The organism is Chryseobacterium sp. DZ-32 (genome assembly GCF_059587025.1).
The window spans coordinates 1-52,249 of sequence record NZ_JCAIOM010000028.1; the positions used below are offsets into that span (position 1 = coordinate 1).

General features: G+C 37.2%; 51 protein-coding genes and 1 riboswitch. Of the genes, 28 read left to right on the forward strand and 23 right to left on the reverse strand.

Going from position 1 to position 52,249, the window contains the following annotated elements:
- Positions 1–232: 232 nt before the first annotated feature.
- A riboswitch (Fluoride riboswitch) is annotated at positions 233–300 on the forward strand.
- 31 nt (positions 301–331) lie between these two features.
- The 3 genes from AC59HC_RS21745 to AC59HC_RS21755 all read left to right on the forward strand — a co-directional run bounded on the left by AC59HC_RS21745 (position 332) and on the right by AC59HC_RS21755 (position 3,873).
- Entirely contained in the window at positions 332–1,639 is a 1,308-nt protein-coding gene (locus AC59HC_RS21745; RefSeq protein ID WP_496559349.1) for a voltage-gated chloride channel family protein, read from the forward strand.
- A gap of 265 nt (positions 1,640–1,904) precedes the next feature.
- Positions 1,905–2,780 carry a LysR family transcriptional regulator gene (locus AC59HC_RS21750; protein ID WP_202844018.1) on the forward strand — a complete coding sequence of 292 codons (876 nt, stop codon included), beginning with the start codon at positions 1,905–1,907 and terminating at the stop codon, positions 2,778–2,780.
- A gap of 157 nt (positions 2,781–2,937) precedes the next feature.
- The gene (locus tag AC59HC_RS21755; protein WP_202844025.1) at positions 2,938–3,873 is read left to right on the forward strand and encodes a YeiH family protein; all 936 of its coding nucleotides are present in this window, start codon (positions 2,938–2,940) and stop codon (positions 3,871–3,873) included.
- A 78-nt stretch (positions 3,874–3,951) separates the two neighbouring features.
- Here AC59HC_RS21755 and AC59HC_RS21760 read toward each other — a convergent pair whose 3' ends face one another.
- The 8 genes from AC59HC_RS21760 to AC59HC_RS21795 form a co-directional block, all read right to left on the reverse strand.
- Positions 3,952–4,134 (reverse strand): hypothetical protein, encoded by a 183-nt coding sequence (locus AC59HC_RS21760; RefSeq protein WP_110009396.1) that lies wholly within the window; start codon positions 4,132–4,134, stop codon positions 3,952–3,954.
- A gap of 167 nt (positions 4,135–4,301) precedes the next feature.
- On the reverse strand, positions 4,302–5,543 hold the full coding sequence (locus AC59HC_RS21765) for an MFS transporter (protein ID WP_343639784.1): 1,242 nt from the start codon (positions 5,541–5,543) through the stop codon (positions 4,302–4,304).
- Between the two features lie 73 nt (positions 5,544–5,616).
- The gene (gene rny / locus AC59HC_RS21770; RefSeq protein ID WP_171006220.1) at positions 5,617–7,182 is read right to left on the reverse strand and encodes a ribonuclease Y; all 1,566 of its coding nucleotides are present in this window, start codon (positions 7,180–7,182) and stop codon (positions 5,617–5,619) included.
- A 233-nt stretch (positions 7,183–7,415) separates the two neighbouring features.
- Complete coding sequence (locus tag AC59HC_RS21775) at positions 7,416–7,703, reverse strand: cell division protein ZapA (RefSeq protein WP_110009403.1); 288 nt, start codon at positions 7,701–7,703, stop codon at positions 7,416–7,418.
- Positions 7,703–8,152: a FlxA-like family protein gene (locus AC59HC_RS21780; protein WP_227943922.1), complete on the reverse strand. Its 450-nt coding sequence runs from the start codon at positions 8,150–8,152 to the stop codon at positions 7,703–7,705. The genes AC59HC_RS21775 and AC59HC_RS21780 overlap by 1 nt, the downstream gene beginning before the upstream one ends.
- Positions 8,145–8,927 carry a type IX secretion/gliding motility protein PorT/SprT gene (gene porT, locus AC59HC_RS21785; RefSeq protein ID WP_110009404.1) on the reverse strand — a complete coding sequence of 261 codons (783 nt, stop codon included), beginning with the start codon at positions 8,925–8,927 and terminating at the stop codon, positions 8,145–8,147. The genes AC59HC_RS21780 and porT overlap by 8 nt, the downstream gene beginning before the upstream one ends.
- Positions 8,928–8,930: 3 nt before the next feature.
- Positions 8,931–9,662, reverse strand: coding sequence for a bifunctional demethylmenaquinone methyltransferase/2-methoxy-6-polyprenyl-1,4-benzoquinol methylase UbiE (gene ubiE, locus AC59HC_RS21790; protein WP_002980528.1), 732 nt, complete (start codon positions 9,660–9,662; stop codon positions 8,931–8,933).
- Positions 9,663–9,665: 3 nt separating this feature from the next.
- Positions 9,666–10,235, reverse strand: coding sequence for a hypothetical protein (locus AC59HC_RS21795; protein ID WP_062670900.1), 570 nt, complete (start codon positions 10,233–10,235; stop codon positions 9,666–9,668).
- A gap of 101 nt (positions 10,236–10,336) precedes the next feature.
- Between AC59HC_RS21795 and AC59HC_RS21800 the strand changes: the two genes are divergently transcribed.
- Both AC59HC_RS21800 and AC59HC_RS21805 read left to right on the forward strand, forming a co-directional pair.
- The gene (locus AC59HC_RS21800) at positions 10,337–11,410 is read left to right on the forward strand and encodes a 3-oxoacyl-ACP synthase III family protein (RefSeq protein WP_343640199.1); all 1,074 of its coding nucleotides are present in this window, start codon (positions 10,337–10,339) and stop codon (positions 11,408–11,410) included.
- A 67-nt stretch (positions 11,411–11,477) separates the two neighbouring features.
- Positions 11,478–12,683 carry a metallophosphoesterase gene (locus tag AC59HC_RS21805; protein WP_496559350.1) on the forward strand — a complete coding sequence of 402 codons (1,206 nt, stop codon included), beginning with the start codon at positions 11,478–11,480 and terminating at the stop codon, positions 12,681–12,683.
- 151 nt (positions 12,684–12,834) lie between these two features.
- Here the strand turns inward: AC59HC_RS21805 and AC59HC_RS21810 are convergent, their stop codons facing one another.
- The 3 genes from AC59HC_RS21810 to AC59HC_RS21820 all read right to left on the reverse strand — a co-directional run bounded on the left by AC59HC_RS21810 (position 12,835) and on the right by AC59HC_RS21820 (position 17,593).
- A complete protein-coding gene (locus AC59HC_RS21810; RefSeq protein ID WP_496559351.1) occupies positions 12,835–13,587 on the reverse strand; it encodes a polysaccharide deacetylase family protein in 753 nt (250 codons plus the stop codon).
- An 84-nt stretch (positions 13,588–13,671) separates the two neighbouring features.
- Positions 13,672–14,637 carry an NAD-dependent epimerase/dehydratase family protein gene (locus AC59HC_RS21815; RefSeq protein ID WP_110009408.1) on the reverse strand — a complete coding sequence of 322 codons (966 nt, stop codon included), beginning with the start codon at positions 14,635–14,637 and terminating at the stop codon, positions 13,672–13,674.
- Between the two features lie 103 nt (positions 14,638–14,740).
- Positions 14,741–17,593: a TonB-dependent receptor plug domain-containing protein gene (locus tag AC59HC_RS21820; RefSeq protein ID WP_411413685.1), complete on the reverse strand. Its 2,853-nt coding sequence runs from the start codon at positions 17,591–17,593 to the stop codon at positions 14,741–14,743.
- 233 nt (positions 17,594–17,826) lie between these two features.
- Here AC59HC_RS21820 and ggt point away from each other — a divergent pair, with 233 nt between their 5' ends.
- Positions 17,827–19,515 (forward strand): gamma-glutamyltransferase, encoded by a 1,689-nt coding sequence (ggt, locus tag AC59HC_RS21825; protein ID WP_202844036.1) that lies wholly within the window; start codon positions 17,827–17,829, stop codon positions 19,513–19,515.
- Positions 19,516–19,685: 170 nt separating this feature from the next.
- Positions 19,686–20,966 carry a dicarboxylate/amino acid:cation symporter gene (locus tag AC59HC_RS21830; protein ID WP_202844043.1) on the forward strand — a complete coding sequence of 427 codons (1,281 nt, stop codon included), beginning with the start codon at positions 19,686–19,688 and terminating at the stop codon, positions 20,964–20,966.
- Positions 20,967–21,131: 165 nt separating this feature from the next.
- On the opposite strand, the gene AC59HC_RS21835 is transcribed toward AC59HC_RS21830, so the two are convergent.
- From AC59HC_RS21835 to gyrB, 6 genes are all read right to left on the reverse strand, one after another.
- The gene (locus AC59HC_RS21835) at positions 21,132–21,983 is read right to left on the reverse strand and encodes a diacylglycerol/lipid kinase family protein (RefSeq protein ID WP_496559364.1); all 852 of its coding nucleotides are present in this window, start codon (positions 21,981–21,983) and stop codon (positions 21,132–21,134) included.
- 43 nt (positions 21,984–22,026) lie between these two features.
- Positions 22,027–22,851 carry an RsiV family protein gene (locus tag AC59HC_RS21840; RefSeq protein WP_202844045.1) on the reverse strand — a complete coding sequence of 275 codons (825 nt, stop codon included), beginning with the start codon at positions 22,849–22,851 and terminating at the stop codon, positions 22,027–22,029.
- Positions 22,852–22,943: 92 nt separating this feature from the next.
- Positions 22,944–24,878: a transglutaminase-like domain-containing protein gene (locus AC59HC_RS21845; protein WP_429815631.1), complete on the reverse strand. Its 1,935-nt coding sequence runs from the start codon at positions 24,876–24,878 to the stop codon at positions 22,944–22,946.
- A 2-nt stretch (positions 24,879–24,880) separates the two neighbouring features.
- A complete protein-coding gene (locus AC59HC_RS21850) occupies positions 24,881–26,773 on the reverse strand; it encodes a DUF3858 domain-containing protein (RefSeq protein WP_343640211.1) in 1,893 nt (630 codons plus the stop codon).
- 399 nt (positions 26,774–27,172) lie between these two features.
- The gene (locus tag AC59HC_RS21855) at positions 27,173–27,595 is read right to left on the reverse strand and encodes a DUF5684 domain-containing protein (protein WP_047432171.1); all 423 of its coding nucleotides are present in this window, start codon (positions 27,593–27,595) and stop codon (positions 27,173–27,175) included.
- Between the two features lie 81 nt (positions 27,596–27,676).
- Positions 27,677–29,611: a DNA topoisomerase (ATP-hydrolyzing) subunit B gene (gene gyrB, locus AC59HC_RS21860; protein WP_202844051.1), complete on the reverse strand. Its 1,935-nt coding sequence runs from the start codon at positions 29,609–29,611 to the stop codon at positions 27,677–27,679.
- 234 nt (positions 29,612–29,845) lie between these two features.
- On the opposite strand from gyrB, the gene AC59HC_RS21865 reads away from it, so the two are divergent.
- The 3 genes from AC59HC_RS21865 to AC59HC_RS21875 are packed head-to-tail and all read left to right on the forward strand — an operon-like array spanning position 29,846 to position 32,696.
- Positions 29,846–31,189 (forward strand): cytochrome ubiquinol oxidase subunit I, encoded by a 1,344-nt coding sequence (locus AC59HC_RS21865; protein WP_395973013.1) that lies wholly within the window; start codon positions 29,846–29,848, stop codon positions 31,187–31,189.
- The gene (locus AC59HC_RS21870; RefSeq protein ID WP_202844055.1) at positions 31,186–32,190 is read left to right on the forward strand and encodes a cytochrome d ubiquinol oxidase subunit II; all 1,005 of its coding nucleotides are present in this window, start codon (positions 31,186–31,188) and stop codon (positions 32,188–32,190) included. Before AC59HC_RS21865 ends, AC59HC_RS21870 begins: the two co-directional genes overlap by 4 nt.
- Before the next feature lie 5 nt (positions 32,191–32,195).
- Positions 32,196–32,696: a ClbS/DfsB family four-helix bundle protein gene (locus AC59HC_RS21875; protein WP_482399412.1), complete on the forward strand. Its 501-nt coding sequence runs from the start codon at positions 32,196–32,198 to the stop codon at positions 32,694–32,696.
- 52 nt (positions 32,697–32,748) lie between these two features.
- Here AC59HC_RS21875 and lysS read toward each other — a convergent pair whose 3' ends face one another.
- The 4 genes from lysS to AC59HC_RS21895 all read right to left on the reverse strand — a co-directional run bounded on the left by lysS (position 32,749) and on the right by AC59HC_RS21895 (position 36,134).
- Positions 32,749–34,446, reverse strand: a complete 1,698-nt coding sequence (gene lysS, locus AC59HC_RS21880) for a lysine--tRNA ligase (protein ID WP_202844068.1) — start codon at positions 34,444–34,446, stop codon at positions 32,749–32,751.
- 174 nt (positions 34,447–34,620) lie between these two features.
- The gene (rlmF, locus tag AC59HC_RS21885; RefSeq protein ID WP_496559352.1) at positions 34,621–35,550 is read right to left on the reverse strand and encodes a 23S rRNA (adenine(1618)-N(6))-methyltransferase RlmF; all 930 of its coding nucleotides are present in this window, start codon (positions 35,548–35,550) and stop codon (positions 34,621–34,623) included.
- A gap of 3 nt (positions 35,551–35,553) precedes the next feature.
- The gene (locus tag AC59HC_RS21890) at positions 35,554–35,928 is read right to left on the reverse strand and encodes a c-type cytochrome (RefSeq protein WP_202844073.1); all 375 of its coding nucleotides are present in this window, start codon (positions 35,926–35,928) and stop codon (positions 35,554–35,556) included.
- The gene (locus AC59HC_RS21895) at positions 35,928–36,134 is read right to left on the reverse strand and encodes a hypothetical protein (protein ID WP_202844074.1); all 207 of its coding nucleotides are present in this window, start codon (positions 36,132–36,134) and stop codon (positions 35,928–35,930) included. Before AC59HC_RS21895 ends, AC59HC_RS21890 begins: the two co-directional genes overlap by 1 nt.
- 202 nt (positions 36,135–36,336) lie before the next feature.
- Here AC59HC_RS21895 and AC59HC_RS21900 point away from each other — a divergent pair, with 202 nt between their 5' ends.
- The 14 genes from AC59HC_RS21900 to AC59HC_RS21965 all read left to right on the forward strand — a co-directional run bounded on the left by AC59HC_RS21900 (position 36,337) and on the right by AC59HC_RS21965 (position 48,232).
- Positions 36,337–36,789, forward strand: coding sequence for a cupin domain-containing protein (locus AC59HC_RS21900; RefSeq protein WP_496559353.1), 453 nt, complete (start codon positions 36,337–36,339; stop codon positions 36,787–36,789).
- A gap of 192 nt (positions 36,790–36,981) precedes the next feature.
- Positions 36,982–37,623 (forward strand): hypothetical protein, encoded by a 642-nt coding sequence (locus AC59HC_RS21905; protein WP_496559354.1) that lies wholly within the window; start codon positions 36,982–36,984, stop codon positions 37,621–37,623.
- Positions 37,624–37,867: 244 nt separating this feature from the next.
- Entirely contained in the window at positions 37,868–39,292 is a 1,425-nt protein-coding gene (locus AC59HC_RS21910) for an anthranilate synthase component I family protein (protein ID WP_496559355.1), read from the forward strand.
- A gap of 52 nt (positions 39,293–39,344) precedes the next feature.
- A complete protein-coding gene (locus AC59HC_RS21915; RefSeq protein WP_496559356.1) occupies positions 39,345–39,947 on the forward strand; it encodes an anthranilate synthase component II in 603 nt (200 codons plus the stop codon).
- A 41-nt stretch (positions 39,948–39,988) separates the two neighbouring features.
- Positions 39,989–40,975 (forward strand): anthranilate phosphoribosyltransferase, encoded by a 987-nt coding sequence (gene trpD / locus AC59HC_RS21920; protein ID WP_496559357.1) that lies wholly within the window; start codon positions 39,989–39,991, stop codon positions 40,973–40,975.
- Between the two features lie 59 nt (positions 40,976–41,034).
- A complete protein-coding gene (gene trpC / locus AC59HC_RS21925) occupies positions 41,035–41,808 on the forward strand; it encodes an indole-3-glycerol phosphate synthase TrpC (protein ID WP_496559358.1) in 774 nt (257 codons plus the stop codon).
- Between the two features lie 11 nt (positions 41,809–41,819).
- The gene (locus tag AC59HC_RS21930; RefSeq protein WP_496559359.1) at positions 41,820–42,518 is read left to right on the forward strand and encodes a phosphoribosylanthranilate isomerase; all 699 of its coding nucleotides are present in this window, start codon (positions 41,820–41,822) and stop codon (positions 42,516–42,518) included.
- Between the two features lie 19 nt (positions 42,519–42,537).
- The gene (locus AC59HC_RS21935; RefSeq protein WP_395972998.1) at positions 42,538–43,047 is read left to right on the forward strand and encodes a hypothetical protein; all 510 of its coding nucleotides are present in this window, start codon (positions 42,538–42,540) and stop codon (positions 43,045–43,047) included.
- The gene (locus AC59HC_RS21940; protein ID WP_496559360.1) at positions 43,044–43,589 is read left to right on the forward strand and encodes a GNAT family N-acetyltransferase; all 546 of its coding nucleotides are present in this window, start codon (positions 43,044–43,046) and stop codon (positions 43,587–43,589) included. Before AC59HC_RS21935 ends, AC59HC_RS21940 begins: the two co-directional genes overlap by 4 nt.
- Positions 43,590–43,592: 3 nt before the next feature.
- The gene (gene trpB / locus AC59HC_RS21945) at positions 43,593–44,777 is read left to right on the forward strand and encodes a tryptophan synthase subunit beta (RefSeq protein ID WP_202844096.1); all 1,185 of its coding nucleotides are present in this window, start codon (positions 43,593–43,595) and stop codon (positions 44,775–44,777) included.
- Between the two features lie 62 nt (positions 44,778–44,839).
- The gene (gene trpA, locus AC59HC_RS21950) at positions 44,840–45,598 is read left to right on the forward strand and encodes a tryptophan synthase subunit alpha (RefSeq protein WP_227943968.1); all 759 of its coding nucleotides are present in this window, start codon (positions 44,840–44,842) and stop codon (positions 45,596–45,598) included.
- Positions 45,599–45,629: 31 nt separating this feature from the next.
- Positions 45,630–46,358 carry a lipoyl(octanoyl) transferase LipB gene (gene lipB / locus AC59HC_RS21955; protein WP_110009434.1) on the forward strand — a complete coding sequence of 243 codons (729 nt, stop codon included), beginning with the start codon at positions 45,630–45,632 and terminating at the stop codon, positions 46,356–46,358.
- Between the two features lie 533 nt (positions 46,359–46,891).
- Positions 46,892–47,851 carry a protein-glutamine glutaminase gene (locus tag AC59HC_RS21960; RefSeq protein WP_110009435.1) on the forward strand — a complete coding sequence of 320 codons (960 nt, stop codon included), beginning with the start codon at positions 46,892–46,894 and terminating at the stop codon, positions 47,849–47,851.
- Between the two features lie 105 nt (positions 47,852–47,956).
- Positions 47,957–48,232, forward strand: coding sequence for a hypothetical protein (locus AC59HC_RS21965; RefSeq protein WP_496559361.1), 276 nt, complete (start codon positions 47,957–47,959; stop codon positions 48,230–48,232).
- A 6-nt stretch (positions 48,233–48,238) separates the two neighbouring features.
- Here the strand turns inward: AC59HC_RS21965 and AC59HC_RS21970 are convergent, their stop codons facing one another.
- The gene (locus AC59HC_RS21970) at positions 48,239–48,991 is read right to left on the reverse strand and encodes an SDR family oxidoreductase (protein ID WP_496559362.1); all 753 of its coding nucleotides are present in this window, start codon (positions 48,989–48,991) and stop codon (positions 48,239–48,241) included.
- Positions 48,992–49,226: 235 nt separating this feature from the next.
- Between AC59HC_RS21970 and AC59HC_RS21975 the strand changes: the two genes are divergently transcribed.
- The 4 genes from AC59HC_RS21975 to AC59HC_RS21990 all read left to right on the forward strand — a co-directional run bounded on the left by AC59HC_RS21975 (position 49,227) and on the right by AC59HC_RS21990 (position 51,379).
- Positions 49,227–49,859: an NAD(P)H-dependent oxidoreductase gene (locus AC59HC_RS21975; RefSeq protein WP_202844103.1), complete on the forward strand. Its 633-nt coding sequence runs from the start codon at positions 49,227–49,229 to the stop codon at positions 49,857–49,859.
- Positions 49,860–49,891: 32 nt separating this feature from the next.
- On the forward strand, positions 49,892–50,329 hold the full coding sequence (locus tag AC59HC_RS21980) for a MarR family winged helix-turn-helix transcriptional regulator (protein ID WP_062670961.1): 438 nt from the start codon (positions 49,892–49,894) through the stop codon (positions 50,327–50,329).
- Positions 50,326–50,751, forward strand: coding sequence for an organic hydroperoxide resistance protein (locus tag AC59HC_RS21985; RefSeq protein ID WP_496559363.1), 426 nt, complete (start codon positions 50,326–50,328; stop codon positions 50,749–50,751). Before AC59HC_RS21980 ends, AC59HC_RS21985 begins: the two co-directional genes overlap by 4 nt.
- A gap of 193 nt (positions 50,752–50,944) precedes the next feature.
- The gene (locus tag AC59HC_RS21990) at positions 50,945–51,379 is read left to right on the forward strand and encodes a hypothetical protein (RefSeq protein WP_123278017.1); all 435 of its coding nucleotides are present in this window, start codon (positions 50,945–50,947) and stop codon (positions 51,377–51,379) included.
- An 83-nt stretch (positions 51,380–51,462) separates the two neighbouring features.
- Here AC59HC_RS21990 and AC59HC_RS21995 read toward each other — a convergent pair whose 3' ends face one another.
- Entirely contained in the window at positions 51,463–52,098 is a 636-nt protein-coding gene (locus AC59HC_RS21995; protein ID WP_137904154.1) for a peptide deformylase, read from the reverse strand.
- Positions 52,099–52,249: the final 151 nt, after the last annotated feature.

Sequence of the window (52,249 nt, forward strand, 5' to 3'; positions counted from 1 at the left end):
AGGGTAAAAATCAAAGACGTTCACCCTACGCAAGCTAACTCAAGGTCGCTTTTATAAATATAAATGTATAAAAAATAATTTGGAAGTTAACACAGAATCTAAAGCCAATGGGATTTAAAATTTATTTGGCTGGGCTAAAGCCCACCCCTATTGAATTTTAACAATAAGATCTTTTATCTTTTATCTTTTATCTTTTATCTTTTATCTTTTTACCATAATTCATATATTTGCATCATCAAAAGGAAATGGTGTTCTTCCTTACCCAACCGCTTTATAAAAGCTGATGACGCCTGATTAAAAGATTATTAACAAATAACTAATCAGGATTACTATGTCAAAAATTCAAAGAACACCAGGTAAAAAAGCAGTTTTTCATACTCGTCTTTTCTTCAGAAAATTTCCGGCAATTCCTTATATTTTGAAATGGCTATGTATCAGTATCATCATTGGTGTATTGGTAGGAACCGCATCTGCAGGATTTCTTCAGTCATTGGAATGGGCCACCCATTTCAGAGAAAGTCATCTCTGGCTGATTGCTTTACTTCCTGCTGCAGGATTTCTGATAGGGCTTCTTTATTATTATTTCGGAAAAGATGTGGAGGCTGGAAATAATCTGTTGATTGATACCATCCATGAACCCAAGGGAATTATTCCTTTTAAAATGGCTCCTTTTGTCTATCTGGGAACAATTGCAACGCATTTCTTCGGAGGCTCTGCCGGCCGTGAAGGAACAGCTCTTCAGATGGCGGGTGCCATCGCGGATCAGCTCACCAGGCCTTTTAAACTTGACAGAAATGAAAGAAAAATATTAATTATTGCTGCTATTGCTGCCGGATTTGGCTCCGTTTTCGGAACACCACTGGCAGGAGCCGTTTTTGGTCTTGAAGTTTTTCTGATCGGAAGGATTCGTTACAATGCAATCTTTCCGGCATTTGCTTCTGCAATTCTGGCAGACTGGGCTACCAATCTATGGAATGTAAAACATACCCATTACCATATTGATTTTATTCCGAAACTTGAATTTTTACCAATTCTATACAGCATTCTGGCAGGAATAACTTTTGGAATCTGCGCGGCTGCATTCAGTAAAATCATCCATTGGATGGGCTCTGTCTTTAAATCAAATATCAAATACCCTCCGCTTCGTCCTGTTGTAGGAGGAATTATTATAGCACTTGCCGTTTTTGCGATGGGAACAACCCGTTATATCGGACTGGGAGTTCCTGTAATTGTGGAATCTTTTGAAAAGCAGCTTCCACTATATGATTTTGCTCTAAAAATGATTTTTACCATTGTTACGCTTTCGGCCGGATTCAAAGGTGGAGAAGTGACACCTTTGTTCTTCATTGGTGCTACCTTAGGCAGCGCTCTGTCACTATTCATTCCTTTACCCTTCGGATTATTAGCAGGAATGGGGTTTGTAGCGGTATTTGCAGGAGCCACCAATACGCCTTTAGCCTGTATGCTGATGGGAATTGAATTATTCGGGGCAGAATGCGGTGTATATGTAGCTATTGCGTGTGTCGTTTCTTATCTTCTTTCAGGACATAACAGTATTTATTCCAGACAGAAAATCGGAGAAGCAAAAAACAGAAGATATGAAAGTCAGCAGGACAAGTCTGTTTCGGATTTTTTATAAGGGGTTTCGAGATGCGGGATGCGGGTTACGAGTTACGGGATGCGGGGTGCGAAGTGCGGGGTCACAATTATTTGTTTATTTTGTTGCCGGATGCTGGTTTTTAATGGTTCTTTGTTCTTCTTCACTTATAATATCTCGAACCCAAAATCCCTCAAACTCAAAACCCCGAAACTCGCAACACGCATCTCATTACCCTCAAACCCTCCCACTCTCAAACTCTCAAACTCTCTTCACCATTTCCAACTATAATTCGTAATTTTACCCCATGTTCGATTACAGATTAAAAGTTTTCCATACGGTGGCTACCCGATTAAGCTTCACCAAGGCTTCAGAGGAGCTACACATCTCACAACCCGCTGTCACTAAACACATTAAAGAAATTGAAACTCAGATAGGTGCTAAGCTATTTGACCGTAAAGGAACTTCTATCCAGCTGACCCAAAGCGGAAAAATTCTGTTTGAACATGCAGAAAAGATCAGAAACATCTATCGTGACATGGAATTTGAGATCAGCCAGATCAGTCAGCAGCATAAAGGAAAGCTGATTATCGGGGCGAGTACAACCGTTGCACAGTATATTTTACCAGAGATTTTGGCCAAATTCAATTCTTATTATAAAGATATTAAGATTGAGCTTCTTACCGGAAATACGGAAACCATCTCAACACTTTTAAAAGAAGAAAAAATTGACCTGGGTATCATTGAAGGGGAATCACAGTCTTCTTATTTTGAATATAAAACTTTTAAACCTGATGAAATTGTTCTCGCAGCAAAATCAGATCATCCTCTTGCCCATAAAACATTAAGCTTAAAAGATCTTTATCAGCTGGATCTTATCTTCAGGGAACAGGGTTCCGGTACGCTGGAATTCATCCAAAACAGGCTTAAAGAAAAGGAAATTAATATCCATGAATTGAATACTGTCATACAGTTGGGAAGCAGTGAAAGTATTAAAAATTACCTTCTTCACTCCGAATGTTTGGCATTTCTTTCTATCAGCACTATTCTTAACGAACTTAAAAACAACATCCTTACAGTGATTGATATTAAAAATTTCAGTATCGAAAGAGATTTTCATTTTATCCTTCCCAAAGGAGAACAATCTGAACTGATCAAACTTTTTTTGAGGTTTGCAGAATAACAGGCAATAAGCAATAAGCAATAAGCAATAAGCAATAAGCAATAAGCAATAAGCAATAAGCAAAGATATAACTTTTAGTTATCCGATATAACAAAATACGATTTACTTTGTAATACTTTATTTCGGACTTTTGATGCTCATTTTAAAAGTTCGCATTATGAAAGATTTCATTCAAAATGAAATAACAAGGAAAGTATTTTTTATTGTTTTGGCTGTATTATGCCTTACACCTTTTATATCTTCTCCAATTGCTCTTGCTTTGGGATTTGCCCTGGCTGTTTTTATCGGAAATCCTTTTGAAAAACACCTTCATCAATATATTCATTTACTGCTGCAGATTTCAATAGTAGGTCTTGGATTCGGGCTGAAGCTTGATGAAGCGCTTCATGCCGGAAAAACAGGCTTGATGCTGACTGTTGTAAGTATTGTCACCGTTATGGTTTTAGGATATTTTCTGGGAAAATTATTTAAACTGGAAAGACCTTTATCTTATCTTCTCTCCGCAGGAACTGCTATTTGTGGCGGGAGTGCTATTGCTGCTGTTTCTCCCATCATTAAACCTAATACAAAACAAATTTCTCTTGCGCTGGCTATTGTTTTTACCTTAAATTCGGTTGCCTTGTTTGTATACCCTGCAATAGGACACCTGCTGAATCTTTCACAGGAGCAGTTTGGGCTTTGGTGTGCAGTGGGAATTCATGACACAAGTTCTGTAGTGGGTGCTGCCAGTAAATATGGAGATGAAGCTTTGAAAATAGCCACCACAGTGAAGCTGGCCCGTGCTTTATGGATTATTCCTGTCTCACTGATAACCATGTTTATTTTTAAAAGTAAAGATTCCAAAATAAAGATTCCCTGGTTTATCGGATATTTCATTGCAGCAATCCTTTTGAATACTTATTTCCCCTTTCTTGACCGATTCAGTACTTCGATTACTGTTCTGGCAAAATCCGGTCTGAATCTGACCTTATTTTTGATTGGTTCTACCCTTTCTATTCAAACGCTGAAATCAATCGGATTAAAACCTTTGGTAATGGCAATTATACTATGGGTAACGATAAGCATCGGCAGCCTTCTTTACATTATCCGTTAAAAGAGCAGAACCCTTTTGAAATCAAAAGGGTTCTGCATATTAAATGTGGAAATGTTTATTTCTAATTGAAATAATTTCTTAGATCTCCCCGCAGGTATAAACCTGTGGACAGCCAATATATTGTACACAATACCAAGGTCCGGTTACTGCTCCTGAGCAGCTGCATCCGCAAAGTGATAAATCAGGGTTTCCGCTTATTCCTCCGGTAATGTTTTTCAGATCCTGTTTTCTTAATTTTTTAGCGTTTTTCATAATGTTCATGAGATTTAGTTTGATTAAAAATATAGTTTTATTTACCTTTCAAAGTTAAACAAATATTAAATACTCGCAACAAAAATTAATGTAAAATTGAATAATTTATTGATAATAACCCTATTATTACGTTCAAAATAAGGAATAGCACTATGTTATTTATTAAACAAGTTAAATTATTCCGTAAATTCAAGATCTCTGTCGTGGGTTTCTGAAATGGTAAGTGAAGAATAAAATGCCAGCCCGAATACCACCACCCCTACTATGGCAGCACTTTCCACAACCGGGAAATGTCCTTTAAGAGAATCAAAAGCAAATATCATTACCGGCACCAGACCTCTTACCATGTTGGGAACGGTAGTTGTTGCCGTATTTCTGATATTCGTCCCGAACTGCTCTGCTGCCAACGTTACAAACATAGCCCAGTATCCTGTTCCAAATCCCAGCCATACACAAAACAGGTAATATCTGGTTTCCGTATTTGTATTACCAAATAACATGATTGCCACCCCAACCAGAGTAAAGACCAGCATATAAAAGATGGCCATTTTTCGTGATTTTAAAGCATGAGAAATAAACCCACTCAACAGGTCGCCGACAGAAATACCTACATAAGCCCACATAATTGCTTTTCCGGGGTTGATATCTTTTATGCCCAATTCAGGGGCAAACTGATTGGCTAAAACAGCCAGAATCCCTATGCAATACCAAGTAGGTAATCCCACTGCAATGCATTTTAAATACCTTATCAATCTGTCTTTATTGGTAAAAAAGGAGAGAAAGTTTCCTTTTGAGATGTTTTTATGCTCAAGATTCTTATAAATTCCGGATTCCGATACGCTTATTCTCAGTATCAATAACATAATTCCCATGATCCCACCGATAATGTAAGAAATATTCCATCCTCCCGCCAGCTCTACGGTAAGCTGAGCTACAACAGCACCCATTAATCCAAAACCTGCAACTACTGAGGTTCCGATAGCTCTTAAATTCTTCGGCAAACTTTCAGAAACCAGCGTAATTCCTGCTCCGAGCTCTCCGGCAAGTCCTATACCTGCAATAAACCTTAAGCCGGCATATTGGTATACCAAATGCTCTTTCGGAAAATAAGGCAGAAAACCACAGGCAATATTGGCTAAAGAATACACTAAGATGGATCCAAAAAGTACGGAAAGCCTTCCCTTTTTGTCTCCGAAAATTCCCCAGAACACCCCTCCGATAAGAAGGCCTACCATCTGACAGTTCAGAATAAAAGTTCCGTCCGCATCCGGATTAAGCCCCAAAGCTTTTAAACTTGGAATTCTAACGATACCGAATAAAAGAAGGTCATAGATATCTACAAAATAGCCGAGGGCAGAAATAATAACGGGAATAGAGAAAATGTACTTCAGTTTTGAAGACAGGGACAGTTCTTGCATTTTTAAGTTTTGATAAAAATAAAAAACCTTTCAATTTCTTGAAAGGTTTTTATCAAATATCTTTTTCTGATTATTATCTGGCAATATTCACAGCTCTTGTTTCTCTGATTACTGTTACTTTTACCTGCCCCGGATAAGTCAGTTCATTCTGGATTTTCTCAGAGATATCGTAAGAAAGCTGAGATGCCACTTCGTCATTTACTTTTCCACTCTCTACCATTACTCTCAGTTCTCTACCTGCCTGAATTGCATAAGCACTGGATACTCCATCGAAGCTTAATGCTGCAGATTCAAGATCTTTTAATCTCTGAATATAAGATTCCAATACCTGTCTTCTTGCTCCCGGTCTAGCTCCAGAGATCGCATCGGCAACCTGAATGATCGGAGATAATAACGATTTCATTTCAATTTCGTCGTGGTGAGCTCCGATTGCGTTTACAACTTCAGGGTTTTCACCATATTTCTCAGCCCACTGCATTCCTAAAAGCGCGTGTGGTAATTCTGATTCCTGCTCAGGAACTTTACCGATATCGTGTAAAAGACCTGCTCTTTTTGCTAATTTTACGTTTAATCCTAATTCAGCAGCCATCGTTGCAGCAATGTTGGCTACTTCTCTTGAGTGCTGTAGTAAGTTTTGTCCGTAAGAAGAACGGTATTTCATTCTACCTACGATTTTGATCAGTTCAGGGTGTAATCCGTGGATTCCTAAATCAATGATGGTTCTCTTCCCTACTTCAATGATTTCCTCCTCAATCTGCTTTCTTGTTTTTTCTACCACTTCTTCGATTCTTGCCGGGTGAATTCTACCATCGGTTACCAATCTGTGTAGGGATAGTCTTGCAATTTCTCTTCTTACCGGATCAAAGCATGAAAGAAGAATAGCTTCAGGAGTATCATCAACGATAATTTCTACTCCGGTTACCGCTTCCAAAGCACGGATATTTCTACCTTCTCTACCGATAATTCTACCTTTTACTTCATCAGACTCGATGTTGAAAACGGATACTGAATTTTCGATTGCCTGCTCCGTTCCGATTCTCTGGATTGTCTGGATAACGATCTTTCTCGCTTCGTTTTTAGCATTCATCTGAGCTTCTTCCATGATGCTCTGAACATGTGCCTGTGCTCTTGTTTTGGCCTCTGCTCTCATGGTTTCTACCAATTCTGCTTTAGCTTCCTCAGCGGTGTAATTAGAGATTTTTTCAAGTATTTCTACTTTCTTGGCAGTAGCCGTATCTAATTCCTGCTGTTTTCTATCCAGAATCTCGTTCTTCTTGGCATAATCTGCAATCTGCCTGTCGAGATCTTTTTCAAGCTTCCCAGTCTTGCTAAGCTCGTCATTCAGCTTGTGTTCCTTGTCTTTGATTCTTTTCTCAACTTCCTGCATTTTCTTTTCGCGAGACTGAATATCAGCGTCATGCTGTGATTTCAGTTCCAGGAATTTTTCTTTAGCCTGAAGATTCTTTTCTTTCTTTATGGATTCAGCCTGTACATTAGCTTTTTCTATAAGGTTTTCGGCATTTTTCTTGGCATCATCTATGATGAATTTTGCTTTAGTATTCAGAGAACTTCTGGAAAAAAACATTCCCACGACAGCTCCGATTACCAAACAAACAACACCGACTATAACTTCTATCATAATTTATATTGAGTTTTAATTGTATTCATATCCTTGTTCAATAAAAAAAGCCCACAATAATCCAGAGATTGAGAGTAAACTCCTAATCAACACGATTTGAACTGATTTCCACTGTCTGTAATCCGGAAGCCCGGCACGCCATTCAATGGACATTTGTTCGGTAATTGTTTAGCGTTGAGTTTACCTTTAATGTGTTAGAATTATTGTAGGCAGTAATTTTCAGGAAAAAAAATCTATTTCCCGATTTCATTCAACGACTGATTAATCTGCTTTAACCTTTCGTTGGTAGAATTAATATTTTTTTCGTAGTTCAGAGAAACTACTTCCGCATTGGTTCCCAGTTTAAGGGCACACATAGCCAAAGCATCCTGTTTATCTCTTACATCGAAGTTTTGTTCAAAATCTTTAATCATATTCTCGATCTGCTTCCCTACTTTACGCAAAGTTTCTTCCTCTGCTGCCGGTACGTTCAGCGGATACACTCTTCCTGCAATGTTGACGGTTATTCTCCTTATCTCCATTATAATCCACTGTTTTGAAGCTGAGCAATACAGAAATCAATTTCTTTTACCAATCTGTTGATATGGTTTTTCATTAACCTATTGTGTTCAGGATTTCCTGATATTGCTGAATAAAGTTTTATATTTTTTTGTTCTTCTGCTAATACCTGATTCTTTCTTCTTTCCTCATCATATTTCTTCTTCAACTCTTCATGCTCAATACTTAATTCTTTTAAATTTTCCGTAAGATTTTTATAGTTCTTTTGCAGAGTCGAAATCTTTCTCTCTAATTCTGAAAAATTGTTTTCTAAATCTTGAAGCATTTCAGGTTTGTATATTCTAACTAAAAGCAAAAATAAAAAAATAATAACACTAACAAAAATAAAACACTCTATATTTTGATATAACAATAAAAAAGGAGGTGCCAGCGCACCTCCTGTGTATTTTTCATTGAAATATTTTTTATTCAAATTTCAGAACGAACATTACTGCTCTTGTCTGCAATGTAGAGATTGCAGATGACCAGTAAGGAGGTGTAGTAGCGTTATCCGCCACTTTTTCATTGTTCATGAAGAATGTTCCTCTTACGGCAGGAGTCAGTTTAAATTTGTTGAAATAAAACTGGATTCCCATTTCTGCAGACCATGCAAAGTTGTGCGTAGTAGATCTGTAGATTCCCTGCATGTTGTCGTCTGTAGAAGTTGCATTAGACTGAAGGTTTACAACGTAATTCACCCCTGCTGCAACATAAGGCCTTGAGTTGTACCATCTCTGGCCGTGAAGCTCCAAAAGTACCGGAATATCGATCAACGTAGATTTAATTTCTCTTACTTTATCCTTTTCCTGTAAAGGGAATGGCATAAAAGGATCATTCGTTAAAGATCCCCCTGCATATATGTCATTGGATTGAGTATTAAAAGTCAACTGTCTTTGTGCAAACTGTAAACCTGGTTCTATTCTTACGTCAAGATAGTCATTCAGTCTCCATTTTGCAATAAGCCCGGCACCGAAACTATAGCTTTCCTTAGAGGTAACAAGGTTTTCATTATCATTCATCCCGTATTTCGGATGTAAAACAATGCGGTAATCCAGTCTGTTCCCGTTCAAATAAAACCCCCAACTGAATTTCTGTTCGTCGAAATCTTCCAACTTGTCCATTCTGTTTCGGGTTCTGAATTGCGCGTTTGCAAAAACGGCAACATTTACTGAGGTTAAAACCAGTGCTTTTAATAGAAATTTATTCATAGGTTACTTTGTTGCTTTATAAATTGTGGCTATACCTAAACTTAATTTTTTATATTCAACTTTCTTAAATCCCGTATCTAAAAGAATTTGCTTCATCTTCTCCCCGAAAGGAAAAGCATTTACAGAATCCGGAAGGTATGTATACGCCCTATTATCCTTAGAAACCAATCTGCCGATGGCAGGTAATATATTTTTGAAATAAAACATATAAAATGGTCCCATGAAACCCTCAACCTTTGAAAACTCCAGTATATAAACACTTTTGTTATCTTTAACTACTCTTCTTAACTCTGCCAAACCTTTGGTAAGGTTTTCAAAATTCCTTACTCCAAATGCAACGGAAACAGCATCAAATCTATTGTCCTCGAAGGGTAAATTTTCTGCATCTCCTTTTTGCATGGAAATTTTGCCGTCTAATTTAAGTTTTTTTATTTTAATAACGCCAACATTCAGCATTTGTTGTGATAAATCTAATCCAACTACTTTAGAACCGGTTCCTTTTTCAATAGTAATTGCCAGATCTCCTGTTCCTGTAGCCACATCCAGCACTTCCTGCGGATTATCATTTTTCATCCATTTTACCAGTTTATTTCTCCATAGAACGTCAATTTTCATGGATAAAACATGGTTCAGAAGGTCATACTTCGGTGCAATGTTGTCGAACATATCCTCTACCTGGCTTTTTTTGGTAGCCTCTGAATTGTAGGGAGTAACTTTGGTGATATCTTTTGTCAAAACTTAAAACTTGTAATATTCTTTGTAATAATTTAGGTAATCCTGCTTTCTGAAGATTTTGGATCGTGATTCCACTTTCTGGATATTTTTGATCACTTTGTCATAGTCTTCATCTACATTGTAATAAAAATCTTCTGTGTAAAGCTTATTGAAGCGTCTTGCTCCTCCGTAATAATCCTTTCCGTCGATAACCGTTTTATCAAGTGCTGTCAGCAACGAATCTTTTTTAAGATTATATCCGTAATACTGATCATTTACGTAGTAATCCTGATGGGTAATATTAATCAGACCACGAAGCTTATTCACTTCAAATGCTGAATCGTAAAGCATTTTCTTATTCTGATCAAAAACCTGAATAGAGTTTTTCCCTTTATTCAAATCCACATGCACATACTGCCCCGCTGAAATAATTCCTTCAGATCCGTTATTGATCTTAAAGTAATACGTATTCGGGGTAGGATTATCTACAACATAATAATTCTTCTTGGCTAAAAAAAGGAAGTAGATCCCAAAGGCAACGATAAATGCCACAGCTGCAATAAGTAAGCCTTTTAAGGACGAGTTGTTTTTCATAGATTGTAAAGTACAATTTTTGCAAATTTAATAATATTTTTAATTCTCCGTTATTAATATTAATTATTAACTTTGCATCTTTAAAAAAATCATATAAACGAATGCCGAATACGATCATTATTGGCTCTGGATGTTATATTCCGAACAGAGTTATTGGTAGAGATTACTTCATGAATTCCGAGTTTTATACTGAAGACGGGGTAAAGATTGAAAAGCCTGTGGAAGAGACCATTGCGAAATTTGTAGAGATTACAGAAATCGAAAACAGGAGATTCATTGAGGATGATCTTTCCAACTCACAAATCGGTTATGAAGCTGCAAAAATTGCCCTTGAGGACGCAAAAGTAAATGGCGAAGACCTGGATTATATTATTTATGCAAGCAATTTCGGGGAAGTTACTGAACACGGATATGCTGATTTTATGCCTACAATGGCAGCGAGAGTGAAGAATAAACTGGGAATCAAAAACAGAAAGTGCGTAACCTACGATATGCTTTTCGGATGCCCGGGATGGGTAGAAGCAATGATCCTTGCTGATAATCTTATTAAAGCTAAAGTAGCCAAAACCATACTTGTTATCGGAGGAGAAACTTTAAGCAGAGTAACAGATCCGCATGACAGAAACAGAATGATCTTTGCAGACGGTGCCGGAGCTGTAGTGGTAAAAGCTACAGATGAAGAGAATGTTGGAATTATTGCCCACAACACAATTTGTGATAACGGACCGGAATTAAACTATCTTGAAAACGCTCCTTCCATCAATAAAGAAGTAGATCAGAGACGTCTGTATGTAAGAATGTTAGGAAGAAAAATCTACGAATACGCTCTAAAAAATGTACCGGTTGCGATCAAGGATACCATTACTGATGCCGGTCTTTCTATTGAAGATATAGACAAAATCTTAATTCACCAGGCCAATGCTAAAATGGATTATGCAATGATTGAAAGACTTCATAAGCTTTATGACGTGAAAGAATACGATCATGCCATCTCTCCTATGACTATCCAGGATTTCGGAAACACTTCTGTAGCAACGATTCCTACCATGTACGATTTAATAATTAAAGGAAAAATGGAGGGTCAATCGTTTAAAGATAATGGTAACATTGTAATGACTTCGGTAGGTGCCGGAATGAACATCAATGCTATCGTTTATAGATTTCCTAAAAAGTAATATTTAAACCATTAAAAATATAAAAGCACAGGGAAGTTTATTCTTTGTGCTTTTTTTTGATCAGAACATGCAAAAGAATTTTTTAATCATCGCCGCAATCTTCCTTTTTCTGGAAGTGTATATTTATCAGGCCGTCAGAACACTTACCGATAATTTCTGGATCAGAATCGGATACTGGGTCATATCTTTAGCCGTGTATGGAATTTTCGCGTATGAAGTTACCCACTACCAAAGATCAGACAGAAGTATGGTAAGAGCTCAGATCATGATTTCGTTATTTTTAATCTTCATCCTTCCAAAGATCTTTATCGTTTTATTTTTATTGATTGATGATATTGTCCGAACGGGCGGTTACCTGATCGGTTTCGCCAAGCCATCGGAAAATTTCTTCCCGGAAAGAAGAAAGTTCCTGAGCCTGGTTGGATTGGGAATGAGCGGCGTTCTTTCCGCTCTTTTTATAGACGGGATTACATTTGGAAAGTACAGGCATAAGGTAAGAAGGGTAAGAGTAAATTTCGCCAACCTTCCGAAAAGTTTTAAAGGATACAAAATCATTCAGATTTCTGATGTCCACAGCGGAAGTTTCTCTGATCCCGGCAAATTAGAGCATGCCATTGAGCTGATTAATGAGCAGAAGCCAGACCTGGTATTATTTACCGGGGATATGGTGAATAACGTTGCTGATGAATTCAAACCTTTTATTCCCTTATTTTCAAAAATCCAGGCTAAAGACGGCAAGTTTGCGGTATTGGGAAACCACGATTACGGAGATTATGTAAGCTGGGAATCACCTGCAGCTAAACAAGAAAACCTTGATACATTGATTGATTATGAAAAGCAAGCCGGATTTGATATGTTGAGAAATGAACACAGAGTCATTGAAAAAAACGGAGAAAAACTATATATTCTTGGGGTTGATAACTGGGGATTGAAGCCATTCCCACAATTCGGAAAGATTGATAATGCTTTACAAGGCGTACCGGAATCTGCCACTAAGATTTTAATGAGCCACGATCCTACCCACTTTGATTATGTGGTAAAAAAGCATCCTGCAAACATTCACCTGACGCTTTCGGGACACACGCACGGGATGCAGTTTGGTTTAGATCTTAAGAATGTAAAATGGTCACCGGTACAATACAAATATCCAAAATGGGCCGATTTATATGAAAGTGAAGGAAAACTGCTGTATGTCAACAGAGGATTCGGAGTATTGGGCTATCCGGGAAGAGTAGGTGTATTGCCGGAAATTACGCTTTTTGAGTTGAGCTAGTGAAGTTCAAAGTTCAAAGTTCAAAGTTTAATGTTTAATGTTAGAGGTTTAGAAATTGAGTATTGTTGAACCTGTGAAATAGTTCTCCCTAATCCCTTTAACCTAATAGCTGCTACCTAACACCTAATATCTGCAACCTATCACCTGCAACCTAAAAAATATAATCTTTCATACGGGAAGTAGCCATTTCCCTGTCGTTAAGAAAAGTAAGGAGGGCATCTAATTTGTCCTCCATTTTTTTGCCCGAAAATAAGCTTCGGTAAAAAGGAATATCAAAACGGTATTTCTTGAAATCCGTAAACTGCCATGTATTCAGGTAGATCAGCACAAATTCTTCATTCTGCAAAGTTTCCAGCACCATATTCTGATAGTACTTCATCGGCAGAATCTGAAATACAAAATCATTATAGGGAAGCTGACTGTACGGAGAGATACTTTCCGGAACAATACTCAGCCCATCCTCCTCTATAATTTCAGTATCTCTTTTAAGCCTTTTGAAAGGAAAAAGAATATTGGCATTATCAATATTGGAGACATAATTGAATTCCATCATCTTTAACATTTCGTGAGAAACCTTTATATCTTTCTGACGGATTCCTCTGATCTGTTTTTCCAAAAGATCCTGAATATTCTTCTTGGCATTTTCAATTTCTTCAGGATTTGAACCTTTGTTATAAAAAGCAATTTCATGCCCTTTGGATGAAATTGCTTTTATTAAATTCTGAAGTTTTTCAGTAAGAGAAACCTCTACAAAAAAACTTGATTTGACATCATGAATATTTAAAATTCTCAGAATCGCTCTGGTATTATCTTCTGTGATTTTTAATCGCTCTTCATCAGAAATTTGAGAGCCGTTTTTTACTCCGGCTTCAATACAAGTGATGTTAAAAGTCAATAATACCATTTAAATTAAATTTTATTTAAATTCTATAAAATATTAAAAATCAGACGTTAAAGAAGTTTTTAATTAAAGTATTACTTTATGTTATTAATCCTTTGCTAATTTTACCTTCAGGTTCTTAATCATATCTTTTGTCATTTCAGAAATTCCGAAATCATACGTCAGACCCCAGTCTTTTTTAGCTACGGAATCGTCAATTGATGCCGGCCATGAATCTGCAATTGCCTGTCTGAAATCCGGGTTATAATCGATCGTAAAATCCGGAATTTCTTTTGTGATTTCTTCCGCCAGTTCCTTTGGAGTAAATGACATTCCGCCCAAATTATAAGAAGAACGAACCGTTAAACTTTCTTTAGGAGCCTCCATCAGTTTCAGGGTTGCATTGATAGCATCATCCATATACAACATCGGCATTCCTGTATTCTCCGAAATGAAACTTGTATACTTTCCGTCTTCAATTGCTTTGTAGAAAATCTCAACGGCATAGTCGGTTGTTCCTCCTCCCGCAGGAGTCTTCCATGAGATCAATCCTGGATATCTGATACTTCTTACATCCACACCATATTTATCGAAATAGTACTCACACCACTTCTCCCCTGCCATTTTGGAGATTCCGTAAACGGTTGTTGGGTTCAACACCACATCCTGTCCTACGTCATGCTTTGGAATTCCTTTTCCAAATACTGCGATTGAACTTGGCCAGAAGATCTTTTTAAGAAGTCCTTCTTTTGCCATTTCACAAAAATGAAGCAGCGGTTCAAGATTCAGCTTCCACGCAAAAATTGGCTGCTTTTCCGAAGTCCCTGATAAAAGCGAAGCAAGGTGGTACACTGTAGTAATATCATAATCTTTGATCACCTGCCTTACCAACTGGGTATTGGTAACATCCATTCTTTCATAGTGTCCTGCAGAGGTAATTCCTTCCTGCCATCTGTCCAATCCTGAAGCAACAACGTTTTCCGCTCCGTGGATTTCAACAAGTCTGTTCGTCAATTCGGTACCAATTTGTCCCAAGGCACCTGTAATCAGTATTCTTTCCGTATAGGATTCCATTTTTCAGATTTTTTTTAGAATTGTACAAAAGTAAAAAAAACATGCCAACCATAATAAAAAAGGTATACTTTCGTACACCTTTTTATATTCCTGAAATTTGTAATTAAAAAGTAAGATTTACTCTGGCAAAAAGAAATCTGCCGTTCATCCCGAACTGAGAAACATTTCTCGAGTATACAAACTGATTCTGATTAGACAGATCGATAGTAGACGTATTAACATACACAAGGTTACCGGAAGCATCCAGAGAAGGAGTTTTTACCGTTGCCGGGCCGTAGTTTTTATCAGGATAAATATCAAACAAATTATTCGCCCCGATTGTCAGTTTAAAGTTTTTATTAAAATTATATCCAACAGACAGGTCGGTAATTATTTTTCCTCCCCAAACCGGATGTTCAGTAGCGACAGCCTGGCCGTTAATGATTTCTCCGCTTACGATTCCGTCCCCGTTAGCATCCATCGTATTAGGGTCGGTAACTTTCCCGAAATAAACATTTCTTAGCAGCACACTGAATTTATTAATCTCCAGAGCATTATTCAGGGAAGCTTTAAACCTTGGAATAGCTTCTTCAAGGTAAACACGGCTGGATTCCGAATAATACCTGTTGATCTGCCCTGCATTGATTAAAATATCAGAACCATGTATATCGCCTATCCTGTTCGTCTTTGACACCGTAACTGCAAAATCAGAATTCAAAGCTACCGACTGAGAAAACCTTGCTTTATGTGAAATCACCCCTTCAATACCCTTAGTCTGAGTATCAATCGCATTTGCGAAGAAAGTGGCAGCATTTGCATTGGCCTTATCAAAGGCAGTCTGTAATTTAGCAAGATCACTTCCCGCCGGATAGGTTCCCGTCGGTCTTGAAAACTGATCTGTTAAGACCACCCTGTTTTTAATCTTAATGTAATAACCGTCTACTGTGAATGTAAGATTCGCCTGTGGAATCTTAGCCGTAAAACCGGCAGAATAACTCACCGACTCTTCCTGTTTCAATTGTGGAATTCCAAGAATATGTGCTACATCGGAATCATTAGAAAACGTGCCTACTTCATATGCTGTTCCGCCCACAAACTGTGTCGCTGTAGCATTAAAATAAATCTGCTGTAAAGATGGAGCTCTGAATCCCGTGGAATGTGCCGCCCGGAGATTGATATGATCCGTCAGCTTATATCTTGTTGCCAGCTTATAGTTGAATGTAGAACCAAAGTCTGAATAGTTTTCATATCTCAAAGCAGCACTCACCAACCATTTATCCGTAACATCCAGCTCCGTATCCACATAAGCTGCTACAGACTGCCTCCCTTTATTTAAAGCATTTTCAGGACGAAAACCAGGGAATACCTGAGCTCCTCCGGGCCTTGTGTTTCCAAAAAAATCAGTAGGCTTTAGCGCAGCAGCTGTTGCAGGATTCTGAATCTTCCCATTAATATCATAAAGAGCCCATGAAGCTTCTTCGCCATTTTCTATTTTGTATTTTTCAAACCTCATTTCTCCTCCAAAGGCAATATTAAATCCTTTTAACCAGTCTAACTTTGTATCGAAATCTGCATTGATGGTATTTTGAGAGAATCCCAAGCCACCAGCATTAAACTCTCTTTTACCAGGATACAGCATGGATGCATTGGCTGTATTTTTTATTGTATAGTCAAAAGTATTGCTTCCGAAAGTGTTACTGAGATCATAATTAATATTTCCTAATTTTCCTTTAAACCCTGCTGCAAAAGAGAGATCTATAACATCAGAAGCAATTTCCGGTAAAAAACCATTAGGATATATTGACGTTGAAGTTCTGTTTTGATTGGGCCTTCTGTAAAACCCAGCTGCATTTCCCGCTCTGTAGGAGATTCCTCCAAAAGCATATCCCCGGATTGTTGAGGACAGATCAAATTCGGAGTTCATAAAAAACTGACCGGATCCTAATCTGGACTGCCCCACCCTCATATTAAAGTCGTCTCTTGTTAACCCTCTGTAGGCAAGTTCATTTTCAGTTACATCACCCTTCAGTAGATTCTGCAGGGCTGTAATTGTATTTGCCGACTGAATATCAGCCTGCTGTGCTGCAGTAAAATAATTGACATGCGGAGCATACTGATGTATATAATCTATAATTTGCTGCGTATTGGAAGTGTTATTGATATTTCCAAAAAGAGCGGAAATATTCACTCCTTTTTCTAACGCTCTTTGCTCAATAGCATTATATGCATTAAAAATATCACCTGCCGCCGACTTGGCTCTTCCGGTATCATTTCTGTTCAGAAAGCTTGCCGTAAAATTGACGAACCCATTATTACCAATTTTTGTTCCGTAATTAAGATCAAGCTGATATTTCTCTCCATCCCATCCTCCGGTATGATCATTAGCTCCTTTCGAATTAAATCCACCTCCCATAATTGCTGCGGTAAATGCATTCGTATTTTTTTTCATGATCACATTAATAACCCCGGCAATTGCATCAGAGCCATACTGCGCTGAAGCCCCATCCCTCAATACTTCCAGCCTTTCAATAGCAAAAGCAGGAATAGCATTCAGATCAGTCCCTACAGATCCTCTACCCGGAGAACCGTTAATATTAACCAGTGATGAAGTATGCCTTCTTTTTCCATTAAGTAAAACAAGTACCTGATCCGGCCCGAGTCCTCTCAATTGAGCTGGATCAACATGATCCGTACCATCTGCTACAGTTGTTGAATTGGAAGTAAAAGACGGCGCAGCATAGTTTAAGATCTGATTAAGATCGGTTTGCGGACTTAGCACAGATTGTGATCCAATATTGATAACATCCACAGGAACAGGAGTATCAGTTGCAACTCGGCTTTTATTTCTGGATCCTACAGTAATTTTAACTTCATCTACTGCCTTTACTTTTATAGAATCTTTCGTTTGTGCATTTAGGCTGGCTGACACAAAGACCAAGGTTCCCAAAAAGATAATTTTCTGGTAATTTTTTTTCATGTATTTTTTTTTCAAATGTAATGATTCAAATTTTAAAAAATGAAAATAATATCATAAAAAATCCAAATTAATTAAATATTATACAATAAAATTAAATAAATAAACACATAAACAAAATAAAATTTAAAAAATATTAACAAATACAAAAAGTAAAGTATAATTTTCATATTCATAATAAAAACAACCATTTACACAAAAAAATCAATAATTTTGTTGTAAGAAAAAACAATCATATGAAGAAGATTTTAATTGCTTCGATGCTTTTGGCTGCACAGCTCAGCTGGGCACAATTTACTGACATCAATATTATCAAAGAAGTACAGGTAAAAAAGAAAGGTGTTGTAGTCTCTGCACATCCGTTAGCCAGTGAAGCAGGAGCCAAAATCTTAAAGATGGGCGGAAATGCCTACGATGCTGTTACCGCAACACAATATGCCCTTGCTGTTGTGTATCCGCAGGCCGGAAACATCGGTGGCGGAGGATTTCTGGTAGGTGTAAAAAATAATGGTGAAAAATTCACACTGGATTACAGGGAAACAGCTCCGAAAAAGGCTTCCCGTGATATGTATATTGATAAAAAAGGAAAGGCAGATACAGATTTATCCCAGAACGGCAGACTTGCAGTAGGCATCCCGGGAAGCGTAGCAGGATTTTTTGCTACGTTGAAATACTGTAAACTTCCTATGGAAAAGATTATTCAGCCCGCCATTGATCTTGCTGAAAAAGGATTTGCCATCACAGACAAAGAAGCGGAAATGCTGAATAACCAAAGGGAAAAATTTCAGAAACATAATAAATCTTCCATCATTTTTGTAAAAGATACCCCATGGAAAGCCGGAGATCTATTGGTTCAAAAAGATTTAGCTGAAACTTTGAAACTGATCCAGAAACAGGGAGCTAAAGGTTTTTATGAAGGAAAAACAGCTGAACTTTTAGTTGCTGAAATGAAAAGAGGGAACGGAATCATCACATTGGAAGATCTTAAAAACTATAAAGTTGCTGAGAGAAAAGCATTGGAATTTGATTACAAAGGAAACGATGTTGTCACCATGCCTTTACCATCAAGCGGCGGAGTGCTACTTGCCCAGATGCTCAGAATGGCCAGTTTTGAAAACCTTGAAAAATATCAGCAGAACTCAACAAAAGCAGTTCAGATTATGGCTGAAGCAGAAAGAAGAGCGTTCGCAGACAGGGCTGAATATATGGGTGACCCGGATTTTATTCAGGACAAGACCTCTTACCTGATCTCTGATGATTATCTGAAAGGAAGATGGAAAAGCTTTAGTTTTGACAAAGCGACACCAAGTGCAGAAGTCGGTAAAATCATAGCACAACCGAAAGAATCAATGCAGACCACACATATTTCCGTATTGGATAAGGATGGAAATGCAGCTTCTGTAACTACGACTCTTAACGGATATTACGGAAGTAAAGTTTTAGTTACGGGAGCAGGATTCTTTTTAAATAATGAGATGGATGACTTTTCAATCAAACCCGGAGTACCGAATATGTTCGGAGCTGTGGGTGGAGAGGCCAATTCAATACAGCCCAACAAGAGAATGCTTTCTTCAATGACGCCAACGATTATTCTTAAGAATGGAAAACCTTTTATGGTTGTGGGAACTCCCGGAGGCACTACAATACCGACTTCAGTATACCAATCCATTGTGAATGTGGTTGATTTTAAACTCAATGCAAACATGTCGGTCAATGCACCAAAATTCCACCACCAGTGGCTTCCTGAAACCATAACGGTTGAAAATAATTTTCCGGAAAGTACTATTTCTGAACTGAAAAGCAAGAATTACGTCATTGAAAAGACGAAGTACATCGGAAAAACAGAAATGATTGTTCTTGATGAAAACGGAAATATCCATGCTGTGGCAGACGGCCGTGGAGATGATTCTGTGGCGGTGGAATAAACTACATATTAATATATAGAAATAGAGTCAGGGCTTCATTCTTCGAATGAAGCCCTGACTTTTTAATCAATCTATCAAATAAGCTCAACAGATTCTTTTGAATGACTTTTGTCATGTTTTCAGATAAATTTTCTTAATTTTCGCCCTTAAAAAAACAAAACGACTGTTCTTTGAAAGCAAAAAAAATACACAATCAGCTTTATTTCCAGGTGATTATCGCCATCATTGCGGGTATTCTTCTTGGAAAATTTTACCCTGAATTGGGAGAAAAGATGAAACCATTGGGGGATGGATTCATCAAATTGGTAAAAATGATTATCGCTCCGGTAATTTTCATAACCCTTACTTTAGGAATTGCCCACATGACCGATTTGAAAAAAGTAGGCAGAATTGCAATCAAGGCAATGATCTATTTTTTTACCTTTTCAACTCTGGCTCTTATCATCGGATTAGTGGTAGGAAATATTCTGCAGCCGGGACATGGCTTGAACATTGATCCTGCTACCCTTTCGGGCGATGTTTCACAATACCAGGCAAAAGCTCATGAATCTACTCTTACGGGTTTTATTATGAATATTATTCCGGAGACATTATTCAGCCCTTTGGTGGGTGATAATATCCTGCAGGTTCTTCTGGTTGCTATTTTAATGGGAGTTGCTTTGGTTTTAACAAAAGAAAAGAGCCAGAAAGTAACTGATTTTCTACAGGATTTGTCGACTCCGGTATTTAAAATCGTCCATATGCTCATGAAACTTGCCCCGATAGGAGCTTTCGGTGCTATGGCCTTTACCATCGGAAAATATGGACTTCATTCTGTACTGAATCTTATATTCCTGGTAGGTACCTTTTATATTACGTCTATCCTTTTTGTGGTCCTGGTACTGGGAGCGGTGGCATGGTATAACGGATTTAATATTTTCAAACTTCTTTTTTATCTTAAGGAAGAGCTTCTTCTCGTTCTGGGCACAAGCTCTTCAGAGTCTGCCCTGCCGGGAATTATGGAAAAACTTGAAAAAGCCGGCTGCTCACGGGCTATTGTAGGCCTTGTAGTTCCTACCGGATATTCTTTCAATCTTGACGGAACAAATATTTATATGACACTGGCCTCTCTCTTTATTGCACAGGCATTAAATATTCATCTTCCTCTCGAAAAGCAACTGATGCTTCTTTTGGTAGCCATGTTAAGTTCAAAAGGCGCAGCTGGTGTCACAGGTGCCGGGTTTGTTACGCTTGCAGCAACGCTGGCCGTAGTTCCTGAAATTCCGATTGCAGGAATGACTTTAATTCTTGGAATTGATAAGTTCATGAGTGAATGCCGTGCATTAACGAATGTCATTGGAAATTCTGTAGCTACAGTTGTAGTGGCCAACTGGGAAAAACAACTTGATAAAAAACAGCTTCAATACTGTCTGGAACATCCGGCTGAAGTGGAAAAGAAACTGGAAGTGTAGATAGGTGGCAGATGGCAGGTTTTAGGCTGCAGGGAATAGGAATAGAATTCAAGGTTCAAGGTTTAAGGTTGTGTGTAAAACGTAACTCGAAATAAACCGAACTCGCAGCCAAACAACCAGTAACTGGTAAACCCGAAACAGATTAACCCACACCAGTAACTGGCTTTAAATCAAAATATTCAAACTTGAAGGCTGTACTTTAACATGAATTGGTGATTTTATCTTATTGAATTCACCGTCAAGATGCCAGTTTTTGGTATTGACTTTAAATGATATTTCAGAGACCGGAAGATAGGTCACATACTCATCATCTTTCAGCCTTTTGGTAAACATTCTGAAAGCAAACAGCGCAGAATACGTCAAAGGAAATTTTTTCACCAAAACCATGTCAACCAATCCGTCACTTTTACTGGCTTTTGGTGCAATATAAGCGTTGTTACCAAACTGCCGGGTATTGGCGATGTTCATCATCAGATATCTGCCGTTATACTGCTGATATTCCTCATCAAAAAACTTCACTTTGATCGGTTTGTAATTGAAGAAGGTTTTCAGAGAAACTTTGATATAGTTTTTGAATCCACGGCTTGTTTTTTCAAACTCTTTAACTACTTTACCGTCAAAACCTGTTCCCGAAACATTGATGGAAAGCCTGTCGTTCACGGTAAATGTATCGATCTTTCTGGAATTTTTTGCTTTTATTTTTTCTAAAAGTTCGTCGAGATTTTTACTGAATTGTGTTTCATTAGAAAAACCGTTTCCTGAACCTGCGGGGAAAATTGCGAGAATTTTCTCTGTATTAATAAGGTTCCTGGCTACTGTAGAAATGGTACCATCCCCTCCTATTGCCACAAAAACATCTACCTTTCCGAAGTGAGACTGGATAAATTCATCTGTCCCGGGAATAGATTCTGAAACATAATACAGAGGATTGTTAACCTTTGCTTTAAGTTCGTTCAAAAACGGCTGATAGTTTTTTTTGGCCGAAAAAGGATTGATAATAAAAGCTACTTTGTCCATTACCGCAAAATTAAAAAATGCTTCCAAAACTGGAAGCATTAATTTACTTAATTTTCATTCTTTCTTTAAATTCTGTATTTAATGTACCTTTCAGATCTTCCCACGAAACAGGAATGGTAATATCTCCGGCAGCAAAAGCAGCAATTTCATAGGGACTGTAGTGAAAATACAGGTTTTTATCATCAAAATAAAAGTTATCAGATGCCGGAATTTTATCCACTAAAAGCATTTCTGAGTTTTTCACTTCTCCGTCACCATCCATCGTACCACTATTCATTTTATCGATATTTTTCATTAGAATGGCTTCAATTTTATTTTTAGGCATTGAAGTAATGTCTTTCAATTCTAATTTTTTGCTGTTTTTAAGGTCAAAGACTCTTTCTGAGAAGCCATAATTATCATGTGCACCTCCTTCATATCCGCTTCCCACATATTGGATATGCATATAACCGTTGGTATTGGAAATAAGGTTCATGTGTGAGCTTGAATACCAGTTTTGAGCATAAGTGACATCTGAAGCCCAGTCTTTATTATCATTTTTTACAGAATTGAAATAACTATTTTTTTCATTGTCCAGATAAGCCTGAAGACCTGCTTTGGAAAAGTCTTTAATTTTTTCATTCTGGAAATAGATGCTGTCCAGTAGTTTTTTATCTTTTAAAGAAGGGAAAACCAACAGTTTTGAAGTGTAACTCACTTTTAAGGAGTCTGTAATTTTTGTAGAATCATTGACTTTCACAGAGTCCACTACAAATTCTTCAGTCGCTTTATTTTCTGTTTTTTCTGCTTGCCCTGCCTTTTCATTTTTTTTACAGGCCGTAACTACCAGGAAAGAAGATAATGCTATAACAGCAATCGTATTTTTCATAATTTATTTTTTTGAGTATATATACAAAAACCATTCAAAAGATGAATGGTTTTGGAAAAAAAAATATTTTTTTACTCAGATCACGTCAGACATTACTTTTTAACAAGACTGATTACCTGATTTTCAAATTTTGAAGCGACGCCCCAAATTTGTTTAAATGCAGGATAGTACTCTTTCGGATAATCTGAACTGTTAATTTTTGTGGTGGTCGTTACCTCCAGCTTATTTCCTTTTTGTACGATAGAATAGGTATATTCTATTTCTTTATCTTCTGTAACAATCTTTTTTTCTTTAGGCATTTCCTCAATCACATATCCTTCCGGAATTTCAAGAGTTACTTTTTTTACTTTCGTGATCGGTGATCCAAAATCGATAGGATATTGTCTTACTTCCGTCTGATCAAATTCATTGGAACTTTTGTTTAAAAACAGCATAGGATTAATGATCATTTTCTTCCCTACTCTGTCAATCAGGTTGGGAGAAGAGAATTTCATACTGCTTTCAAAGTCTCCATTTTCTAAGACTTTTGAATCGATATCCGTAAAGTCCATGGAGAAGTTTTCCTTGTACTGTTTTTTGTATTTCTCAGCATTATCGTCATAGCTGTCTTTTACATACATTGCGTAGGCGCCGGTATCTCTGTCAGAATACGTTCCTGAAATACTTCCGTCGTCATTGATTTTACCATTGACTGTAAGGAAAGTATTACTTGACTTCACATTGGCCATTTGAATCAGAAGAGTCTTGTCTTTGGTGACTAAAATTCCATACTGATTCCAGTTTTTAAGAGGAATCTCATCCAGAGAAGATTGTTTTGAAGTGGCATCATAGATATGCAGCTGGTTATCAATACTGATCGCTGCTAATACAAAATTCATATTGGAAATATTAGGCGAAACCAAGTTGATTAACCCGTTTTCCACCGTAGAAATTACCAACGGATCAGCTTTAAGACCTGCTTCACGAAGCATCATAACAAGAAAAAGACTGATTTCTGCAGCGTTCCCAACTTTAGTTTCCAACAGTTTCCTGATGCCATCTTCTGTGTAGATTCCTTTATCTTTATTCCAGGTAAAGGTTTTTTGAACATAGGAAAAAATAGCATTTGCCTTTTCAAGATCTGTTTTCATTTCTGAAATTCCTGCCGGCATATTTTCTTTTGCCAGTTTTGTTCTTTTCAGTTCTCCTCCAAAATCTTCACTTTCATACAATCTCTTTCCAATCTGATCCCATGAGGAAGAATACAGCTTAAGCTCTCCGAAATTTGTAGAATTCAGCTCAGCACTGATTTTTGTTCTGAAGTTTCTGTCATTTCTTACAAATTTTTCAGTTTTAAAGCCTTTCAGATTTTCATAAGCAAATCTGTAGGTTCTGTATTGTGCACCATATAGGTATCTTTCCTCCATCTCTCTGTACTTAGGAGTAATTCCCCCTGTATAATTTACGTTATATGACATATTAATCGGAGTATCAAAAACGTATTCTGTATTCAGAGAAGGCGTGTCGGATTCTATCAATACTTCAGGAATCATAAATCTGAACGGAGATACAATTTCATATTGATACTCCAGGATTGATCCATTTTTCACACCTGGGAATGCAAATTTTGTGAGAGTAACATATTTATTCTCTTTGCTTTTATATTGAGAACTCTTTTCTACTTTTACAGGAACAGAATTTCCATTTTCAAGATTATAGGTAAAAGCCTTGAATTTACCTAGTGATTCTCTGTTTGAACCGATATTATAGATAGGGATTTCGAGATTCAGCCAATCTTCAGCTTTATCTTTATCATAAATCTTAACTCTGTAAAAATATTTTTTATGCAGATTACCGGTATTGTTATCGATCATAAAATAAGCAGATTTATACAAGATCTCTGCAGGAGCATTTTCATCCAGTAATGATTTGGTTTTAGATAAATCTGCATCATTAAATTTCGGAGGATTCAGAAATTCATATTTCTTCTGAGCATTTACCAGTATTGTGCCGGCTGAGCAAAGAAGCAATACTATTATTTTTTTCATGGCTATATTTTTGTTATTAAAATTTTTGAATTATCCATATTCAGGATCTTTTTTCTGAAACTGATATAGTCATTGTACTTTTCCTTTGGATACAGCCCTTTATTAATCTGTATTTTTCTGATCACTTTTACCTGATCATCACTTTTAACAAAGCTTAGCTTATAAGATCCGAACTCGGAAGTAATGCTTGAGTTATCCGGAGTTTCATCAACTTTATATCCTAAAGGAAGAACAAAAGCAATTTCATATTCATCCTCATAAGACATGCCTACTTCAAAAGGAAGCTCACGGTTTTCATCAGTTTTAAAGACTGCATCATTAAAAATAGGCACAGATCGGAACAATAGGCTGTTTCCTGCTTTTTTAGAGAAATTGTTGGTTTTAAAGTCCAGATCATAGGTAATAACGGCATTGTCTCTGTCGTTATTAAAATTTTTCATTTCAACTTTTTCAAAGTTCAGGATATTAAACCTTTCTTTAACTGCATCATTCTTTTCTTTAGGATTAAGGTTGGCAAATCTCAGATTATCATCATATTGATTTCCGGTATAAGAAAAGTTACCGGTGCCGATAATACTGTTATCCTCATTAAGATTAACTCTCAATGTTTGTTTTTCTTTATTCTGTTCAGCTTTATACACCGGTGTATTGATCAGTTCGATTCCTTTCGGAGTCACAGCAAGTACATTTCTGTCGGTAGTACTGTAATTTAAATGGTTAAAAGCAATTTGCTGAGAGGTATTTTCAAGCCATATATTTCCTTTTTCTGTTGGAACCATAAGAATAATATGATTTCCTCCCATAGAAGGAAATTCGGGATCAAAAGAAACCTGTGACCGACTGGAGGTAATAATACAATAGTTGGAAGGAATCCCTGCTTCATTCAGAAGAACTTTCATATAATTCGTAAGCCCCTTGCAATCTCCATAGCCTTTTTTCTGAACCTCATCCGGCATCATAGGCTGCCATCCACCTATTCCCAAAGCCACAGCAATATATCGGCTTTTGTTCTGCATGTACTGATAAATTTTCTTTACTTTATCTTCTACAGATCCCTGTAATTGTAAAGAGGCTACTTCAGCTTTAATAGCAGGAGTAGATGCAGAAACAGGTACCAAAAGATCATTGTAAATCCAGGTTCCGAAATCTGTCCAGTTATTCAAAGTTCCCTGTTTTCCTGCAAGGCTGAATTTTGTAAGTGTAAAGTTGACCGCAGGTAAGATTTTAACAGGCTCTGGAATCATAAAAGCATCGTCAATAGCAGGTACATTTTTGTATGAATAGGTTTTATCATTTCCACTACCGCTTTCTATCACAGAGGTATAATTGTATTTTGAAGGGTAAATTTTAGATCTGAGTTCTATTCCAGAAGTGTTAACGATTTTAAACTGTGCTTCTTCAAGAGATATTTTAGTAGAAGTAAAAGGTACAAAATCCGGGATAAAAACAGTGTCTTCATCTTCAGCTTCATAGGAAAAATCAATAGTATAAGGATATTGCACCGGTGTATATGAATAAACCAATATCCTGTTATCAGAATAAAAAACTCCCAGAGGATTGTTCGCTACGTCTTTAAAATCAGATTTTGAAACACTTTTAATTTTTTTGCCGGTCTCATCGTAAATCGTAAGTTTTATGTTTGAAATACTTTTTGATTTATCATAAGGGATGTAAGCTACTGCCTCATCGTCACCGTCTTTATTTAAGACTGTAATTATCTTATTTTTCTGATATTTTATTTCATCGATTTTATTGATCTGAACGGTTGTAAATTCTTTTCGGATTACAGCACTCGCATTTTTCTTTAAATTCTCAGGAATGGCAGAGGCAGGATAGCTCTGTGCGAAATATAATGAGGCGGTAGATAATGCCCCGAGGACTAATATTTTCATCATAGTTATTAAGATGGTACAAAAATAATAAAATCTTAATAACTGTTAAAAAAATATAAAAGGCTCCAACATGTGAAGCCTTCAACCTAATACTTAAAAAAGTACTGTTTTAAATGTACCTATAAGGCAATGAACACATTATCAACTTTTCATTACTTATTTCTGAAAAGTTAAAACAGAATATTTATATTCATTCTATATTGAAATAAGAATATATATTCTGTAACATGAAGGGATAAACTTCAAATTGTCTGTACTCAAATTTATAATAATTTACAATCCATATGATTCAAATACTGTAGAATTAATAATAACGGAAAGTACAATTAATTCTACAATCCTATCGATGATTAATAAAAAAAAGACTTCAGCAATGAAGTCTTTTAATTTTTTTCTTTCTATTTAATCATTCGGGACCAGTTTACTGTCAAAACGATCACTTCCCAATCCCAATACAGGAATAAAAATAAATCCGAAAAGGAGAATCAGAATAGTGTACAGAGGTGTTTCTTTCGCAAAGCCTTTGGCAAGTCTGTCATATACCACCCAGCATGCATAAATGTTTACCAATGGAATAAAGAAAAGAATGATCCACCAAATCGGCTTTTTCACAATTTCCAGTAATACGATCGTGTTGTAAATAGGAATAAAGGCAGCCCAGGCATCTTGTCTTCCTGCTTTCTGGAAGATTTTGTACATGCAGTATCCATAGAATATATAGCAAAGCAGTCCGAAGAACATTGTTCCGATCCCTAATCCTGCAGCAACTGCACCAGAAGCCGCATCTGCTCCGTTGTAAGGATCTGTTTGTAAAAGAGTTAACATATTATTGTTTTTTTGGTTTATCCAAATATAAAAAAAGCTTCTAAATAATCAGAAGCTTTTTTATTATATTTTTAAAAAGGTTTATGCATCAATTTTTGCATATTTCGCATTTTTCTCGATAAATTCTCTTCTTGGCGGAACTTCATCTCCCATCAGCATTGAGAAAATACTGTCTGCTTCCACTGCATTATCAATGGTTACCTGCTTCAGAATTCTGTGTTCAGGATTCAATGTAGTTTCCCACAACTGTTCAGGGTTCATCTCTCCAAGACCTTTGTAACGTTGTACCTCTACTCCTTTTCCGTCCGGAGACATTTCTAAAGTAAATTCCTCACGCTCTTTTTCGTTATAAGCATACACTTTTTTATTTCCTTTCTTTAAAAGGTATAAAGGCGGTTGAGCGATATAGATATAACCATTCTCAATAAGTTCCTTCATATATCTGAAGAAGAAAGTAAGAATCAGTGTTGAAATGTGAGATCCGTCAATATCGGCATCGGTCATGATAACGATCTTGTGGTATCTTAATTTTGCCAGGTTCAATGCTTTGCTGTCTTCCTCAGTACCTACAGAAACCCCAAGAGCAGTATAGATATTTCTGATCTCTTCGTTATCATATACTTTGTGAAGCATAGATTTCTCTACGTTCAGAATTTTACCTCTTAACGGAAGGATAGCCTGGAAGTGTCTGTCTCTTCCCTGTTTAGCCGTACCCCCTGCGGAATCTCCCTCTACAAGGAAGATTTCAGATTCTGCCGGATCTTTTGATGAACAGTCTGATAATTTCCCTGGAAGACCGGAACCTCCCATCGGAGATTTTCTCTGAACCATTTCACGGGCTTTTTTTGCAGCCTGTCTTGCTTTTGCAGCTAAAACAACTTTCTGAACAATCAGCTTAGCTTCATTAGGATTTTCTTCCAGGAAGTTGGTAAGCATTTCCCCTACAATTTTATCTACAGCTCCGGAAACTTCAGAGTTTCCTAATTTTGTTTTAGTCTGTCCTTCAAACTGAGGTTCCATTACTTTTACAGAAACTACTGCTGTTAATCCCTCACGGAAATCATCACCTGTAACTTCTACTTTCTCTTTCTGTGGAATACCCAGATCATCAGCATATTTTTTAAGGGTTCTCGTCAAAGCACGTCTGAAACCTGCAAGGTGAGTTCCTCCTTCATGAGTGTTGATGTTGTTTACGTAAGAGTGAAGATTTTCGTTGAAAGAAGTATTGTAACGCATTGCTACTTCTACAGGAATATCATCTCTTTCTCCTTCCATGAAGATTACATGTTCCATGATAGACTCACGGTTACCATCAATGTAAGCAACGAATTCTTTTAACCCACCTTCTGAATGGAAAACTTCCGAACGGAAAGATCCGTCTTCTAATTTCTCTCTTTCATCAGTTAATGTAATGGTAATTCCTTTGTTAAGGTAAGAAAGTTCTCTTAAACGGCTTGCTAATGTATCGTAATTATAAATTAACTCTGTAAATATACTATCATCCGGCTGGAAAAACTGCTTGGTTCCTCTTTTTTCGCTGTGACCAATCTCCTCAACACCTGTCTGGGCTTTTCCTCTTGAATAAATCTGCTGGTAAACGTTTCCGTCTCTGTAAACCGTAGTGATCATCTCGTTGGAAAGAGCATTCACACACGAAACCCCAACCCCGTGAAGACCTCCTGAAACCTTATAAGAGTCTTTGTCAAACTTACCTCCGGCTCCAATTTTTGTCATTACCACTTCAAGGGCAGATTTCTGCTCTTTTTCGTGGAAATCAACCGGGATACCTCTACCGTTATCACTTACTTCAATTCCGTTTCCTTCCTTGATGCTAACGAAGATCGTGTCGCAGTACCCTGCCAATGCCTCGTCAATAGAGTTATCTACTACTTCATAAACCAAGTGGTGAAGTCCTCTGACTCCTACATCACCAATGTACATTGAAGGACGCATACGAACGTGTTCCATTCCTTCCAATGCCTGAATACTACTAGCTGTATATTGTTTTTGACTCATATTAAAAATTAAAAATCCTGCTATATGCAAAGACTCACAAATATCGTGATTTTTTTCGAGGTATGAAAGTTAAAAAGTGTCAAAAAAATGTGGAGTTTTCTTTAGAAAAACATAAGGATTAGTGAGCCGGTAAAAGAAACAAAATTAAAATGTATTGATGAGATAGCAACTGTTGTAAATCATATTCAACATCAATAATTTATGCTTAAATTTATTATCTGAAAAGTTGAAATTATGGATGATTTTATCGCAGCACGCGCTCAGATGGCACTCTCTCTGGGCTTTCATATCATATTCTCCTGTGTGGGTATGGTGATGCCTTTTCTGATGGCTTTTGCCCATTGGAAATATCTGAAAACCAATAACGAGGTATATAAAGGACTTACAAAAGCATGGAGTAAAGGGGTGGCTATTCTTTTTGCAACGGGAGCCGTTTCAGGAACGATGCTTTCTTTTGAACTTGGGCTTCTATGGCCAGGGTTTATGAAACATGCAGGTCCGATTTTCGGGATGCCTTTTTCTCTGGAAGGAACAGCCTTTTTCATCGAAGCGATTGCCATTGGTTTCTTTTTATACGGATGGGAAAGATTCAATAAATGGTTTCACTGGTTCTGTGGTTTTCTTGTTGGAGTAAGCGGGCTGGCTTCCGGAATTCTGGTGGTAGCAGCCAACTCATGGATGAATTCTCCCACCGGTTTTGATTATATTAACGGACAGTATCTTAACATAGATCCTATCAAAGCGATGTTCAATGATGCATGGTTTCCGCAGGCCCTTCATATGACCGTTGCTGCGTTTTGTGCAACAGGATTTGCTGTAGCAGGAGTACACGCTTTTATGATCATGCGAAAAAGAAATATTGAGTTTCACACCAAAGCGTTTAGAATTGCCGTAGGTTTTGCTCTTATCGGAGCTTTTGGAGCCCCTTTGAGCGGTGATGTTGCTGCTAAATCCGTTGCGGAAAGACAACCAATTAAGCTGGCTGCCATGGAAGCTCATTTTGAAACTGAAAAAGGGGCTTCATTTGTGATTGGAGGAATTCCTGATGAAGAAAAAGAAGAAGTGAAATATGCAGTGAAAATTCCAAAAGTGTTGAGTTTTCTGGTGAGTAATGACTTTAATTCTGAAGTAAAAGGTCTTAAGGATTTCCCTAGAGATGAATGGCCTCCGATTGCTGTGGTTCATTATGCTTTTCAGATTATGATCTTCTTTGGTGTGATTATGATTGTTATTGGAGCTGTCTATTTGTATGCCTTCTTCTTCAGAAAAGAATGGCTGAATAAAAACTGGTTATTAAAAACCTTTTTAATCGCAACACCTTTTGGATATATTGCTCTGGAAGCGGGATGGACGGTAACAGAAGTAGGAAGACAGCCCTGGATTATTTATGGAATTATGAGGACAGCTGATGCGGTAACTCCTATGCCGGGAATACAGTATTCATTCTATTTCTTTACGGCTATTTTCGTATCATTATCATTGATACTTGTTTTCCTTTTAAAGAGACAGATTCAAATGGTACCGAAGCTTTACGATCCTACTGATGCTCAGTTTAACGATAAAAACAAAAAATCATGATTTACATTGTAATAGGTTTTCTCTGGCTATCCATCTGTCTTTATATTATTCTGGGAGGAGCTGACTTTGGAGCAGGTATTGTAGAAATGTTCACCAATAAAAAAGCCCGCCATAAAACCCATGAGATTATGTATGAATCTATTGCTCCTGTTTGGGAAGCCAATCACATGTGGCTTATCATTGCGATTGTAATTCTCTTCGTTGGTTTTCCTGAGATTTATACGACCATGTCTACTTATCTTCACATTCCTTTAGTCTTAATGCTTTTAGGAATTATTGCAAGAGGAACAGCTTTTACGTTCAGGCATTATGATGCTGTGAAAGACAATTGGCAGGTTTTATACACTCATATTTTCTACTACGCAAGCCTTTTAACACCTTTCTTTTTAGGGTTAATAGCTGCTGCTACGGTTTCACATTCTATCAATCCTGATGCTGTAGGTTTTCTGGATTTGTATGTGTTCAGCTGGCTGAACTGGTTTGGGGTTTCTGTGGGTTTATTTACGGTAGCCCTTTGTGCTTATCTTGCTTCTATCTTTTCATTAAGAGAAACGCGTGATAAGGCCGATCTTTTGTTAATGATCAGAAAATCCAAGCAGACCATGATCTTTGTTGTGGTTACAGGAATATTGGTATTCGTAACTGCTTATATTTCAGACATTCCCCTTTTGATGTGGGTATTTTCTAAACCTTTGGGTATTATGGCGATTGCTTTTGCTACGATTGCTTTATTGCTTATTTTAAGAGCGATGAACCGTCAGAAGCTGCTTCCCGTACGTGCTTTGGCAGGATTCCAGATGGTGATGATTTTAGTAGCGGCAACGTATCAGCATAATCCGGATATTATTTTATTAGGAAACGGACAGCATCTTTCATTACTGGAACATATGGCTCCTGAAAAAACTATCGCTGCATTGGGATGGGCATTGATGCTGGGATCACTATTTATTCTTCCTTTCTTATTTTATCTGATGGCTTCTTTCAGTAAGTTGAGAAAATAGTAAGTATGCAGACTTATAAAGACAAAACAGAACTCATTGAAGAGCTAAAGAAAAGATATCTTCTCTATGATCAGGAATTTAATGATATCAATGAAGAGGACAAAGATCTTTTGCAGCCGGGGGTTGATAAAACTCCATCACAAAATATTTCCTATCAATTGGGTTGGACTCACCTGCTTTTACAGTGGGAATCTGATGAAAGCAAAGGAATTGAAGTAAAAACTCCCACTCCTGAATACAAATGGAATAACCTGGGAGGATTGTACCAGTCTTTTTATAATCAATATGGTTCTCATACTTTACAAGAACAAAGAGAACTGCTTCGAAATCAGGTGGATGAAATTATCAACTGGATAGAAAGCCTTGATGATGATATACTATTTATTCCTGGCAAAAGAAAATGGGCAACAACACCCGCCCAGTGGCCGGTTTGGAAATGGATCCATATCAATACCGTAGCTCCCTTTAAAAACTTCAGGGCACAGCTTAGGAAATGGAAAAAATAAAAAGGTACAGCATAGCACTGTACCTTTTTTTATTTATGTTTTCTGAGAAATCTTAAGCCAGTTTCATCAAAAGATTTTCGTCAATTTTCTCTACTTTCACAATATTGTTTTTTGTCAAAGTCTTGGAAGCTTTATCCCATTTTTTACCGGATAACTGGCTTCTTTCTTTTACTTCTGCCAAAGCCATCGGCTCTTCCTGGGAATTAAGGATTTCAAGGATTACTTTTTCATCCTCTCCTAATTCAATTTGTGGGACTGCTTTTTCAGGTCTCATCTGAGGGAAGAATAATACTTCCTGGATTGAGGCATTATTCGTTAAGAACATAATTAATCTATCCATACCGATTCCTAATCCTGAAGTTGGTGGCATACCATACTCCAGCGCTCTTAAGAAGTCCTGATCGATGAACATTGCTTCATCATCTCCTCTTTCAGATAACGCCATCTGTGCTTCAAAACGCTCTCTCTGATCGATAGGATCATTAAGCTCTGAATATGCATTAGCGATTTCTTTACCGCATACCATTAATTCAAAACGCTCTGTTAAGCCTTCTTTGCTTCTATGTTTCTTTGTCAGTGGAGACATTTCGATCGGATAATCCGTAATGAAAGTCGGCTGGATGAAGTTTCCTTCACATTTCTCACCGAAGATTTCATCGATTAATTTTCCTTTACCCATCGTCTCATTTACTTCGATACCGATAGATTTCGCGAAATCATATAATTCCTTCTCAGTTTTTCCGGTGATATCGAAACCTGTAAATTTCAGGATCGCTTCTGTCATGGAAACTCTTGGGTAAGGAGCTTTGAAATCTACTTCATGTTCCCCAAAGGTAGCTTTTGTAGTTCCGTTTACCTGGATAGCACAGAATTCCAGTAATTTCTCAGTGAAATCCATCATCCAGTTATAATCTTTGTACGCTACATAGATTTCCATAGCGGTAAACTCAGGGTTGTGGGTTCTGTCCATTCCTTCATTTCTGAAGTTTTTAGAGAACTCATATACTCCGTCAAAACCACCTACGATCAGTCTTTTCAGATATAATTCGTTGGCAATTCTTAAATATAATGGAATATCCAATGCATTGTGGTGCGTGATAAACGGTTTTGCTGCTGCTCCACCAGGAATTGACTGTAGGATTGGTGTTTCCACTTCAAAATATCCTGCATCATTAAAGAATGTTCTCATGGCATTGAACAATTTTGTTCTCTTCACGAAAATTTCTTTTACCTGTGGGTTTACCGTTAAATCTACGTAACGCTGTCTGTATCTTAATTCAGGATCTGTAAAACCATCGTGTACTACTCCGTTTTCATCAGTTTTAGCCTGAGGCAGCGGGCGTAAAGCCTTTGTAAGAAGCGTAAAGTTTTTCACTAAAACCGTCTTTTCTCCTACCTGAGTGGTAAACAATTCTCCTTCAATACCGATAATATCACCGATATCCAGAAGGTGCTTGTATACTTCATTATATAGTTCTTTATCTTCACCCGGACAGATCTCGTCTCTGTTGAAGTAAACTTGGATTTTTCCTTTAGAATCCTGCAATTCTGCAAAAGAAGCCTTTCCTTGAATTCTGCGGGACATCAATCTACCAGCGATCTTCACCTGTTTACTTTCAGAAAAATCCTGTTTTATAGATTCTGTAGTATCTGTAATTATATACTCATCCGCAGGGAACGCATTAATCCCCATTTCAGTAAGCTTATTCAGCTTTTCTCTTCTAATGATTTCTTGTTCTGATAATTGCATTTCTTATTTTTCTAAAAGCGTACAAATTTAGGCATTTTTGACATGACCGTCAATGGCTTTTTTAAGAAATTTTAAAAAGTGGTAAAGATGCGGGGTATTGGGGTTCGGGATACGTGTTTAGAGATCAAAGATTTGAATGATTGTGCTATAACATTAAACTTTGAACTTTGAATTTTAAATCAACCAGCTTTTTCTGTCTTTTCGGGGAATAAACGTCCACGCCAGCATTCTGCTTACTTTTTGTCCCTGAGCCATATCAATAGTTCTCACCTCTACAGCATTTACTTTCTTTAAAAGATTGTTGAGTTTATTGAGATTGTCTTTTTTCGAAACCAGACACGTGAACCAAAGAACCTGTGATGAAAACAATGTGCTTTCATTGATCATTTTAGTAATAAAAGCAAGTTCACCACCTTCACACCAAAGTTCAGACTGCTGTCCGCTGAAGTTAAGAAGAGGTTTCGTTTTCTTTGATTTACTAAGATTTTTTGTTTTTCTGATATTCCCTTTCATGGCAGATTCTTCAGAATCATGAAAAGGAGGATTGCACATGGTGAAAGTAAATCTGTCTTCCGGACCAATGATATTGGTAAAGATATGATCAGCATCAGGCTGGCTTTTTAACTGAATAACAGAGGAAAAATCTTCATTTTGATCCAGAATGTGTTGAGCATTTTTCAAAGAATCCTGGTTGATATCCGTTCCCAGAATGGTCCAGCCATAAGATTTGCAGCTGATTAAAGGATATACGAGATTCGCGCCTGTTCCTATGTCTAATCCTTTTACAGAATTTCCTGTGGGAATTTTGTTAAGTGGTTCACCTAATAGATCGGCAATATAATGTACATAGTCTGCTCTTCCCGGGATCGGTGGACAAAGATTGGTATCGGGAATATCCCAGCCTTTAATGTTGTAGAAATGTAAGAGTAAGGCTTTATTGAGCAGTTTAACTGCTTGAGGAATGCTGAAATTAATGGTTACTGTCTGATAGGCATTTGTAAAAACATAGTGTTTCAGTTCCGGCACACAAGAAATAAGCTGATCAAAATCGTAGGAATTACGATGCAGATTTCTTGTGTGCAGACTGGATTTTTCAGCAGACATATTTTATTTCTTCTGACTTAAAATATATTCCACCATTTTTTTGGCATCTTCTTTAGATACCTGAGGATGGGCAGCCATAGGGACATTTCCCCATACTCCACTTCCGCCTTCTATAATTTTGGAAGCCAGCAGTTCAGTATCCTTTTCAGAGTACTTTCCTGCAATTTCCTGATAAGAAGGTCCTATCATTCTCTCATTCACAGAATGGCAGCCTGAGCAGTCCAATGTTTCCATGATCTGATCACCGGAAAGATTAGATTGAGCAGGTTCTGAAACAGCTGTAGTTTCAGAAGAAGATGCCACTTCTGCTGTATTTTCTTTTTTAGAACAGGAAATGATCATAAGCCCCAGTGTTCCTGCCAAAAGTATTTTTTTCATTATTTCTTCGCTGTAGAATCTGTTTTAGCAGCTTCAGGTGCAGTTGCAGCAGCTGGAGCAGCAGTTTTAGCAGTAGAATCTACCACAGTAGTTGCTTCCGGTTCCTCAAGCATTGTGTTGCTATCCTGTAAAGAGTGATCTGGCTTTTTTTTGCAGCTTGCTAATAATAAACCTCCGATAAATGCGATTGCTAATACTTTTTTCATTTTTTTCTAATTTGGAAGCAAAAATATAAAAAATAAACTTTTAAACTTATGACAAATGTTTTCTTTAGGAAATATTTTTGAGATCAGGATCTTAACAACTGATAAAAAAAATAATTCAAACATGGGAGAATTTTAAATCAGGTTAGTATTTTTGTATATCGGATGATCCGAGCCAAAAATCAACGTATTAATTTAAAAATGTATGACCAGAAAACATGTATTGGGTACAGCTTGCTTTGCTATACTCTCTTCTCTCCTTTTTTCATGTGATAATTCATCCAATGAACCACAATCAGAATATTCTGATAAAATTGAATCGGTAACGCTTTTAAAAACGACGAAATCCTGGGACGGAACTACGTATCCTGCTTACCCCTCAACTCAGCCGGAAATTTCAGTCCTTAAAATTGCTGTACCTCCCAATTCGGCACTGAGCTGGCATAAACATCCTGTGATTAATGCTGCTTATGTAGAAAAAGGTGAAATTCAGATTGAAAGAAAAGAGGATGGAAAAACGCAATGGATAAGAAAAGGTCAGGTGCTTCCTGAAATGGTTAATACCGGCCACAGAGGTAAAACCGGAGACCTCGGAGCAACGCTGATTGTTTTCTACAGCGGAACTCCTGACATTCCTTTATCTGAGCCAGTACAATAAATAGTTCAAACGCCAGGTTCGCAAAGTAATGATGATAAAAATTTATTTTTTTGTTCGCAAAGGCACTTCATTCAGCTAATAACAGCGTCTTTTGCTAAGTGAAATGCCCTTGCGATCATTTTAACAGTTATTTAATAACATCTTTGCGATCTCAGCGTTTAAATAAAAGATTATTATAATTATATTTAATCCATGGTTTTAATTTCAAAAATTCTGTTTTTCACTAGCCATCATGGTTTTTATACTGTGGTTCTGTTGTTTGCATTCTTTGGATTGCTCTCCTATCTGACCAAAAAAGCATGGTTTTTGATTCCGATCATTCCACTTGCTATATTGAATGGTTTTGGAGGACAGTTTCTAAATGCATGGTTTTTAAACAAATACGGAGTAGAAAGCACTGCTATTATCACCTCTAATGTAGAAACCAATTCTACCCTGAATGACATGTACATCCACGATTATGAGGCTATTGTAAAGAAACAGGACGGAAAATATACCACTACCTTTTTCTCCACTACTACTGCAGCCATTTATCCTATCAGAAATTCAATCAGAATTCCGGGTGATAAGGATATTCCTGTAAAATACATTCCGGGATATGAAAAAAACATTGTCATCCTTTATGACCAATCCAGGGAAGGAAAAATTGTATTACAAAATGAAAAAATGGCTCCTGTGAATTCTGCAAGAATCAAATATGAAGCAGACAGAACAAATAAACAATTCATTGAAGAATATATTGCTGCATTGGAAGATTATGTAAAAGACTACGATGATGAAACTTACAGAGAAAAAATCAAAGTATTGAAACAAGAACTCAAACAGCTTAAATAAGAGGTTTCAATGTTAAGTTTTTTTATTTTCAGAAATTTTTTCGTCTTTGTATAAAAAAAATTTCTACATTTGTCCTATGTTTAAAATGAACAACAATATTTGGTGGTGGCTTTCAAACTCTTCGTCGGGTCTGGAGGTATTGTCATGTTGTTAATTACAGCAGAAATAATCAAAAAACAATATATAGGCTTTGACGGATACCGTTAAAGCCTTTTTTTATTCCTTAATCTCAAAAAACAATAAAATGTTGACCAAAACAATTACAATAAAAACCGTTTCGAAAAAAACACTGGGAGACCTTCATACTCCTATGAATATTTACCTTAAGATCAGGGATAAATTCCGTGACACGATTCTTCTGGAAAGTTCAGATTCAAAAAGTATTGATAATAACTTTTCCTTCATTGCAGTGAATGCCATCGCCGGAATTGAAGTGAAAAACCTCAGCGAATATGAAATCAAGCTTCCTTCCTCTGCTCCCGTAAAGCAATTTATTATGGAGCGTAATATTACAGATGTATTTGAAGAATTTCGTCAGATTTTTAAATGTGAAGAAACCAATGATCCTATTGAGCAGACGGCTCAGAGCCTTTTCGGCTACACAAGTTTTGAAGCAGTACAGTTTTTTGAAAACATCAGCCTTAAAGCACAAAGCAAGGAAGTAGAGATTCCTGTTTTAAGGTATAGATTGTACCAATATGTGATTGCTATCAATCATTTTAATGATGAAATGTATATTATTGAAAACTGTATTGATGGCGTAAAATCTGAATTCCATCTGTTGGAAAACCTCATTAAAAATCAGAATACTCCGGTTTACCCATTTGAGAAAACAAGCGAAGAAACATCTAATATTACAGATGAAGAGTATATTGAACTGGTAAAGACAGCTCAGAAACACTGTATGCGCGGAGATGTCTTCCAGCTGGTTCTGAGCAGAAGATTCGAGCAGAAATTCAAAGGTGATGAGTTCAACGTGTATCGTGCTTTGAGAAATATCAATCCTTCTCCTTACTTATTCTATTTTGATTACGGAAATTACAAATTATTCGGATCAAGTCCTGAAAGCCAGTTAATCATCAAAAACAATAAAGCCATTATTCACCCGATTGCAGGAACATCCAAAAGAACAGGAAATTTTGAAGCTGACCTTGAAGCTATTGAAGTCCTGAAAGCCGATCCTAAAGAAAATGCAGAGCATACCATGCTGGTGGATCTGGCAAGAAATGATCTTGGAAAACTCGGAAAAAATGTAACGGTTACCAAGCTTAAAGAAATCCAGCTGTTCTCGCATGTTATTCATATGGTAAGTGAGGTGACTGCAGATGTTGCTGATGACATCAATCCTCTGGAAATGGTTTCCGCTACTTTCCCTCAGGGAACATTAAGCGGTGCACCCAAGCATAAAGCGCTTCAGCTGATCAATCAATATGAAAAAGATTCCCGCGGCTATTATGGCGGCTGTATAGGAATCATCGGACTGAACGGAACCTGCAACCAGGCCATTATGATCAGAACCTTCTTAAGTAAAAACAATACCTTATTTTACCAGGCTGGTGCCGGTCTTGTAGCAAAATCTGTCCCTGAAAGTGAATTACAGGAAGTCAACAACAAACTGAATGCACTGAAAAAAGCAGTAGAAAAAGCAGAAAAAATAGTTGAAAAATAAACCCACCAGCTAGCAACAAAAAAAAACCAGCAACTATCTAACAAAAAAAGCAATGAACAGCAATATAAACACTCAGCAGACGCCACTTAAAGTTCTCGTTTTCGACAATTACGACAGCTTTACCTATAACCTTGTTCAGATTATTGAAAGAATTCTGAACCAAAGAGTAGATGTGGTAAGAAACGATGAAATTACCCTTGAAGAGATTGGAAAATACGACAAAATCATCCTTTCTCCCGGTCCCGGAATTCCTGAAGAAGCAGGTATTTTATTAGACCTTATTAAAGAATACGCTCCTTCAAAAAGTATCCTTGGAGTATGTCTCGGACAGCAGGCCATAGCTGAAGCTTTCGGAGGAAGTCTTATTAACCTTTCTGAAATTTTCCATGGAGTAGCCACCACTACTGAAATAGTAAAAGAAAATACTAAAGTTTTCAAAGATCTGCAATCAGGATTGGAAGTAGGAAGATACCACAGCTGGGCAGTCAATCCGGAAGGTTTTCCGGAAGAACTGGAAATCACAGCTGTAGATAAAGACGGAATGATCATGGCTTTGCAGCACAAAACCTATGATGTACACGGAGTACAGTTTCACCCTGAAAGCATTTTAACACCGGAAGGAGAAGTAATCATTAAAAACTTTCTGTTGTCATGAAAACCTTAGAAAGTCCTTCAACAACCATAAAAATACCACAAATGAAAGAAATACTTCAATACCTGTTCAACCATAATACGCTTTCAAAATCTGAAGCGAAGGCTACCATGATTGAGATTGCACAGAATAAATTCAACGCTGCGGAAGTGACTGCTTTTATCAGTGTTTTCCTGATGCGGAATATCACCTTGAAAGAGCTGGAAGGTTTCAGAGAAGCATTGTTACAAATGGCTGTTCCTGTAAACATCGATGCCAGTGATGCGATTGATATTGTAGGAACAGGAGGTGATGGAAAAGACACCATCAATATCTCAACCCTGGCCAGTTTTGTAGTAGCCGGAGCCGGACAAAAGGTAACAAAGCATGGAAATTACGGAGCTTCCACCACCACAGGTTCATCGAATGTACTGGAAGAACTGGGATATCAGTTTAAAAACAGCTCAGAGCAATTGAATGAAGATCTTGAAAGGGCAAACATCTGCTTTTTGCATGCTCCCTATTTTCATCCTGCGCTGCAATCTGTCGGATTATTAAGAAAGTCGCTGGGATTGAGGACATTCTTTAACCTTTTGGGTCCATTGGTAAATCCGGCAAAACCAAAATTTTCCATGATTGGAGTTTATAATCTGGAAATTGCAAGAATCTATCAGTATCTTCTTCAAAAGGAAGCACGTGAATTTATTCTGGTGCATGGTCTTGACGGATATGATGAAATAAGTCTTACCGGCGACAGCAAAATCATCACCAAAAACGGAGAAGAAATTTATTCTGCAGAAGATTTAGGTTTCAATCCGGTAACGCTGGAAGATATTAAAGCAGGAAACTCCATTCGGGAAACGGCAAAAATATTTATGAATATTCTGGAAGGAAACGGTACAGAACAGCAGAACTCAGTAATTCTTGCCAACGCTTCAGCCGCACTTTACAACACCCATAAATTCGGGACCTACGATAACTGTCTTCTCATGGCTGATGAAAGTCTGCAAAGCGGAAAAGCATTGAATAGTTTTAATCTTTTGATCCAATAAGATTCACCATTCACTTGCAAAGCAAAATTCACTATTGACTACATTACAGACACAAAAAAATGACTATACTGGATAAAATTATTGAACGGAAAAAAGAGGAGGTTGCTGCTGCAAAATTGCGCATTTCCCTTGACCGGTTAAAAGACACCTCTTTCTTTGGAAGACCAACCTATTCACTGAAAGAATCCATCAACAATAAAAGCGGAATTATCGCTGAGTTTAAGAGACAATCTCCTTCAAAAGGGATCATCAATAATAATGTACAGCCTTTGGAGGTAGTTTCTGCTTACGAAAATTTTGGAGCCAGCGGAATTTCAATCCTGACTGATCATGATTTTTTCGGAGGAAATTTAAATGATGTTATGGATGTAAGAAATGAGATTACCATTCCGATTCTGCGAAAAGATTTTATGATTGATGAATATCAGTTTTATGAAGCCAAAAGTATTGGAGCTGATGTAGTATTACTGATCGCTTCATGTCTTTCACCAGCTCAGGTACAGGAATTTACCGAATTAGCTCACCAACTGAAATTGGAGGTCTTACTGGAAATTCATACAGAAGATGAACTGAAACATTTCAATTCAGAAATTGATTTGGTAGGAATTAATAACAGAAACCTTAAAGATTTTAAAGTGGATCTTCAGCATTCCGTTCAGCTAAAAAACCAGCTTCCAAAAGAAGTTTTATCTGTTGCAGAAAGTGGTATTTACAGCCTTGAAGATTTTCAGTTTTTAAAAGAAAAAGGATTTGACGGTTTCCTGATGGGCGAATATTTCATGAAAAATACAGATCCTGCCAAAGCTTTTGAAGAATTCGCTTCTCAAATTTAAACTCAATAACAATGAACCTGCAACCTACAACCTCAAACCTGCCACCTCAACTCAAAGTCTGCGGTCTTACAAAACCGGACCAGATTCAGGAACTGATTGCTATGAAAACAGATTTTCTCGGTTTTATCTTCTACGAAAAATCGCCGAGATATGTTTTGAATCATCTGAGTCTGAAAGAGATCTCAACCATTGATCACCAGGGAAAAGTGGGCGTTTTTGTTAATGAAGAAGCAGATATCATTGTAAAGATCGTTCAGTCTGCAGATTTGAATTTTGTACAGCTTCATGGTGATGAAAATAACGATTTTATTGCTGAATTAAGACAAAAGCTGAATCCGGAAGTTGGTATTATTAAAGTCATCAGAATAGGAAACAATGCAACTGAAAATAAAATTAATATAACGCAGGCTTTTAACTTTCAACCGACAACCTGCAACCTGCAACCTATCACCTACTACCTGTTCGATACTGACAGCAAAGCCTTTGGCGGAACGGGACAACAATTTGACTGGAATATTCTGAATGAACTTGAGATTCCACTGCCCTACTTTCTAAGCGGCGGAATTTCTGAAGATAATATCTGTGATGTAAAAACATTGAAGCAACAGCCTTTCGCTTTGGATATCAATTCAAAGTTTGAAACAGAACCCGGCAGTAAAAATATTGACAGCATAAAAAAGTTTAAAACTTTATATCAGCAAAATAAATAACACATAAAAACACACAAGGATGAATATACATTTGCTCAAAAAGACATTTTACAAAACCTTATTTCCCCCTAAATTCGGGAATGAAAAAATCCAGAATCTGTATCACTTTGTTTCACAGAACGACAGCAATACAGAACATTGGGAAGCGGGTGGATTATTGTCCGATTTCATTTGTATTATTAAAGATTTTGAAGAAAGTGATATCCAGTATTTTTTTGAAAGAATCAGCTTATGGAACAGCTATTATCTGGTGATTATTTCAGATAAATTTCTGGAAACTCATGTCAGATCAAGTATAAAATATGACTTAGGATTAATTTATGCCAAAATATTCCTGTTATATGAGGATTCCGATCCTTATTTTCTGATTGACAACCTTGAAATTGCCATTACCATGTATCAGTCGAAAATAGATAAAGCAACCTTAATTGACTTAATGCATAAAATAGAATTATTATATTATAAAAAGCTGATTACCAAACAGCAGTACGATTACCATCTCACATTTATTAATAGTTTGAACCCATGAAATATCACGTAAAAGAAACGAAAGATTTAACAGAAGCCGAAATAAAACACATCCTGGAACTTTGGGATATTTCTGCATGGAACACCATGAAATCATCCTACTTCCGCTCTTTTTTTAAAGACTCAGAATTTCATTTTCTGATGGATACGGATGAAAATATACTGACGGTTATGCGGGTGAATTTTGATTTTACCTTAAAAATAGCAGACAATGAGTATTCCTTTGCGGAGGTGGTAGGACTTGTCTCTGCTCATAAAAAGAAAGGATATGGAGAAGCGCTGGTTCGTCATTTCAAAGAAAATGCCATACATAGAAATCTGGAGGCGATAGGTTTCTGTCATTCAGATCTTCGTCCTTTTTATGAAAAGTGTGACATCGAAATTCTTCATGATAAAGCCAGAATGATCAAAGAAAGTGTCGGCCCGGAGTGGGTAAATTCTGAAGATGATGATATTTTGATTTTTCATACCTCGCAGAAAAGAAAAGAGCTGCTCAACTGGCTGAGTTCACAAAACAATGCTTATTTAATAACTAAAGAATAAAAAATGAATTATAAAAACCCCGATGAAAACGGATATTATGGAGAGTTTGGAGGTGCTTTTATCCCCGAAATGCTCTATCCTAATGTAGAAGAACTGCAAAAAAACTATCTCGAAATCATAGAGTCTGAAGATTTTCAGGCCGAGTATCAGGATTTGCTGAAAAACTATGTTGGGCGGGCCACTCCTTTATATTTTGCTAAAAATTTAAGTCAGAAATACAAGACTCAGATCTATCTGAAACGGGAAGATCTCAACCATACCGGAGCTCATAAAATCAATAATGCCCTGGGCCAGGTTTTATTAGCGAAACGTCTTGGAAAAACCAGGATTATTGCAGAAACCGGAGCCGGACAGCATGGCGTTGCTACCGCTACAGCATGTGCTTTACTGGGTTTGGAATGCATCGTCTATATGGGAGAAATTGATATCCAGAGACAGGCTCCCAATGTAGCGAGAATGAAAATGCTGGGAGCAGAAGTAGTGGCTGCCACTTCAGGTTCAAAAACCCTGAAAGATGCAGTAAATGAAGCATTAAGAGACTGGATCAACAATCCTGTGACGACTCATTATGTGATTGGAAGTGTAGTGGGACCTCATCCTTTTCCGGATCTTGTAGCACGATTCCAGAGTATTATTTCAAAGGAAATCAAAGAACAGCTGAAAGAGAAAATCGGAAGAGAAAATCCGGATTATGTGATTGCCTGTGTGGGCGGAGGAAGCAATGCTGCCGGAACTTTCTATCATTTTGTTGAAGAAAAAGAGGTGAAAATCATTGCTGCTGAAGCCGGAGGGCTGGGTGTAGATTCCGGAAAATCGGCTGCTACGACTTTCCTGGGAACGCTTGGTGTTCTTCACGGAAGCAAAAGTCTTGTGATGCAGACAGCAGACGGCCAGGTTATTGAGCCCCACTCAATTTCTGCCGGACTGGATTACCCGGGAATCGGGCCTTTTCACGCGCATTTATTTAAAGAAAAAAGAGCTGAATTCTTTAGCATTAATGATGATGAAGCTTTGAAATGTGCCTTTGAGTTAACCAGACTGGAAGGAATTATCCCTGCACTGGAAAGTTCTCACGCACTGGCTGTTCTGGATAAGAAGAAATTTAATGAAAATGATGTTGTGGTCATTTGCCTGAGCGGCCGTGGAGATAAGGATATGGAAACGTATCTTAAAGAAATTAGAAGTTAGATACTGGAAATTAGTAAGTATTACCTAATAACAAGTATTCACCTTCTAACTTCTACCCTCTAATTTCTAACCTCTATAATAAAAAAATGAAAAAACTAAATATATATTTCACAGCAGGAATTCCACAACTGGAAGATACCGCTGATATTATACAACTGATTCAGGATTCCGGGGCTGATATGATCGAAATCGGAATGCCTTATTCTGATCCTGTAGCAGACGGCCCTGTCATCCAGAAAGCTCACGAACTGGCTTTACAAAACGGAATGACGATCGAAAAACTGTTATCTCAGCTAAAAGCCATCAAAGACAAAATCAACATTCCAATTATCCTGATGGGATATATCAATCCGGTATTGAGTTTCGGATTTGAGAAATTCTGTGCGGCTTGTGCGGAAAGTGGTGTTTCAGGATTGATCCTACCCGATCTTCCTCCTATTGAGTTTGAGAAAAATTATCAGTCAATATTAAAACAATACAATCTTAATTTCACTTTCCTTGTAACACCGGAGACCTCTGATGAAAGGATGATCTATCTGGATTCTTTAAGTTCAGGCTTTCTCTATGCAGTAAGCTCTTCTTCTACCACAGGAAATGAAAATGCAGTTGTAAAAAATGAGAACTACCTTTCCAGGGTAGCTTCCCTTCCTCTAAAAAATCCGGTAATGATCGGATTCGGGATTAAAACGAAAGAAGACTTCGAAAATGTAACGGAAAAAGCGGATGGCGGCATCATTGGAACTGCTTTCGTAAATATTTTACTTCAGGATAGAGACTGGAAGAAGAATGCCATAGATTTTATCCATTCCATAAAAGGGTAAAATTCACTAAATTTGTATATCAAAAATTGAAATGAATACAAATCAAAATAAAGCAGTAGAATTTGAAGATTTAGGAATCAAAGAATATCAGCCAGCCTGGGATTATCAGGAGCAACTGATGAAAAACATCATTGATACCAAAATAAAAAACAGAGACCTTCCTGCGGAACAGCATAGTATTACTCCCAACCACCTTCTTTTCGTAGAGCATCCTCACGTGTATACGTTAGGAAAAAGCGGACATGAAGAAAATATGCTTGCCGGTATTGATAAGCTGAAAGAAATTGAGGCTACCTTCGTGAAAGTAAACCGCGGTGGAGATATTACCTATCATGGTTACGGACAAGTTGTAGGTTATCCTATTCTGGATCTTGAAAACTTTTTCACTGATATTCATTTATATATGAGGAATCTGGAAGAAGTGATCATCAGAACCATTGCCGAATATGGTATTAAAGGAGAACGTTCCCCGGGAGAAACCGGAGTATGGCTGGATGTAGGAAAACCTTACGCCAGAAAAATGTGTGCTATGGGAGTAAAAGCTTCCCGTTGGGTAACTCTTCACGGCTTTGCACTGAATGTAAATACGGATATGCGTTATTTTGAATATATCATTCCATGTGGGATCAAAGATAAGCAGGTTACTTCGTTAAAAAGAGAGCTTGAAAGAGAACTGACACCTGAAGAAATGGAAGAACTGAAAGCAAAGATCAGGAAGCATTTCGCAGACGTTTTCCAGGCAGAATTGATTTACAAATAGTCAAGTTTACTTACAATAAAATAAGCCCGGTTTCAATCGTTGAACCCGGGCTTTTAGTTTGATGATAATGTTATTTTTCCACAATGTTTGTAATTCCGCAGGATCCATACCTCAAAATCTATTTTAAAATTCTTCTTGCTTTTCAGAATTCTACTATTATTGAGACTTTTTTTAGATTTAATCCGTATTACATAGTTTAGATTCCTACGGAATGGACAAAGTATAAATAGACTTATCTTATTGAAAAACATTTGTATGTCAGGAATAAACTATCCATCCACCTTGTCCATTCCGTAGGAATCCAGATCTCGAAATTCTATTTTAAAATTTTCTATGTTTCAAAATTCTACTATTAAAAACCTAAGGTTTTTTAGTTGTTTTCAATATTATAAAATCAATAAAACAATAGAATAATATATTTTTTCAAAAAAAATCTTGCATATATTTTAATTTTTATTACTTTTAATGTCACAAATAAGTGAACTATCATAATTAAAATGTTCACTGAAAACTAACCACAAAATATAAAAACTATGAAAAAATTTCTGTTATCCATGATGGTATTCGTGACGGTACTGTCAGTGAATTCCTGCTCAGATTCAGCTGCCAACCAGGATCCTAATCTTGTAGCCAAGGAGTCTAATGAAATTGCAATGAAAGATTTCGGCAAAACTGTTCCGGTAGGGATTGAAAAAGAAGATGGAAAATTTAAAATCTCATTTATGGTTACTGCACAGCCGTATGAAATTGCGGACAGTAAAGAGAATGCAGGTTATATTTCCATGATCAGACAGGCTGTTGAAAACGAAACTCCTGTTCATGTTTTCCTTAAAGCTAATACCAATAAAATTGCAAAAGTAGAAAAAGCAACTGCTGATGACATCCGTTATTTCAAATCGGTATTCAACAAAGAAGAAAGAGGAGAAAGTAACAAGGCAGTAAGTGTTATTCCTAATCTTGCTACATTAAACAGTCTTTTTACCCAGATCAAAAACCAGGCTTGTGGAACTTCTACGGCATCTTCACCATGTATCACATTCAGATATCCGGTGGATGGATGCTATGCAAGAGCCCACAAAATGAGACAGATCCTTTTGAATGCAGGCTATGATTGCGAAAAGCAATTCGTGTATGGTAACCTTAGAGCGTCTACCGGAACATGCTGCGTTTCATGGGTATATCACGTAGCCATTTTGGTAAGCTTCAAAAATGCATCAGGAATTGTTGAGAAAAGAATCATTGATCCGTCATTATTCTCCAGCGGACCGGTAACCGATTCTGCATGGAGAGCTGCTTGCACCAACACAAGCTGTGGGTCTGCTTCAGTATCTTCTTATGCCAATACTGCAGGAAACGTATACTACAGAAGTCCATCAGGATCTCTGTTATATGATAACAATTATGTAAATACCAACTGTGTATTGAACATATTCTCATCCCTTTCCGGATGTTCTCCTTCCCCTGCACCTAGTGTAGCGAGCTGTGGATTCTAACTAATTTATATAGAGCTCCTGCCGATATTTTGATATATTGCAGGAGCTTTTTACTTAATCCTTTTTATTATGAAAGCCTGGTCCTGTTTACTATTACTTTTTATTATGATTACATCGTGTTCCGGTAATTTCACTCCGCAGAATTTAACCTGGTACAATAATGCCACTATTTCCAACATCATGGAAGATCCTGATAAACCGGATGAAGTGGTGCGTGTCGCTATTGGAATCAGTGCACAGGTTTTTTATCTCTCTAAAAAATCACCGGAATATAAGAGCCTGATGGAAAAAGCGACCCAAAGCTTTAAAAAAGGTAAGGTCTATAATATTGGTATTGAAAATAAAACCAATATCATTAAAGAAATTAAAGAGGCCAAATAATCCGGATTATCTGATCACAGAAATTCCGGCATCCACTTTTATCTCCGCTCCATGGATATAGGACGCTTCTTCTGAAGCCAGAAACAGAACTACACTGGCTATTTCTGAAGGCTCTCCCTGTCTTTTAAAAGGAATTGTCGGAATAATATCATCAATAGCGCTTTCTATCTGCTCTCCGGTTAAACCTGTATTATTAAAAATATTGGTTTTGATATGTCCGGGACTTACTCCATTCACACGGATTCCACGTTCTGTAAGTTCTACAGCAAACGTTTTGATCATTGACTGCACTGCAGATTTGGCTGCAGAATACACCGAAAAATTAGGCATCGCAATCTCTGTTGCCACGGAAGTATTGAAAATAACGGAGCTTCCGCTTTTCATTAATGGCAACACCTGCTGTACCGTAAAAAACGGACCTTTCACCAGCATATTAAATAATTCGTCAAACTGATTTTCATCCACATATTCCACAGGTGCAAATCTTCCGTATCCTGCATTGGCAAAAACCAGATCAATATGTTCTGCATATTTTCTGATTTCATGCTGCAGCTTCATAAGGTCTTTCATATTTCCGGCATTGGAAACAATTCCAAAAGCCTTTTCTCCAAGTTTCTCTAAGGCAGTATTCACCGTTTCTTCACTTCTTCCGGTAATGATCACAGATCCTCCTTCTTCAATGAATTTCTGAGCGGTTGCCAAACCCATCCCATTGGTTCCTCCGGTAATTAAAGCGGTTTTGTTTTTAAATCTCTGCATTGTTTTAAGTTTAAAATTCTACGGCAAAGATTGGAATACTACGGCTTTGAAAAAATCCAGTTCTTGTGGAATTGAGTGGAAAGGCAAAAAGTTCATCAATAATTGTTATCAATAAAATCATTCAAAATTAAATTGTGCACAATTAAATTGGCTATATATTTGTATCGTTAATTGAGTCAGTTCAAAACTGACATTTAATCATCAATAAGGAGTTTAATTTAAAACAAAAAGAAAAATGTCATTAATAGAAAATCTAAACTGGAGACATGCTGTAAAAGCTTATGATCCGACCAAAAAAGTATCACAGGAAGACCTTAATACGATTTTAGAATCAGCAAGACTGGCTCCTACTTCATCGGGCTTACAACCGTTCAGAATTATTGTAGTGGAAAACCAGGAACTGAAAGAAAAAATGGTGGCGGGTGCATTAAACCCTGAAGTAATGAGAGATTCTTCTCACGTTTTGGTCTTTGCAGCATGGGACAGTTATTCTAATGAAAAAATTGACAAAGTTTACGATTATCATACGGATGTAAGGGATCTTCCAAGAGGCCGCTTCGGAAGCTATACCGATAAAATTAAAGAAATATACGGTGCGCAGACTCCTGAAGAGCATTTTGCCCACACTGCCCGCCAGACTTATATTGCCTTAGGAATTGCGCTTGCACAGGCTGCAGAACTTAAAATCGACAGTACTCCGGCGGAAGGATTCAGCAATGATGTTGTGGATGAAGTACTGGGACTAAGAGAACTGGGATTAAAAAGTGTAAGCCTTTTATACCTTGGATACCGCGACGAAGCTAATGACTGGCTTTCTACTATGAAAAAAGTCAGAATTCCAATGGATGAATTTATCATAAAAAAGTAATACCTTCATCGAATCTTTCGTACCCCCAAATTATGGAAAATCCGAAAACACCTAAACTGGAAAACCAGATTTGCTTCCCGTTGTATGTCATTGCCAAAGAGATTACAGGGCTTTACCGTCCTTTTCTTGATGAACTGGGCATTACCTATCCGCAATATCTTGTGATGATGATATTATGGGACGGTGACGGACTTACGGTAACCCATATCGGAGAAAAACTGTTTCTGGACAGTGGTACTTTGACCCCTCTTCTTAAAAGGCTGGAGTCTAAAGGATTTATTATCCGAAAAAGAAAAAAAGAGGACGAAAGAGTGGTTGAAGTATTTTTAGACGAAGCAGGAAAACAGCTTCAGCAAAAGGCTTGTGAAATTCCGGGAAAAATTCAGGAAAAACTGGGAATACAACCGGAAGAGCTTCTGCACCTTAAAGACACAGTCTTAAAAATATTAAACAAAATAGAAAATAAATGAAAACATTATATACCACTCAGGTCACTGCAAAAGGAGGAAGAAACGGACATGTGAAAAGTGAAAACGGAGTGCTGGATCTTGATGTAAGAATGCCAAAAGCTTTAGGAGGAGCCAATGATGATTTTGCTAATCCTGAAATGCTTTTTGCAGCGGGATATTCTGCCTGTTTCGACAGTGCTCTGAACAGAGTGATCAGTCTTTCTAAAGTAAAAACCGGAGAAACAACAGTCACTGCTCAGGTAAGCATAGGTCAGCTTGAGAATGGCGGCTTTGGATTGGCAGCAGAACTGGATGTCAATATTCCCGGAGTTTCTCTTGAAGAGGCACAGGCCTTGACAGAAAAAGCACACCAGATCTGTCCTTATTCTAATGCGACCAGAAATAATATGGAGGTGAAACTTTCAGTCACCAACAACGATTAATCCAATTTTTTTAAGCATAGTTATAACGAAAGGAGCTGTTTCCATGGAAACAGCTCCTTTTTATTTTTTTATTTTCCCGCTGATTTCAATGATGGCGCAGATCATTGAGGCTATTTTTTATGTATATAGTGTTTATGAATGTCATTCGTCATTTATAACTCAATATGATATTAAAATAGAGTAATTTTGTGTCATGGAAATCATTATAGATATTGTATGCCAGGTGTATGCAGGGCAAAAATCAAGAAAGACGATTGATCTTGTTCTGAACACATTCCTTCCCGGATATGAAAAATTAAATCTTGATTATACTTTCCCAAGGCACGACAAAGATTATATTTTTAAAACAGAAGACGAAATGATTGGTTATTTCATCGAAAATCCTGCCCTTGACCAAACTTTTTACTGGAATAAATATCATGATAATCCAGACAAAATAATGGTGGGTGCCAATATTACAGATGATGACAGGCTTATTATGAGCCTAACAATGGACACCACGGAAGAGAAAAGAGATATGTACTTCAATAAGCTAAAAGAAGTTTTACAATCAGATATCGGGGTAATTACCTATGTGTATCCCGCAGGTTATGAAGATGGAGAAGATTTCATTATAAAATATGGATAGAAAACAGAAATGTACTTAACCTTACAACAACTTTCTCATCATTCATCATTCATCATTCATCATTTATAATTTATAATTCATCATTACCTCCTATCTTTATTTACATCACTTTTCTGATAGGCATCTACCTTTTTATAGGAATCATTTTTCTCTTTTTCCTTTTTATCGGAAATCAGAATGCCGAAAAGATGGTCGATCTCATGCTGGAAAATCACCGCAGTAAAACCTTCTACAATTTCTGAATATTTCTGTCCTTTCAAATCCACATATTCCAGTTGGATAACTTTGCTTCTGTAGAACTGATCTCTGAAATCAGGAATAGATAAATCTCCTTCGGGACCAAGATTCTGCAGATCGGAACGCCATACAATGACCGGGTTAATAAAATATTCCAGCGGTGTTCCTTCCTTATCAAAACGCTGCACCCAGATAATCTTTCTGTTGATTCCTACTTGTGGGGCTGCAATACCTACTCCGCCATCTGTTGAAAGAAGAGATTCTTTCATCCTTTTTACCAGAACAGCGGTGTTAGGATCAAGAGGATCTGCTTCTGAAGAAATGTTCAGTAGGGTTTGGTGCTGATTATTATCCGTCGTCTGATAGATGGGTAACGCCGTGTTTACATCTCCCTGATTGATGATTGAAACTTCACTGGGGGTGAGTTTCTGAGCATTAAAAAATCCGGTAAAAAAGATCAGCAGGATGGGGATTTTTTTCATATGTTTTTGAATCTGATACAAAGGTAAATATTGTGGTGTAAAAATAATTTATTTAGCAATGAATTTTAAGTTCTGGCTCCTATGTTTGCAAAAGAATAAATTTACATACAAAGCAAAAGGGGTGAGAGAACAGTTTTGGCTAAATAACTCA

What these genes read in the sequence shown, in the direction of transcription:
- AC59HC_RS21915 (WP_496559356.1), top strand. Translation starts at nt 39,345, where the DNA reads ATGAACAGCAATATAAACACTCAGCAGACGCCACTTAAAGTTCTCGTT.
- AC59HC_RS21895 (WP_202844074.1), bottom strand. Translation starts at nt 36,134, where the DNA reads ATGAAAAAAGTATTAGCAATCGCATTTATCGGAGGTTTATTATTAGCA.
- AC59HC_RS21930 (WP_496559359.1), top strand. Translation starts at nt 41,820, where the DNA reads ATGAACCTGCAACCTACAACCTCAAACCTGCCACCTCAACTCAAAGTC.
- AC59HC_RS21845 (WP_429815631.1), bottom strand. Translation starts at nt 24,878, where the DNA reads ATGAAAAAAATAATAGTATTGCTTCTTTGCTCAGCCGGCACAATACTG.
- AC59HC_RS21805 (WP_496559350.1), top strand. Translation starts at nt 11,478, where the DNA reads ATGCAAAAGAATTTTTTAATCATCGCCGCAATCTTCCTTTTTCTGGAA.
- AC59HC_RS21865 (WP_395973013.1), top strand. Translation starts at nt 29,846, where the DNA reads ATGGATGATTTTATCGCAGCACGCGCTCAGATGGCACTCTCTCTGGGC.
- AC59HC_RS21970 (WP_496559362.1), bottom strand. Translation starts at nt 48,991, where the DNA reads ATGCAGAGATTTAAAAACAAAACCGCTTTAATTACCGGAGGAACCAAT.
- AC59HC_RS21965 (WP_496559361.1), top strand. Translation starts at nt 47,957, where the DNA reads ATGATTACATCGTGTTCCGGTAATTTCACTCCGCAGAATTTAACCTGG.
- AC59HC_RS21900 (WP_496559353.1), top strand. Translation starts at nt 36,337, where the DNA reads ATGACCAGAAAACATGTATTGGGTACAGCTTGCTTTGCTATACTCTCT.
- AC59HC_RS21820 (WP_411413685.1), bottom strand. Translation starts at nt 17,593, where the DNA reads ATGAAAAAAAATTACCAGAAAATTATCTTTTTGGGAACCTTGGTCTTT.
- AC59HC_RS21810 (WP_496559351.1), bottom strand. Translation starts at nt 13,587, where the DNA reads ATGGTATTATTGACTTTTAACATCACTTGTATTGAAGCCGGAGTAAAA.
- ggt (WP_202844036.1), top strand. Translation starts at nt 17,827, where the DNA reads ATGAAGAAGATTTTAATTGCTTCGATGCTTTTGGCTGCACAGCTCAGC.
- AC59HC_RS21775 (WP_110009403.1), bottom strand. Translation starts at nt 7,703, where the DNA reads ATGGAGATAAGGAGAATAACCGTCAACATTGCAGGAAGAGTGTATCCG.
- rny (WP_171006220.1), bottom strand. Translation starts at nt 7,182, where the DNA reads ATGATAGAAGTTATAGTCGGTGTTGTTTGTTTGGTAATCGGAGCTGTC.
- AC59HC_RS21905 (WP_496559354.1), top strand. Translation starts at nt 36,982, where the DNA reads ATGGTTTTAATTTCAAAAATTCTGTTTTTCACTAGCCATCATGGTTTT.
- AC59HC_RS21890 (WP_202844073.1), bottom strand. Translation starts at nt 35,928, where the DNA reads ATGAAAAAAATACTTTTGGCAGGAACACTGGGGCTTATGATCATTTCC.
- AC59HC_RS21990 (WP_123278017.1), top strand. Translation starts at nt 50,945, where the DNA reads ATGGAAATCATTATAGATATTGTATGCCAGGTGTATGCAGGGCAAAAA.
- trpC (WP_496559358.1), top strand. Translation starts at nt 41,035, where the DNA reads ATGACTATACTGGATAAAATTATTGAACGGAAAAAAGAGGAGGTTGCT.
- AC59HC_RS21815 (WP_110009408.1), bottom strand. Translation starts at nt 14,637, where the DNA reads ATGGAATCCTATACGGAAAGAATACTGATTACAGGTGCCTTGGGACAA.
- AC59HC_RS21870 (WP_202844055.1), top strand. Translation starts at nt 31,186, where the DNA reads ATGATTTACATTGTAATAGGTTTTCTCTGGCTATCCATCTGTCTTTAT.
- lipB (WP_110009434.1), top strand. Translation starts at nt 45,630, where the DNA reads ATGAATACAAATCAAAATAAAGCAGTAGAATTTGAAGATTTAGGAATC.
- AC59HC_RS21745 (WP_496559349.1), top strand. Translation starts at nt 332, where the DNA reads ATGTCAAAAATTCAAAGAACACCAGGTAAAAAAGCAGTTTTTCATACT.
- AC59HC_RS21765 (WP_343639784.1), bottom strand. Translation starts at nt 5,543, where the DNA reads ATGCAAGAACTGTCCCTGTCTTCAAAACTGAAGTACATTTTCTCTATT.
- AC59HC_RS21750 (WP_202844018.1), top strand. Translation starts at nt 1,905, where the DNA reads ATGTTCGATTACAGATTAAAAGTTTTCCATACGGTGGCTACCCGATTA.
- AC59HC_RS21910 (WP_496559355.1), top strand. Translation starts at nt 37,868, where the DNA reads ATGTTGACCAAAACAATTACAATAAAAACCGTTTCGAAAAAAACACTG.
- porT (WP_110009404.1), bottom strand. Translation starts at nt 8,927, where the DNA reads ATGAATAAATTTCTATTAAAAGCACTGGTTTTAACCTCAGTAAATGTT.
- AC59HC_RS21795 (WP_062670900.1), bottom strand. Translation starts at nt 10,235, where the DNA reads ATGAAAAACAACTCGTCCTTAAAAGGCTTACTTATTGCAGCTGTGGCA.
- AC59HC_RS21940 (WP_496559360.1), top strand. Translation starts at nt 43,044, where the DNA reads ATGAAATATCACGTAAAAGAAACGAAAGATTTAACAGAAGCCGAAATA.
- AC59HC_RS21985 (WP_496559363.1), top strand. Translation starts at nt 50,326, where the DNA reads ATGAAAACATTATATACCACTCAGGTCACTGCAAAAGGAGGAAGAAAC.
- AC59HC_RS21850 (WP_343640211.1), bottom strand. Translation starts at nt 26,773, where the DNA reads ATGATGAAAATATTAGTCCTCGGGGCATTATCTACCGCCTCATTATAT.
- AC59HC_RS21935 (WP_395972998.1), top strand. Translation starts at nt 42,538, where the DNA reads ATGAATATACATTTGCTCAAAAAGACATTTTACAAAACCTTATTTCCC.
- lysS (WP_202844068.1), bottom strand. Translation starts at nt 34,446, where the DNA reads ATGCAATTATCAGAACAAGAAATCATTAGAAGAGAAAAGCTGAATAAG.
- AC59HC_RS21980 (WP_062670961.1), top strand. Translation starts at nt 49,892, where the DNA reads ATGGAAAATCCGAAAACACCTAAACTGGAAAACCAGATTTGCTTCCCG.
- AC59HC_RS21760 (WP_110009396.1), bottom strand. Translation starts at nt 4,134, where the DNA reads ATGAACATTATGAAAAACGCTAAAAAATTAAGAAAACAGGATCTGAAA.
- AC59HC_RS21835 (WP_496559364.1), bottom strand. Translation starts at nt 21,983, where the DNA reads ATGGACAAAGTAGCTTTTATTATCAATCCTTTTTCGGCCAAAAAAAAC.
- AC59HC_RS21960 (WP_110009435.1), top strand. Translation starts at nt 46,892, where the DNA reads ATGAAAAAATTTCTGTTATCCATGATGGTATTCGTGACGGTACTGTCA.
- AC59HC_RS21875 (WP_482399412.1), top strand. Translation starts at nt 32,196, where the DNA reads ATGCAGACTTATAAAGACAAAACAGAACTCATTGAAGAGCTAAAGAAA.
- gyrB (WP_202844051.1), bottom strand. Translation starts at nt 29,611, where the DNA reads ATGAGTCAAAAACAATATACAGCTAGTAGTATTCAGGCATTGGAAGGA.
- AC59HC_RS21800 (WP_343640199.1), top strand. Translation starts at nt 10,337, where the DNA reads ATGCCGAATACGATCATTATTGGCTCTGGATGTTATATTCCGAACAGA.
- AC59HC_RS21975 (WP_202844103.1), top strand. Translation starts at nt 49,227, where the DNA reads ATGTCATTAATAGAAAATCTAAACTGGAGACATGCTGTAAAAGCTTAT.
- AC59HC_RS21840 (WP_202844045.1), bottom strand. Translation starts at nt 22,851, where the DNA reads ATGAAAAATACGATTGCTGTTATAGCATTATCTTCTTTCCTGGTAGTT.
- rlmF (WP_496559352.1), bottom strand. Translation starts at nt 35,550, where the DNA reads ATGTCTGCTGAAAAATCCAGTCTGCACACAAGAAATCTGCATCGTAAT.
- trpB (WP_202844096.1), top strand. Translation starts at nt 43,593, where the DNA reads ATGAATTATAAAAACCCCGATGAAAACGGATATTATGGAGAGTTTGGA.
- AC59HC_RS21995 (WP_137904154.1), bottom strand. Translation starts at nt 52,098, where the DNA reads ATGAAAAAAATCCCCATCCTGCTGATCTTTTTTACCGGATTTTTTAAT.
- AC59HC_RS21855 (WP_047432171.1), bottom strand. Translation starts at nt 27,595, where the DNA reads ATGTTAACTCTTTTACAAACAGATCCTTACAACGGAGCAGATGCGGCT.
- trpD (WP_496559357.1), top strand. Translation starts at nt 39,989, where the DNA reads ATGAAAGAAATACTTCAATACCTGTTCAACCATAATACGCTTTCAAAA.
- AC59HC_RS21755 (WP_202844025.1), top strand. Translation starts at nt 2,938, where the DNA reads ATGAAAGATTTCATTCAAAATGAAATAACAAGGAAAGTATTTTTTATT.